The sequence below is a fragment of the Nocardia farcinica genome, from assembly GCF_001182745.1.
Lineage (GTDB): Bacteria > Actinomycetota > Actinomycetes > Mycobacteriales > Mycobacteriaceae > Nocardia > Nocardia farcinica.
Genome location: NZ_LN868938.1, coordinates 1,008,458 through 1,065,016 on the forward strand (window position 1 = coordinate 1,008,458; position 56,559 = coordinate 1,065,016).

General features: G+C 71.7%; 52 protein-coding genes and 1 pseudogene (1 of these 53 running past the window's edge). 23 read left to right on the forward strand and 30 right to left on the reverse strand.

The window, feature by feature from the left end:
- From AMO33_RS04925 to AMO33_RS04945, 5 genes are all read right to left on the reverse strand, one after another.
- A protein-coding gene (locus AMO33_RS04925) for a tautomerase family protein (protein WP_060590826.1) crosses the window boundary here: on the reverse strand, positions 1 to 45 show its beginning. The gene continues 381 nt to the left of window position 1, outside the view; 45 of the gene's 426 nt are visible here — the first part of the coding sequence; its start codon is at positions 43 to 45; the stop codon falls past the left edge of the window.
- 29 nt (positions 46 to 74) lie between these two features.
- Positions 75 to 827: an SDR family NAD(P)-dependent oxidoreductase gene (locus tag AMO33_RS04930; protein ID WP_060590828.1), complete on the reverse strand. Its 753-nt coding sequence runs from the start codon at positions 825 to 827 to the stop codon at positions 75 to 77.
- An 85-nt stretch (positions 828 to 912) separates the two neighbouring features.
- Complete coding sequence (locus tag AMO33_RS04935; protein WP_060590830.1) at positions 913 to 2,382, reverse strand: aldehyde dehydrogenase; 1,470 nt, start codon at positions 2,380 to 2,382, stop codon at positions 913 to 915.
- Between the two features lie 18 nt (positions 2,383 to 2,400).
- Complete coding sequence (gene dmpG, locus AMO33_RS04940; protein WP_060590832.1) at positions 2,401 to 3,441, reverse strand: 4-hydroxy-2-oxovalerate aldolase; 1,041 nt, start codon at positions 3,439 to 3,441, stop codon at positions 2,401 to 2,403.
- Complete coding sequence (locus tag AMO33_RS04945; protein WP_060590834.1) at positions 3,438 to 4,316, reverse strand: acetaldehyde dehydrogenase (acetylating); 879 nt, start codon at positions 4,314 to 4,316, stop codon at positions 3,438 to 3,440. The genes dmpG and AMO33_RS04945 overlap by 4 nt, the downstream gene beginning before the upstream one ends.
- 222 nt (positions 4,317 to 4,538) lie before the next feature.
- Here AMO33_RS04945 and AMO33_RS04950 point away from each other — a divergent pair, with 222 nt between their 5' ends.
- Entirely contained in the window at positions 4,539 to 5,633 is a 1,095-nt protein-coding gene (locus tag AMO33_RS04950) for a VOC family protein (protein WP_060590836.1), read from the forward strand.
- A gap of 84 nt (positions 5,634 to 5,717) precedes the next feature.
- Here the strand turns inward: AMO33_RS04950 and AMO33_RS04955 are convergent, their stop codons facing one another.
- Positions 5,718 to 6,230, reverse strand: a complete 513-nt coding sequence (locus tag AMO33_RS04955) for a MarR family winged helix-turn-helix transcriptional regulator (protein ID WP_082668581.1) — start codon at positions 6,228 to 6,230, stop codon at positions 5,718 to 5,720.
- A gap of 86 nt (positions 6,231 to 6,316) precedes the next feature.
- Between AMO33_RS04955 and AMO33_RS04960 the strand changes: the two genes are divergently transcribed.
- The gene (locus AMO33_RS04960) at positions 6,317 to 6,682 is read left to right on the forward strand and encodes a VOC family protein (protein WP_060593291.1); all 366 of its coding nucleotides are present in this window, start codon (positions 6,317 to 6,319) and stop codon (positions 6,680 to 6,682) included.
- Positions 6,683 to 6,688: 6 nt separating this feature from the next.
- Here AMO33_RS04960 and AMO33_RS04965 read toward each other — a convergent pair whose 3' ends face one another.
- The 5 genes from AMO33_RS04965 to AMO33_RS04985 form a co-directional block, all read right to left on the reverse strand.
- The gene (locus tag AMO33_RS04965) at positions 6,689 to 7,954 is read right to left on the reverse strand and encodes an acyl-CoA dehydrogenase family protein (RefSeq protein ID WP_060590837.1); all 1,266 of its coding nucleotides are present in this window, start codon (positions 7,952 to 7,954) and stop codon (positions 6,689 to 6,691) included.
- Between the two features lie 127 nt (positions 7,955 to 8,081).
- A complete protein-coding gene (locus AMO33_RS04970) occupies positions 8,082 to 8,279 on the reverse strand; it encodes a tautomerase family protein (protein ID WP_011209576.1) in 198 nt (65 codons plus the stop codon).
- 1 nt (position 8,280) lies between these two features.
- Positions 8,281 to 9,069, reverse strand: coding sequence for a 2-keto-4-pentenoate hydratase (locus AMO33_RS04975; RefSeq protein WP_060590839.1), 789 nt, complete (start codon positions 9,067 to 9,069; stop codon positions 8,281 to 8,283).
- The gene (locus AMO33_RS04980; protein ID WP_060590841.1) at positions 9,066 to 9,866 is read right to left on the reverse strand and encodes a 2-keto-4-pentenoate hydratase; all 801 of its coding nucleotides are present in this window, start codon (positions 9,864 to 9,866) and stop codon (positions 9,066 to 9,068) included. Before AMO33_RS04980 ends, AMO33_RS04975 begins: the two co-directional genes overlap by 4 nt.
- Before the next feature lie 31 nt (positions 9,867 to 9,897).
- A complete protein-coding gene (locus AMO33_RS04985; protein ID WP_060590843.1) occupies positions 9,898 to 10,719 on the reverse strand; it encodes an IclR family transcriptional regulator in 822 nt (273 codons plus the stop codon).
- Between the two features lie 289 nt (positions 10,720 to 11,008).
- On the opposite strand from AMO33_RS04985, the gene AMO33_RS04990 reads away from it, so the two are divergent.
- Both AMO33_RS04990 and AMO33_RS04995 read left to right on the forward strand, forming a co-directional pair.
- Positions 11,009 to 11,905: a universal stress protein gene (locus tag AMO33_RS04990; RefSeq protein WP_041560173.1), complete on the forward strand. Its 897-nt coding sequence runs from the start codon at positions 11,009 to 11,011 to the stop codon at positions 11,903 to 11,905.
- Positions 11,906 to 12,064: 159 nt separating this feature from the next.
- Positions 12,065 to 13,807, forward strand: coding sequence for a 2-isopropylmalate synthase (locus tag AMO33_RS04995; protein ID WP_060590845.1), 1,743 nt, complete (start codon positions 12,065 to 12,067; stop codon positions 13,805 to 13,807).
- Positions 13,808 to 13,874: 67 nt separating this feature from the next.
- On the opposite strand, the gene AMO33_RS05000 is transcribed toward AMO33_RS04995, so the two are convergent.
- From AMO33_RS05000 to AMO33_RS32500, 5 genes and pseudogenes are all read right to left on the reverse strand, one after another.
- Positions 13,875 to 14,408, reverse strand: a complete 534-nt coding sequence (locus AMO33_RS05000) for a helix-turn-helix domain-containing protein (protein WP_060590847.1) — start codon at positions 14,406 to 14,408, stop codon at positions 13,875 to 13,877.
- 101 nt (positions 14,409 to 14,509) lie between these two features.
- Entirely contained in the window at positions 14,510 to 15,412 is a 903-nt protein-coding gene (locus tag AMO33_RS05005) for a dihydrodipicolinate synthase family protein (protein ID WP_060590848.1), read from the reverse strand.
- An 18-nt stretch (positions 15,413 to 15,430) separates the two neighbouring features.
- Entirely contained in the window at positions 15,431 to 16,216 is a 786-nt protein-coding gene (locus tag AMO33_RS05010; protein ID WP_060590850.1) for an aldolase, read from the reverse strand.
- A 128-nt stretch (positions 16,217 to 16,344) separates the two neighbouring features.
- Positions 16,345 to 16,713, reverse strand: coding sequence for a WS/DGAT domain-containing protein (locus AMO33_RS32495; RefSeq protein WP_060590851.1), 369 nt, complete (start codon positions 16,711 to 16,713; stop codon positions 16,345 to 16,347).
- A gap of 24 nt (positions 16,714 to 16,737) precedes the next feature.
- Positions 16,738 to 17,715 (reverse strand): annotated as a pseudogene (locus AMO33_RS32500) (hypothetical protein); the annotation flags it as partial.
- On the opposite strand from AMO33_RS32500, the gene AMO33_RS05025 reads away from it, so the two are divergent.
- Positions 17,626 to 18,156 (forward strand): flavodoxin family protein, encoded by a 531-nt coding sequence (locus AMO33_RS05025; RefSeq protein WP_060590856.1) that lies wholly within the window; start codon positions 17,626 to 17,628, stop codon positions 18,154 to 18,156. The pseudogene AMO33_RS32500 and the gene AMO33_RS05025 sit on opposite strands and share 90 nt — an antisense overlap.
- Before the next feature lie 10 nt (positions 18,157 to 18,166).
- Here AMO33_RS05025 and AMO33_RS05030 read toward each other — a convergent pair whose 3' ends face one another.
- Complete coding sequence (locus AMO33_RS05030) at positions 18,167 to 19,864, reverse strand: SulP family inorganic anion transporter (protein ID WP_060590857.1); 1,698 nt, start codon at positions 19,862 to 19,864, stop codon at positions 18,167 to 18,169.
- A 325-nt stretch (positions 19,865 to 20,189) separates the two neighbouring features.
- On the opposite strand from AMO33_RS05030, the gene AMO33_RS05035 reads away from it, so the two are divergent.
- The 3 genes from AMO33_RS05035 to AMO33_RS05045 all read left to right on the forward strand — a co-directional run bounded on the left by AMO33_RS05035 (position 20,190) and on the right by AMO33_RS05045 (position 22,865).
- Positions 20,190 to 20,858, forward strand: a complete 669-nt coding sequence (locus tag AMO33_RS05035; protein ID WP_060590859.1) for a hypothetical protein — start codon at positions 20,190 to 20,192, stop codon at positions 20,856 to 20,858.
- Entirely contained in the window at positions 20,855 to 21,709 is an 855-nt protein-coding gene (locus AMO33_RS05040) for a universal stress protein (protein WP_060590861.1), read from the forward strand. The genes AMO33_RS05035 and AMO33_RS05040 overlap by 4 nt, the downstream gene beginning before the upstream one ends.
- Before the next feature lie 217 nt (positions 21,710 to 21,926).
- A complete protein-coding gene (locus tag AMO33_RS05045) occupies positions 21,927 to 22,865 on the forward strand; it encodes a LysR family transcriptional regulator (RefSeq protein WP_060590863.1) in 939 nt (312 codons plus the stop codon).
- A gap of 28 nt (positions 22,866 to 22,893) precedes the next feature.
- On the opposite strand, the gene AMO33_RS05050 is transcribed toward AMO33_RS05045, so the two are convergent.
- Positions 22,894 to 23,298, reverse strand: coding sequence for a DUF6223 family protein (locus tag AMO33_RS05050; protein ID WP_060593292.1), 405 nt, complete (start codon positions 23,296 to 23,298; stop codon positions 22,894 to 22,896).
- 219 nt (positions 23,299 to 23,517) lie between these two features.
- Here AMO33_RS05050 and AMO33_RS05055 point away from each other — a divergent pair, with 219 nt between their 5' ends.
- The 5 genes from AMO33_RS05055 to AMO33_RS05075 all read left to right on the forward strand — a co-directional run bounded on the left by AMO33_RS05055 (position 23,518) and on the right by AMO33_RS05075 (position 27,089).
- The gene (locus AMO33_RS05055; protein WP_060590864.1) at positions 23,518 to 24,624 is read left to right on the forward strand and encodes a sensor histidine kinase; all 1,107 of its coding nucleotides are present in this window, start codon (positions 23,518 to 23,520) and stop codon (positions 24,622 to 24,624) included.
- A complete protein-coding gene (locus AMO33_RS05060; RefSeq protein WP_011209567.1) occupies positions 24,621 to 25,277 on the forward strand; it encodes a response regulator in 657 nt (218 codons plus the stop codon). The genes AMO33_RS05055 and AMO33_RS05060 overlap by 4 nt, the downstream gene beginning before the upstream one ends.
- Positions 25,278 to 25,388: 111 nt before the next feature.
- A complete protein-coding gene (locus tag AMO33_RS05065; RefSeq protein ID WP_060590866.1) occupies positions 25,389 to 26,138 on the forward strand; it encodes an SDR family oxidoreductase in 750 nt (249 codons plus the stop codon).
- Between the two features lie 90 nt (positions 26,139 to 26,228).
- Positions 26,229 to 26,708: a TetR/AcrR family transcriptional regulator gene (locus AMO33_RS05070; protein ID WP_060593293.1), complete on the forward strand. Its 480-nt coding sequence runs from the start codon at positions 26,229 to 26,231 to the stop codon at positions 26,706 to 26,708.
- Between the two features lie 9 nt (positions 26,709 to 26,717).
- Entirely contained in the window at positions 26,718 to 27,089 is a 372-nt protein-coding gene (locus AMO33_RS05075; RefSeq protein WP_107103083.1) for a hypothetical protein, read from the forward strand.
- A gap of 186 nt (positions 27,090 to 27,275) precedes the next feature.
- Here AMO33_RS05075 and AMO33_RS05080 read toward each other — a convergent pair whose 3' ends face one another.
- Together AMO33_RS05080 and AMO33_RS05085 are read right to left on the reverse strand one after the other, a co-directional pair.
- Positions 27,276 to 28,466, reverse strand: a complete 1,191-nt coding sequence (locus AMO33_RS05080) for a polysaccharide deacetylase family protein (RefSeq protein WP_060593295.1) — start codon at positions 28,464 to 28,466, stop codon at positions 27,276 to 27,278.
- 168 nt (positions 28,467 to 28,634) lie between these two features.
- Complete coding sequence (locus AMO33_RS05085) at positions 28,635 to 30,899, reverse strand: ATP-binding cassette domain-containing protein (protein WP_060590867.1); 2,265 nt, start codon at positions 30,897 to 30,899, stop codon at positions 28,635 to 28,637.
- Positions 30,900 to 30,961: 62 nt separating this feature from the next.
- Between AMO33_RS05085 and AMO33_RS05090 the strand changes: the two genes are divergently transcribed.
- Positions 30,962 to 31,939 carry a helix-turn-helix transcriptional regulator gene (locus AMO33_RS05090; RefSeq protein WP_060593296.1) on the forward strand — a complete coding sequence of 326 codons (978 nt, stop codon included), beginning with the start codon at positions 30,962 to 30,964 and terminating at the stop codon, positions 31,937 to 31,939.
- Between the two features lie 24 nt (positions 31,940 to 31,963).
- Here the strand turns inward: AMO33_RS05090 and AMO33_RS05095 are convergent, their stop codons facing one another.
- Positions 31,964 to 33,184, reverse strand: coding sequence for an oxygenase MpaB family protein (locus AMO33_RS05095; protein WP_060590869.1), 1,221 nt, complete (start codon positions 33,182 to 33,184; stop codon positions 31,964 to 31,966).
- Entirely contained in the window at positions 33,135 to 33,800 is a 666-nt protein-coding gene (locus AMO33_RS05100) for a TetR/AcrR family transcriptional regulator (RefSeq protein ID WP_060590871.1), read from the reverse strand. Before AMO33_RS05100 ends, AMO33_RS05095 begins: the two co-directional genes overlap by 50 nt.
- Positions 33,801 to 33,939: 139 nt before the next feature.
- Between AMO33_RS05100 and AMO33_RS05105 the strand changes: the two genes are divergently transcribed.
- From AMO33_RS05105 to AMO33_RS05120, 4 genes are all read left to right on the forward strand, one after another.
- A complete protein-coding gene (locus AMO33_RS05105; protein WP_076573429.1) occupies positions 33,940 to 34,941 on the forward strand; it encodes an alpha/beta hydrolase in 1,002 nt (333 codons plus the stop codon).
- 256 nt (positions 34,942 to 35,197) lie between these two features.
- Positions 35,198 to 41,647: a type I polyketide synthase gene (locus tag AMO33_RS05110; RefSeq protein WP_060590876.1), complete on the forward strand. Its 6,450-nt coding sequence runs from the start codon at positions 35,198 to 35,200 to the stop codon at positions 41,645 to 41,647.
- A complete protein-coding gene (locus AMO33_RS05115) occupies positions 41,644 to 43,086 on the forward strand; it encodes an MFS transporter (protein ID WP_060590878.1) in 1,443 nt (480 codons plus the stop codon). The genes AMO33_RS05110 and AMO33_RS05115 overlap by 4 nt, the downstream gene beginning before the upstream one ends.
- Before the next feature lie 10 nt (positions 43,087 to 43,096).
- Positions 43,097 to 44,542 (forward strand): condensation domain-containing protein, encoded by a 1,446-nt coding sequence (locus AMO33_RS05120; RefSeq protein ID WP_060590880.1) that lies wholly within the window; start codon positions 43,097 to 43,099, stop codon positions 44,540 to 44,542.
- Here the strand turns inward: AMO33_RS05120 and AMO33_RS05125 are convergent.
- A complete protein-coding gene (locus AMO33_RS05125; RefSeq protein WP_060590881.1) occupies positions 44,460 to 45,149 on the reverse strand; it encodes a sigma-70 family RNA polymerase sigma factor in 690 nt (229 codons plus the stop codon). The two genes, AMO33_RS05120 and AMO33_RS05125, sit on opposite strands and share 83 nt — an antisense overlap.
- 319 nt (positions 45,150 to 45,468) lie before the next feature.
- Here AMO33_RS05125 and AMO33_RS05130 point away from each other — a divergent pair, with 319 nt between their 5' ends.
- Positions 45,469 to 45,921, forward strand: a complete 453-nt coding sequence (locus AMO33_RS05130) for an acetyltransferase (RefSeq protein WP_240327425.1) — start codon at positions 45,469 to 45,471, stop codon at positions 45,919 to 45,921.
- Positions 45,922 to 45,939: 18 nt separating this feature from the next.
- Positions 45,940 to 46,392 (forward strand): putative glycolipid-binding domain-containing protein, encoded by a 453-nt coding sequence (locus tag AMO33_RS05135; protein ID WP_082668584.1) that lies wholly within the window; start codon positions 45,940 to 45,942, stop codon positions 46,390 to 46,392.
- A gap of 186 nt (positions 46,393 to 46,578) precedes the next feature.
- Here AMO33_RS05135 and AMO33_RS05140 read toward each other — a convergent pair whose 3' ends face one another.
- The 3 genes from AMO33_RS05140 to AMO33_RS05150 all read right to left on the reverse strand — a co-directional run bounded on the left by AMO33_RS05140 (position 46,579) and on the right by AMO33_RS05150 (position 48,775).
- The gene (locus tag AMO33_RS05140) at positions 46,579 to 47,082 is read right to left on the reverse strand and encodes a DUF7144 family membrane protein (protein WP_011209551.1); all 504 of its coding nucleotides are present in this window, start codon (positions 47,080 to 47,082) and stop codon (positions 46,579 to 46,581) included.
- Positions 47,083 to 47,201: 119 nt separating this feature from the next.
- On the reverse strand, positions 47,202 to 47,879 hold the full coding sequence (locus tag AMO33_RS05145) for an enoyl-CoA hydratase/isomerase family protein (RefSeq protein WP_060590886.1): 678 nt from the start codon (positions 47,877 to 47,879) through the stop codon (positions 47,202 to 47,204).
- Positions 47,880 to 47,911: 32 nt separating this feature from the next.
- Positions 47,912 to 48,775 (reverse strand): SCO6745 family protein, encoded by an 864-nt coding sequence (locus AMO33_RS05150; RefSeq protein WP_082668585.1) that lies wholly within the window; start codon positions 48,773 to 48,775, stop codon positions 47,912 to 47,914.
- Positions 48,776 to 48,881: 106 nt separating this feature from the next.
- Here AMO33_RS05150 and AMO33_RS05155 point away from each other — a divergent pair, with 106 nt between their 5' ends.
- The 3 genes from AMO33_RS05155 (at position 48,882) to AMO33_RS05165 (ending at position 52,240) form a co-directional block, all read left to right on the forward strand.
- Positions 48,882 to 50,252 (forward strand): aminotransferase class I/II-fold pyridoxal phosphate-dependent enzyme, encoded by a 1,371-nt coding sequence (locus tag AMO33_RS05155; RefSeq protein WP_060590888.1) that lies wholly within the window; start codon positions 48,882 to 48,884, stop codon positions 50,250 to 50,252.
- A gap of 48 nt (positions 50,253 to 50,300) precedes the next feature.
- A complete protein-coding gene (locus tag AMO33_RS05160) occupies positions 50,301 to 51,083 on the forward strand; it encodes a phytanoyl-CoA dioxygenase family protein (protein ID WP_060590890.1) in 783 nt (260 codons plus the stop codon).
- Positions 51,084 to 51,298: 215 nt separating this feature from the next.
- Positions 51,299 to 52,240, forward strand: coding sequence for a LysR family transcriptional regulator (locus AMO33_RS05165; protein ID WP_060590892.1), 942 nt, complete (start codon positions 51,299 to 51,301; stop codon positions 52,238 to 52,240).
- 153 nt (positions 52,241 to 52,393) lie between these two features.
- On the opposite strand, the gene AMO33_RS05170 is transcribed toward AMO33_RS05165, so the two are convergent.
- The 4 genes from AMO33_RS05170 to AMO33_RS05185 form a co-directional block, all read right to left on the reverse strand.
- Entirely contained in the window at positions 52,394 to 53,227 is an 834-nt protein-coding gene (locus AMO33_RS05170) for a carbohydrate ABC transporter permease (RefSeq protein WP_060590895.1), read from the reverse strand.
- Complete coding sequence (locus AMO33_RS05175; protein WP_082668586.1) at positions 53,217 to 54,161, reverse strand: carbohydrate ABC transporter permease; 945 nt, start codon at positions 54,159 to 54,161, stop codon at positions 53,217 to 53,219. Before AMO33_RS05175 ends, AMO33_RS05170 begins: the two co-directional genes overlap by 11 nt.
- A gap of 2 nt (positions 54,162 to 54,163) precedes the next feature.
- Positions 54,164 to 55,021 (reverse strand): metallophosphoesterase, encoded by an 858-nt coding sequence (locus AMO33_RS05180; RefSeq protein ID WP_060590897.1) that lies wholly within the window; start codon positions 55,019 to 55,021, stop codon positions 54,164 to 54,166.
- A gap of 78 nt (positions 55,022 to 55,099) precedes the next feature.
- Positions 55,100 to 56,473, reverse strand: a complete 1,374-nt coding sequence (locus AMO33_RS05185) for an ABC transporter substrate-binding protein (RefSeq protein WP_060590899.1) — start codon at positions 56,471 to 56,473, stop codon at positions 55,100 to 55,102.
- Between the last annotated feature and the right edge of the window lie 86 nt (positions 56,474 to 56,559).

Genomic DNA, 56,559 nt, shown 5'->3' on the forward strand with positions numbered 1-56,559 from the left:
GGCGGTGCCGGTTCCGTCCACGAGATGGAAATGCGCGATCGGCATGGTGGTCCTTTCGGTGGATGCCGTGGCGATTACTGGACGCCGTGGCGGGTGCCCGCGTCCACGTTGAGCACGCTGCCGTGCAGGGCGTCGGCCTGGGGTGCGAGCAGAAGTTCGACCGCCCAACCGATTTCGTCGAGCGTCGGCAGGCGGCCCAGGCTCGTCTTCGCGTGCAGGCGCGCCCAGATCTCCGCCGGATCCCGCCCGGTCTCGGCGGCCTCGCCGGCGACGAACCGGTGCAGCCGCGGGGTGTCGACCGGGCCGGGGGCGATGGTGTGGACGGTGACCCCCTTGGGGCCGTACAACGCGCTGAGCTGGCGCATGAGATTGAAGACGCCGGCGTTGACCGTGCCCGGCCCGGCGTCCAGCGGTCCGGGTTCCAGGCCGAGCGAGCCGGCGATGGCCACCAGCCGCGATCCGCGCACCAATCGCTCGCGCACGGCGTGCAGCAGCCGGACCATTCCCGCGATCTTGATGTTGGCGCCCACCGCCAGGTCGCCGGGGCTGATGGTGTCGGCCGATCCGCGCACCGGCAGCCCGGCGGCGAACAGCGCCATTCGGACCGGGGCGTCGACGGCGGCACCGATCGCCTCGACGGCGCTGTCGTCGGCGATGTCGGCCACGCACGGCTCGATCAGGTCGTGGCGCTCGGCCAGCGCCGCCAGCGATTCGGTCCCGCGGGCGACGGCGATCACCCGCAGGCCGCGGCGGGCCAGCCGGAGCGTGATCTCGGTGCCCATCGCGCCCGTCGCGCCGACCACGACGCACAGATTCGGACTGGTCACGGCAGTGTTCTCCTCGGGATTGCCGAACGGCCGACGCGGGCTCGCCGCGTCGGCCGGGTCGGGGAAAGGGGTCGGATGGGTCGGGTCAACGCAGTCGCAGGGTGACCGCGCGGGGTTCGGTGAAGAACTCGCGGGAGTACTGTCCGCCTTCGCGGCCGACGCCGCTGGCGCCCTCGCCGCCGAAGGGCAGCCGCAGGTCGCGTTCGAAGAAGCAGTTGATCCAGACCGTGCCCGCCCGCCAGCGCGCGGCCATCCGGTGGGCGCGGTCGAGGTTCTGCGTGAACAGCATTCCGGCCAGGCCGTAGGGCGAGTCGTTGGCGATGCGCAGCGCTTCGTCTTCGGTGTCGAAGCCGAGCACGGTCTCGACCGGGCCGAAGATCTCCTCCCGGGCGGTGCGGGAGTCGTTGGTGAGGCCGGTGATGATGGTCGGCGGATAGTAGTGGCCCGCCGCGTGGTCGGGACCGGTCAGCCGCGCGCCGCCGGTGACGACCTTGCCACCCTCGTCCTGGGCGAGTTCGACGTAGCCGTGCACCTTGTCGAGATGGCGGGCTTCGATGAGCGGACCCAGGAAGGTCGCGGGGTCCTTGGGATCGCCCACCGTGAGCTTGTTCGCCTCCTCGGTGAACCGGGCCAGGAACTCGTCCATGATGCTGTGCTGCACCAGCAGCCGCGATCCGGCCAGGCACACCTGTCCGTTGCCGCCGAAGATGGCGCGGATCGCCATCGGCACGGCCACATCGAGATCGGCGTCGGCGAAGACGATGTTCGCGGACTTGCCGCCCAGTTCGGCCGAGACCGGGGTGTGGTTGGCCGCGGCCGCCTGGAGGATCTTCACCCCGGTCGCGCTGGACCCGGTGAAGGTGATGCGGTCTACGCGCGGGTCGGAGGTCAGCGGCCCGGCCACCGCCTCGCCGCCGAAACCGTGCACGACGTTGAGGACGCCCTCGGGCAGGCCCGCCTCCAGCGCGAGCTGGGCGAAGCGGTGCGCGGTGAGCGGGGTCTGCGGGGCGGGCTTGAGCACGGCGGTGTTGCCGAATGCCAAGGCGGGCGCGATCTTCCAGGTCGCCAGCATCAGCGGCGCGTTCCACGGGCTGATCGCCGAGACCACGCCCGCGGGCGGATAGAGCACGTAGGAGAACAGGTCGCCGGCGGGGTAGGCCTCGTTGGCCGCCATGGCGGCGTAATCGGCGAAGAACCGCAGATTGTGTGCCACGCGCGGGATTTCGGCATGGCGGGCCTGGGTGATGGTCTTGCCGCCGTCGCGGGTCTCGAGTTCGGCGAGTTCGTCGCGGTGGGCGTCGACCGCGTCGGCGACGGCGTGGAGGATCGCGGCCCGCTCCTTGGGGGCGAGCCGCGGCCAGGGTCCCTCGTCGAAGGCGGTACGGGCGGCGGTGATCGCGGCCCTCCCGTCCTCGGCGGTGCCGCGCGGCACCACGGCCAGCAGTGAATCGTCGTGCGGGTCGCGGGATTCGAAGGTGGCGCCGTCGGAGGCCGGGCGCCACTGTCCGCCGATGAGATGGCTCACCTGGATCGGGTCGCCGGAGCTCTGGGTCATGTCGGTTCCTTTCGCTGGTCAGATCCCGGCGCGGGCGGACAGGTCGTAGGTGCGCCCGGCCAGCTCGGAGGCGACGTCGACGATCATGTCCTCCTGCCCGCCGATCACGCCGCGACGGCCGAGCTCGAGCAGGATGTCGCGGGTGGGGACGCCGAACTTCGCGGCGGCCCGCTTGGTGGGATGGAAGAACGTCGAATACACCCCGGCGTAGCCGAGTACCAGCGCGGTCTCGTCGACGATCTGGGGTTCGGTCATCAGCGGTGCCACGACCTGCTCGGCGGTGTCGATGAGCGGGAACAGCTCGACACCGGTGTGCCAGCCCGCGCGTTCGAAGGCCGCGGCGAGCACTTCGGTCTGTGCGTTGCCCGCGCTGGCACCGAGCCCGCGCAGCGATCCGTCGATGAAGGTGGCGCCGTTCTCGGCGGCGGTCAGCGCGTTGGCGATGCCGACACCGAGATTGTTGTGCGCGTGGAAACCGATCTCGGCCGAGATGGCCCGGCGCAGCGCCGCGACGCGGTCGCCGGCGTGTCGCGGCACCATCGCACCGGCCGAGTCCACGACGTAGACGACGTCGGCGCCGTAGGACTCGAGTTTCACCGCCTGCTCGGCCAGCGGTTCGGGGTCGAGCTTGTGGCTCATCATCAGGAAGGTCATCACGGTGAGGCCGTGGTCCTTGGCCCATTCCACCGGTTGCTGCGCGCAGTCGGCCTCGGTGCAGTGCACCGCGACCCGGACCGTGCGGATGCCCGCCTCGACGGCGGCCCGCAGTTCGGCGAGGGTGGCGATGCCGGGCACGTACAGCACCGCGATATCGGCGTGGTCGACGGCGTCGACGGCGGCCCGCACGTACTCCGGGTCGGTGGCGGCGGCGAAACCGTACTGGATCGAAGAGGCGCCGAGGCCGATGCCGTGTGCGACCTCGATGGTGCGGACGCCCGCGCGGTCCAGGCCCGCGGCGATCGCCGCGACGTCGTTCGGGGTGAATCGGTGCGAGACCGAGGACATGCCGTCGCGCAGGGTGGTGTCGACGAGGGTGACGGTACGGGTGGGTGTGCTCATCGGGCGGGTTCCTCCACGAGAGTACGCTGTGCGAGCACGTCGGCGACCTGCACGGCGGCGGCGGTGATGATGTCCAGGTTGCCCGCGTAGGTGGGCAGGAAGTCGCCTGCGCCGACGACCTCGAGCATGACCGTGACCAGGTCGCCGTCGACGTCGATCAGGCGCAGCGTGTAGCCGGGCACGTAGCGCTGCACCTCGGCGACCATGTCCAGCACCGCGTGTTCGATCGCGTCGGCATCGGGGTTGCGGACCTTGGCGTACACGGTGTCGCGCATGTTCATCGGTGGTTCGGCCGGGTTGATCACCGAGATCGCCTTGGCGCGGTCGGCGCCGGCGACCTGCGCGAGCGCCCTGCCGGTCTTCTCGCTGAACTCGCTGAGGTTCTGGCGGGTACCGGGTCCGGCGCTGTGCGAGGCGATGGCGGCGACGATCTCGCCGTAGGAGGCGTCGGCGACCCGGTTGATCGCGGCCAGGATCGGGATGGTGGCCTGCCCGGCGCAGCTGACCATGTTGAGGTTCGGTGCGTCGAGGTGCTCGTGCAGGTTGACCGCGGGCACGACGTAGGGGCCGACCGACGCCGGAGTGAGATCGATGGCCGTGATGCCCGCCGCGGCGTAGCGCGGCGCGGCGGCGGCGTGCACCTTCGCCGAGGTGGCTTCGAAGACCACGTCGGGCAGTTCGCGGCGGCTCAGCAGCCAGTCCACGCCCTCGGCGGAGGCCTCGAGTCCTTCCTGGGCGGCGCGGGCGAGCCCTTCGCTGGCCGGGTCGATGCCGACCATGTACACGGGATCGACGTGTTCGGAGCGCAGCAGTTTGTACATCAGATCGGTGCCGATATTTCCGGAACCGACGATCGCAGCTTTCCATCGACTCATCTGGTGGGACCTTCCCTGGGACACGGGGTGATGGCCGCCACGCTAGGGAGAACACGCCCGTGGATGCGCCGCGATCCGGGCAGGCCGGACAGCCGCGGTCGCGGACGCAGTCGTGTTCGGCTATCCCGAACGCCGCCGCCGGGCCGCGCCGCGACGCCGCAAGCTCGTGACATCCACCACAACCGGCGCCCCTCGCCGGGCAAGCGGAGACCAGGAGCAACCATGACCGACCCCAGTGCCCGTTTCGACATCGCGCACCTCGCCCGTGCCGAGCTCTACACCCCGACGCCGCAAGAGACGCTGGACTTCTTCACCAAGTTCCTCGGCATGTACGTGACGGGCCGGGAGGGGCAGTCGGTGTACCTGCGCGGGTACGAGGACCCCTACCCGTGGAGCCTGAAGGTGACCGAGGCCGCCGAGGCCGGCATGGGCCATGCCGCGCTGCGCGCCAGCTCACCGGAGGCGCTCGAGCGGCGCGTCGCCTCGCTGAAGCAGGGCAACGTCGAGGGCAGCTGGAGTGAGGACGAGCCCGGCTACGGCAAGACCTTCCGGTTCCAGTCCCCCGACGGCCACAACCTCCAATTGCTCTGGGAGGCCGAGAAATACGTCGCCCCCGCCGAGCTGCGCAGCAAGATCCTCTCGCGCCCGTCCAAGAAGCCGCTCACCGGAATTCCGGTCAAGCGCATCGACCACCTCAACCTGATGTCCTCCGATGTCAGCGCCGTCAAGAACGCCTTCGAACGCCACCTCGGCTTCCGCACCACCGAGCGCGTGGTGGACGGCGAGGTCGAGATCGGCGCGTGGATGAGCTCGAATCTGCTCGGCCACGAGGTGGCCTGCATGCGCGACATGACCGGCGGCCGCGGCAAACTGCACCACCTGGCCTTCTACTACGGCACCGGCCAACACCTCGCCGACGCGGTGGAGATGTTCCGCGACTACGACATCCGCATCGAGGCAGGCCCGGACAAGCACGGCATCACCCAGGGCCAGTTCCTCTACGTCTTCGAGCCCGGCGGCAACCGCATCGAACTGTTCGGCGAGGCAGGCTACCTGCACCTGGACCCCGACGCCCAGACCAAGACCTGGCAGATGTCCGACATCGACACCGGCCTGGCCGTCGGCGGTGCGGCACTGCCGTGGGAGACCTACTTCACCTACGGCACGCCCAGCCCGCTGGCGCTGGACCAGCACATCGAGAAGTTCTCGCACTTCGGACCCGGTGCGTCCGTCGACGATCCGCAGGTGGCGGCCGCCGACCAGGCGATCCCGCACGACATCGACCACTCCCGCGCGGTGTCCGGCGCCCCGGCCTGAGCCTGCCGACACACCTCGAGGTCTCCGGTACCGGCCTCGGTACCGGAGATTTCGTCGTTTCCCGACTCGGGGGTTCTGAGCGGTTCAGGGAGTGGTTTCGTCGGCGAGGCGCTGGAGGTAGCCGGCGAAGCGGCGGCGGTCTTGTTCGTTCCATGTCGCGGTGAGCTGGTCGAAGCAGCGGCGTTGCCAGTCGTGGGATGCGCTCAGCAATTCGGTGCCCGCGTCGGTGAGCTGCACGACGACACGGCGGCGGTCGCGTGCGGAGTCGCCGCGGGCGAGGTACCCGGCGGCGACGGCGTCGCGCACCATGCGGCTGGCGCCGGAGTGGTCGAGCCCGAGCTGCTCGGCCACATCGGTGACGGTCGCTTCCTCGCCCGTGCGTAGCGCGGCGGCGACGGCTTCCACGACCTGGATGTGCTGCACGCGCCGCAGCTCCGCGTCGGTGTCCGCGGCGAGGCGCGTGAGTGCCTGGTTGCTCCAGCGGCGCGACCAGAACCGGACCAGCCGAAACAGGGCGGGGCCACCATCGGTCGCGGCGGCGTCGGCCGGGGCGGTGTCCGCTCGGGCGGTGGTGTTTCGAACGTCGCGTGTACCCACCCTCGACATCGTATGCGATACGCACGTATCGTTGTGTGCGTATCGCATACAAATTGCCCTTCGGGCTCGTACCGCAGGAGGTGGCGATGTCCATCGTTCTCGATCACACGATCATCCCCGCGACCGACAAGGTGGCCGCGGCAACGTTTTTCGCCGAGTTGATGGGCTTGGCGGTATCCGCCCCGAGCGGGCCGTTCGTGCCCGTGCGCGTCAACGACGAGCTGACGTTCGACTTCGACGACCGCGGCCGGGTCGAGCCCGGCCATTACGCGTTTCGCGTCGACGACGACACCTTCGATGCCGTGCTGGCGAGGCTGGCGACATGGCCCGCCGTGGAGTACGGCTCCGGCCCGGAACACGGGTGGGACCGCCGGATCAACCACCTGGCCGGCGGCCGCGGTGTCTACGTGCACGCCCCCGACGGCCACAGCTACGAGCTGCTCACCGCCTGAGCGGCGCTAGCCGGTGTGCTCGCGTCCGAAGATCTGCCGGGCCAGCACCCACTTCTGGATCTCGTTGGCGCCCTCGTAGATCTCGCCGATCTTGCTGTCCCGGTAGATGGCCTCCACCGGTCCTGGGGTGTCGTCGGCGCCGAGTGAGCGCACGAAGCCCATGCCGCCGAAGGCCTGGACGGCGTCGCGGGCGATGTGCGCGGCCAGCTCGGTGCCGCGCAGTTTGGCCATCGCGGCCTCGGGTTCGGGGAAGCGCTCGCCCGCGTCCAGCCGGAGCGCCGCTTTCAGGTACAGGCTGCGAGCGGCCTCCAGGTCGGCGGCGTAGTCGGCCATGCGGAACTGCCAGTGCTGCGTGGACGCCAGCGACCCGCCGAAGGCGTGGCGCGACTTCAGGTGGGCGACCGTGCGATCGAAGGCGGCCTGCGCCATGCCGACACCCGCGGCGCCGATGCCGATGCGGCCGTAGGTGAGTGTCTGGAGGGCGATGCGCAGGCCGCCGCCGACTCGGCCGAGCACCGCGTCGGGTCCGAGGCGTACACCGTCGAGGAGCACGTCGGCGGTGATCTGCCCACGATTGCCGAGCTTGCGGTCGGGCGTACCGATGGTGACGCCCGGCGTGGAGGTCGGCACGATGAAGGTGGTGAGGGCCTCGCCGGTGCGGGCGAGTACCACCACCACGCCGGCGACCACGGAGTTGGTGATCCAGCGTTTGCGGCCGTGCAGGATCCAGCCGTCCCCGTGCGGTTCCGCGACGGTCCGGACCGCGGCGGGGGAGAGGTCGCTGGACGCGCCGGGCTCGCTGGTGGCGAAGGAGCCGACGATCTCGCCGGTCACGATCGGCCGCAGCCAGCGCCGCCGCTGCTGGTCGGTGCCCTGGTCCAGCGCCGTCCCGGCCAGGATGCAGTGCACGTCGTAGATGGCGGCGACGCTGTTGGAGTGGTAGGCGAGTTCCTCCACCGCGACGGCGGTCGCGGTCGCGCGATGTGCCAGGTTCTCGCCGCCCACGTCGGCGGGGAAGGGGATGCGGAACAGGCCCTCGGCGCCCATCGCTTCGAAGGCGTCGCGGGGGAAACCGTCGAGCCGTTCGTCACCGTCGGCGATGCGGGCGGCGACGGGGGCGACGGCGGCGTCGGCGAAGCCGCGCACCCGCGTCCGCACCGCGCGGACCTCCGGCGGCGACAGCAGGTCGTGGTAGAGGCGATCGGCCAGCCGTTCCGGGGCGGGCGCGGGGTCGGCCACCACGGTGAGGGCGCGAGTGTCGGGCGAGGTCATCGGATTCTCCTGGATCGGGGATCGGTCCCTCCGGGTGTATCCCGGTCGCGTCGGCGGGTGCGCCACCGATCACGATGCCCGACGCGAATCCCGGCTCGCCGATCCGGGATTCGGCATATGCGGACGGTCAGGTGCGCCCCTGCCGCTCGGCGAGGGTCACGTCACCGGCGGCGAAATGGGTGGGCGGGGTCTCGCGCAGGATCACCCGGATGGTCGGCAGCGGGGCGTCCAGGGCGCGCTGGGCGGCGGCGGTGAGTTCGTGGATCAGCTGCCGCAGTTGCCGGGGGTCGCGCCCGGCGGCGATGGTGACCTCGATGATCGGCATCTCAGCCGCCCGCCACGGTGACCGAACCCAGATGGGTGAAGTGCGCGGCGATCCGGGCACCGGGTGCGACCGGCACCGCGTCGGTCATCCCGCCGGTGAGCACCACCCAGCCGGGCTCGATGGCCAGCCCGCGCTCGGCGAGGGTGTTGGCCGCGAACGCCAGCGCCTCGGCGGGGTGCCCGTGCACGGCGGCGCCGGTCGCGGAGTCGACGACCTCACCGTCGACTTCCAGCAGGCATGCTTCCAGCGCGAGATCGAGGTCCTCGGGTCGCCGCGCGATCGGGCCGGTGACGTAGCGGCCGGAGGAGTTGTTGTCGGCGACCGCGTCCATCATCGAGAACCGGTAGCCGGAGAACCGGCTGTCGATGATCTCGACCGCCCCGAGGACGTGGTCCACCGCGGCCAGCGCGGTCGCCGCCGACACTCCCGGACCGGCGAGCCTGCGGCCCATCACGAACGCGATCTCCGGTTCGGCACGCGCCTGGATCAGCCGCGCGCGCGGCACGGGCGCGCCGATCGGCAGGATCATCGCATCGGTCAGCCAGGCCGTCGACGGCGCGTCCACCCCGACCTGCCGCTGCTTGGCCTTCGACGTGACACCGAGTTTCACCCCGGTCAGCCGCTCGCCGCGGGCCAGCCGCATCCGTAAGGCGATGTCCTGGGCGGTGTAGGCGGTCGCCAGGTCCAGCCCGTCCCAGTCCGCCGCGATCGAGGTCTGCGCGGTGGCGGCCTCCTCGGCCCGCAGCAGCACGTCGGCCACCCGGGCCGCACTCCACGCCTGATCGGTCACTGTTCGTCCTTTCCGCCGAGCACGGCGGTGACGCTGCCGAGCCCGCTGATCGTCGCCACCACGGCGTCCCCCGGCGCCACCGGGTAGGCGCGGGTCATCGATCCCGGCAGTACCACGTGCCCGGGCTCGAGCGTCACCCCGAGCGGGCCGACCGTGTTGGCCAGCCACACCAGGGCGTTGAGCGGTGTGCCCAGCACGGCGCCGCCCGCGCCGGTGGCGGTGAGCTCGCCGTTGATGTGCAGGGTGCAGCCGAGCAGCCGCAGATCCAGCTCCGCGAGTGGCACCGGCCGGCTGCCCAGGATCACCCCGCCGGAGGAGGCGTTGTCGGCGATGGTGTCGAAGATGCCGATGCGCCAGTCCTTGATCCGGGAGTCGACGATCTCGAGCGCGGGCAGCACGAAATCGACCGCCCGCGCCGCCTCGGCCGCGGTCACCCCGGGGCCGGTCAGCGGGCGGCCCAGCACGAAGGCCACTTCGGGTTCGATGCGGGGTTGCAGGAACCGCCGGGCCGGGATCGGCTGGTGCTCGAGATGGAACATGCTCGCGGTGAGGTGACCGAAATCGGGTTGGTCCACGCCCATCTGACGCTGGATCGCCCGCGAGGCCAGGCCCACCTTGTGGCCCCTGACCACGTCACCGGCCAGCGTCCACTGTTCGACCTGCCGCTGTTGGATGCGGTAGGCCAGCTCGATCGACGCGTCCGGATGCTCCGGTGTCAACGGGTCGATCGGCTGGCCCGTGCGGTACACCTCGAGCAGCCGGTCGGCCGCCTTCCGCGCGGTGGTTTCGGATTCCATCGGCACCTCTGTTCTCGCTCGGGACGTGGGGTCAGCCGGCCCGCCGGACCGGCGCGAACCCGGCGGCCGGGTCGTCGCGCAGGGCCAGCGGGCCGCGGTCGTGGGCGTCGGCGATGGCGCGGGTGATCTCGTGGGCGGCGCCGACGACACCGCGCTCGAGCTGGGCCCGCCGTTGCGCGAAGCGGGTGGCGGGCACGCTCATGCTCACCGCCGCCACCACCGAGCCGAGATCGTCGCGCACCGGCGCGGCGACGCAGTGCACTTCGCTCACCGTCTCGCCCAGGTCGACGGCCAGCCCGGCCGTGCGCACCCCGGCGAGGGTGTCGGTGAGTGCCTGCGGATGGGTCACGGTCGCCGGAGTCAGCCGCCGCAGCGGGCGCATCGCGAGATAGCGGCGCAGTTCGATCTCGTCGAGCTGGGCGAGCAGCACCTTGCCGACGGCCGTCGAATGCGCGTCGAGCCGGGTGCCCACGCGCGCGCCCTGCACGGTGATGTTGTGGTTGCCGAGGATCTTGTCCACGTAGAGCACGTTCCAGCGGTCCATCACCGCCAGATGCGTTGTCTCGCCGTGTTGTTCGACGAGGCGCTCGAGGACCGGCGCCGCGCACGAGCGGACGTCGACGGTGCTGCGCAGGGTCTCACCCAACTCCACCACCCGCCACCCCAGCCGGTACCGGCCGCGCGTGCGGCACTGCAACAGGCCGGTGTCGACCAGGCTCGACAGCAGTGCGTGCGCGCTCGACCGCGGCACCTCGATGGCGGCGGCGACCTCCGAGACTCCCCATTCCGGCTGCTGCGCCGTGAACAGGTCGAGCACCGGTCCGATCTTCTGCACCGTCTGCAGCGTCGCCACGTCGGGTCCGTCCTTTCCGCGATCACCACCGGGCCGTGGCGTCCGCCTGCGGCCCTTGTGATCGGGAACACTAGGAGTTCCCGCGCGGGCGGGACATGGCTGACAACGCACGGAACCATGACTGTCCGCGCATCGGCGGCGGCCCGGAGTGCAGGCGGTTAGTTTTCGGCCCGGTTGCCGTGGGCCGGTGGTCCTCGGACTCGCGGGCCGTTCGTCCCTGGTAGGACGGACCGATCGGGGGCATGCTCAGGGGGACGGAGGCGGTTGCCGAATGGGAAAGGAAGCCGAGATGAGTGCAGACAGTGTTCCCGGGGAGCGGCCCGGCGCGCCGATCGTGGTCGCCGTCGACGGATCGCCGAGCTCGCATCAGGCCGCGGAGTGGGGCGCGGTGGCCGCGAGCTTGCACGATGTGCCGTTGCACCTGATCGCCTCGGTGGCCGTGATCGGCGGGTTCGCGCCCGCCATGAGCGTGCCGCAGGCCGAGCTGACCTGGATGCGCGACGACGGTGAGCGCATCGTCGCCGAGGCGGCGCAGGTGGCGCGGGAGGCGGTGCGGGAATCGGCGGTGCCGATCACCACCGAGGTGACGATGGATCTCATCATCCCGACCCTGCTGGACCGGTCGAAGTCGGCGCGGACCGTGGTGGTGGGCAGCCGCGGGCTGGGCGCGTTCCAGCGCGGGCTGCTCGGCTCGGTGAGCACGGCGGTGGTGCGGCACGCGCACTGTCCGGTGACGGTCATCCACGAGCGCTCGGCCACCGATTCGGTCTCGCTCGGCAAGCCGGTGCTGGTGGGTGTCGACGGCAGCGAATGCAGTGTCGCCGCGGTGCAGTACGCCTTCGCCGAGGCGGCGCGCCGCAAGGTGGATCTGGTCGCGCTGCATTCCTGGAGCGACGCGAGCACCATCGCGCTGCCCGCGAACTGGGACGACGTCGCCGAGGAGGAGCGCGCCGTGCTGGCCGAGCGGCTGGCCGGGTTCGCCGAGCAGTACCCCGACGTGCAGGTCCGCCGGATCGTGGTGCCCGACCGCCCGGTGCGCGCACTGCTCGACGCCTCCGCCGATGCCCAGCTGGTGGTGGTCGGCAGCCGGGGCCGGGGTGGTTTCACCGGGATGCTGCTCGGCTCGACGAGCAATGCGCTGTTGCATGTGGTGGAGTGCCCGATCACCGTGATCCGCCATCGCTGACTTGTCTACTTGTCTGCGGAGTTGCTACAGTTCGCCGTGATGACGAACTACGCGCTTCTCCTGCTTCACCGCCACGGCGGGGTCTGATCGACCGGCCCCCCGCCGTGGCTGTGGGGTGTGCGCCGGTCGAACCGCCGACCGTCAGGAAGCAGGAGAAGCATGTCCGCCACCGCGTTTCCCACCCTCTCCACGCCCGCCGGGGAGATCCCCGCGACCGCGCCCGCCTGGAATCGCCAGCGACGCTCGCAGATGCCATCGCACCGCTACCGCGATGTCCACTCCCGTGTCGAGGTACCGCTGACCGACCGGCAGTGGCCCACCCGCCGGTTGACCGAGGCGCCGCTGTGGGTGCCGGTCGATCTGCGCGACGGCAACCAGGCACTCGCCGAGCCGATGGACCCCGCCCGCAAGCGGCGATTCTTCGAACTGCTCGTCGCGATGGGCTACAAGGAAATCGAGGTCGGCTACCCGTCGGCCTCGCAGACCGACTTCGACTTCGTCCGCCTCCTCGCCGACACCGACCTCGCCCCGGACGACGTCACCGTCGTCGTCTTCACCCCGGCCCGGCGCGACCTGATCGAGCGCACGGTCGAGTCCATCCGCGGCATCACCAATCCGGTGGTGGTGCACATGTACACCGCGACCGCACCCACCTGGCGCGAGGTCGTGCTCGGCCACGACCGCGCCGCACTGCGCGCGCTGATCCTCGACGGCGGCCGCGAGGTGCTGCGCTGCGCGGGCGACCTGCCCACTGTGCGTTTCGAGTTCTCGCCGGAGGTCTTCAATCTCACCGAACCGGATTTCGTGCTGGAGATCTGCGACGCGATGACCGAGCTGTGGCAGGCCACCCCGCAGCGTCCGGTGATCCTGAACCTGCCCGCCACCGTCGAGGTCGCCACCCCCAACGTCTACGCCGACCAGATCGAATACATGCACCGCAACCTCGCCCGCCGCGACAGCGTCATCCTCTCGGTGCACCCGCACAACGACCGCGGCACCGGCATCGCGTGCGCGGAACTCGCGGTGCTCGCCGGCGCACAACGGGTGGAGGGCTGCGTGTTCGGCAACGGCGAGCGCACCGGCAACGTCGACATCGCCACCCTGGCGCTGAACCTGCACGCCCAGGGCGTCGACCCGATGATCGACTTCTCTGACATCGACGAGATCCGCCGCACCGTCGAATACTGCAACCGCATCGAAATCCACGCCAGGCACCCCTATGTCGGCGACCTGGTGCACACCGCGTTCAGCGGCACCCACCAGGACGCCATCAAGAAGGGACTGGCCGAGCATCGGGCGCGAGCGGCCGCCCGCGGTGTTCCCGAACGCGAGATCGACTGGCGGGTACCGTATCTGCCGATCGACCCGGCCGACATCGGGCGCAGCTACGACGCGGTGATCCGGGTCAACTCCCAGTCCGGCAAGGGCGGGATCGCCTACCTGCTGGAGTCGGAATACGGCACGGTGCTGCCGCGGCGGTTGCAGATCGATTTCGCCCGCCACGTCCAGCAGCACACCGACGACACCGGGCGGGAGGTGACGGCGGCGGAACTGTGGTCGCTGTTCAGCGCGGTGTACCTGCGCGAGGGGGAAGCGGATGCGCCGGAGGACCATCCGGGCAATCGGCTCGGCATCGACGGGGTGGTCGCCTCCGGGGCGAGCGCGGCGGAGCTGGGCGCGGCACTGCGGCGGCACGGCGTCGAGCTCGAGGTACTCGCCGTGCACCACACCACCGTGACGGGCGAGCCGCTGGCGTTGGTCGAATATCGCGACGGCGCGGGCGTGCGATGGTCGGCGGGCCGCGGCCGCACGGCGGGCGAGGCGGTGGGGAACGCCGTGGCGGCCGCGGTGGGCCCGGCCACCGCACCGGCGCGCGCCGTCGCCGAGGTCCGGCCGGGCTGAGGCGCTGCCGCGCTCCGCGGGCCGGGACGGGCCCCGGCCGAGGGCGCGGTACCGGCCGCGGCGATCCTCACTGCCCGCGGCCGCCCGGCTCGTGATGCGCCACGACGAGGACGCTGGTTTCGGCCGCGCCGCGGCGCCGGATCCGGTGTGGCACCGCGGCGTCGAAGTAAGCGCTGTCACCGGCGGCGAGAACCGTCACCTGCTCGCCGTGGTGCAGCTCGGCCTCCCCGGTCAGGACGTAGACGAACTCCTGGCCGGGGTGTTCGGCGTGCACGTAGTCCTCGGTGTCGTCGTGCGGGCGCAGCACGAACGGCGTCATGGACTTGCCGAGCATGGCCGTGGCGAGCGTACGGTAGCCGGGGCCGCCGGTGTCGTCGGCGGCGCGGTCGATCACCAGGGAGCGGGATGCGCCGTCGGTGGCGAACAGCTGCCCCACATCGACCCCGAGTGCCTTTGCGATCTTCAGCGCGACCGCGATCGAGGGGTTGCTCTGCTCCCGCTCGATCTTGGACAGGTAGCTCTTGGTGAGCCCGGTCTGCGCCGCGACCTCCTCCAGGGTCAGTCCGCGCTGCCTGCGCACCGCCCGTACCAGCGAAGACACCGTCCCTCCTGTCTGCGGCGTCCGGACACTTGGTAGCACTATACGACACCGCACGCGCGGCGCCGTGGCGCGAGGGGAACGCCACGGCGCCGCGCTCGACCTCAGTGCGCGATGCCGGTCGCGCCGAGGCCGGCGAGCATGTCGCGCAACCGGTTCCGGTCCGCCTCCACGAGCGGAAGCAGCGGCGGTCGGGGGTCGCCGGTGGCCTCGCCCAACAGGTCGAGGCCGGCCTTGACGGTGGTGGGCAGGCCACCCGCCACGATGAATCGCAGCAGAGGTCCGAGATCGCGGTAGTGCGCGGCCGCGGCCTCGTGGTCGCCTTCGCGCACCGCCGCATACAGGTCGAGGCAGCTGCGTGGCGCCAGACAGGCGGCCGCGGTGCACCACCCGGTGGCACCGTTGACCAAGGCGTCCAGCACGAGTGGGTTGCTGCCGTTGTAGTAGGGCAGTTCGCCCTCGCTCAGCTCGCGGATCGCGAGCATGCGGCCGAGATCGCCGGTCGATTCCTTGACCATGGTGAGGTTGTCGATGTCGCGGAACATCGACACCAGCAGTTCCGGGCTCATGTCGATGCCGCTGGTGGCGGGATTGTTGTAGGCCATCAGCGGCAGGCCGATCGCGTCGGCGACGCTGCGGTAGTGCTGCACGACTTCGCGGTCGGACAGTTTCCAATAGGACACCGGCACTACCATCACCGCATCGGCCCCCGCGCGTTCGGCGTACTGTGCGCGGCGGATCGTGGTGGCGGTGGTGAGGTCGGAGGCGCCGACGACGACGGGGACGCGCCCCCCGACGGCGGCCACGGTCGTGTCGACGACCAGGTCGTACTCCCGCTCGGTGAGATAGGCCGCTTCGCCGGTGCTGCCCAGCGGTGCGATCGCGTGGACGCCCGCGGCGACCAGTCGCTCGACGAGCGCGGTCAGCGCGGCGGTGTCGACGGTGGTGGTGTCGCCGGGAGCGAACGGGGTCACCGGGTAGGCGATGATGCCGTGGATGGTGGACATGGGTGCTCCTGTTCGGGGTCAGCCGCTGATCGCGTCGGGGTGCCGGACCAGCGCGCGGCGCGCGTAGTAGGCGAAGTTGGCTTGGCTGCGCCGGGGCGTGAGAGTCCAGTCGTGGGCTTCGCGGGCGAGCCGGTCGGGCAGCGGCGCGATCGTCCCGGCGGCCATCGCGGCCAGTTGCAGCGCGGCCGCCCGTTCGATCAGCACGGCCAGTGAGCACGCCTCCTCGATACTGGCCCCGGCGACCACGTGGCCGTGGTGGGCGAGCAGCACGGCCTTCTTGTCGCCGAGCGCGGCGGTGATGATCTCGCCCTCCTCGTTGCCGACCGGAACGCCGGGCCAGTCGGGTAGGAACGCGCAGTCGTCGTAGAGCGGGGCGATGTCCATCTGCGAGACCACGAGGGGGACCTCGAGCATGGACAACGCCGCCACGTGGAACGGGTGGGTGTGCACGATGCACCGGACATCGGGCCGGGCACGGTAGATCCAGCTGTGGAAACGGTTGGCCGGGTTGGCCATCCCGCTGCCCTCCAGTACCTGGAGATCCTCGTCGACCAGCAGCAAATTCGCGTCGGTGATCTCGTCGAATCCGAGACCGAGCCGCTGGGTGTAGTAGGTGCCCGGCTGCTCGGCACGCGCGGTGATCTGCCCGGCGAGGCCGGAATCGTGCCCCGCGTCGTAGAGCGCGCGGCAGGTCAGCGCCAGCTTCTGCCGGGTCGTCCATTCCGACGCGCCGAACTGCGTCGCCATGTCCTGTTTCGCCCGTTCCATGAGCACGGTCTTGGAGTCGTTCATCGTCTCGGCCATGGAAACTCCTTCCTTCTGTGAGACACAGAGAGAACGATAGGACACAAAGTGTCATATCGTCAATGGGGAAGGTGCCGAGTGGTGTGTGCAGCGCCGAAGCGCGGCCTGGCCCGCCGCACGGGTGCGGGTCACCGTCCAGCGCGGTCGAGCAGGGTGGTGACGGCGGCCGGGATCGTGCGCGCGATGGAATCGGTGTCGGGAGTGCCGTCGTAGTCTCCGGTGATGCCGAAGCACAGCGTGCCCCGGTAGCTGAGCATGGCGATGCCCAGCCGCAAGCGCATCGCGATGGGAGCGAACGGTGCGAGGTCGTGCACGTCACTGCCGAACAGGCGCTCCAATCGCCCCCGTGCGTTCGCCGATCGGGTGGAGACGGGGGTGAGTACCCGGATCGTGTCCGGCCGTGGTCGTTCGCCCCGCGCGAGCAGCATCGCCCGCAACGCCGCGGTCACCGCGACCAGCGCGATGTCGTTGACCGTTCCGCCGAATTCCGCGCGCACGCGGTGGATGTCGTGGAGCCGGACACGGGCGACCGCGTAGCGGCGCTGCCGTCCGATCGGGCCGTTAACCGGACCAGGAATGCGCCCGATACCGCCGCCATCGCCGCCGCCATCACCAGCCCGCCACCCCCGCCGATCAGCGCGATCAGCGCGACCGGCTGCCCGGGTTGCCACAGCGGCGTGGTGAAGGCGGTGAAGGCCGCAAGGCCCGCCAGCCACGCCGCTGCCGTCGCCGCGATCCAGCGGGCCGCCCGGTCCACCAGATCGCGCAGCACGAACCACTGTGCGGTGCCGATGGACAGCAGGATCACCACGCCGCCGAGCACCATCGTCGTCGCGGTGAGTGTCGGCGCCCAGCCCCGCAATCCGTCGGTCAGTACCAGGAGTGCGCCCACCGACCAGGCGACGAGTGCCCCGACGACGGTGGCCGCGATCCAGTTCCGGCCGCGTAACGCGGGGAGCACCGGGCGCAACGCCCTGGCCTGGAACCAGCCAAGCACCGCACCCTCGACCGCGCCCGCCGAGAGCAATGCGACCGCTGCCACGGCGCCGGCGCGATCGGCCACCAGCGCTCCCACCACCGCGGGGACCCCGAAACCCAACAACTCGCCGAGGGTGACCAGGCCGAACCATCGGCGCCACAGCCACTGTCGGGAGCCGGTGGTCGCGACGGCCGGATGGGGAGGGACGGCGGCCCCGGCGGCGACGGTGCGGGGGTGGGAGCTCATGGTTTCGATGATCCTCCGCGGCCGCCGGATATGGCAGGCCCGAAAGCCACCGCGCGCATGGTCCGGTCGCTCCGACCCGTGGGCCGATGTCGGGACATGCGACTCGCCGGACCGGGCCCTGTGGCCCTGCCGGGACCGGCCCGCGCGGCGGACCGTGGAGACAACGACAACGAGGGAGAATCCGATGCGCGCACGAATCGTCCACGAATCGATGTTCGGTAACACCGCCGCGGTGGCCGAGGCGATCGCCCGCGGTCTGGCCGGACATGTCCATGTCGAACTGCTGAACGTGGCCGCCGTCGCCGACCTGCCCGATTCGCCGGTCGACCTGCTGGTGGTCGGCGGGCCCACGCACGCCTTCGGGCTCAGCCGCGCCCGCACCCGCCTGGACGCCGCCGGTCAGACCGATCGGCCGGTCGAGACCGAGATCGGCATCCGGGAATGGCTGGCCGACACCTCCCCGGTCCCGCCGGACACCGCGGCCGCCGCGTTCGGGACCAAGGTGGGCAAGCCGCCGTGGCTGCCCGGATCTGCGGCGCGCGGGATCGGCAAGCGACTTCGGGCGTTGGGGTTCCAGCTGATCGACGAGCCGAAGGATTTCTACGTCGACGGTACGCCGGGGCCGCTGGCGGCGGGCGAACTCGACCGCGCGGCCGCCTGGGGTGCGCACCTCGGCGCGACGGTGACCGCGCGGGCGGCGGCCCAGCACTCCTGACGGTGCCGGCTCAGGGCGAATCCCGCTGCGCCGCATGGTATGCCGCGATCGCGGTGGGCAACGTCGGATACAGGTACTGCGCACCGATGCGGGTGGTCAACCCGGCGGCGTCGAGGGCCACCCGCAGGTCCTGTTTCACGCGCGCCATCCCGAAACGCACGCCCTCGGCCGCCAGGTCGGCACGCAATTGTTCGACGGCGTCCAGTGCGGTGAGATCGACCTCGACATTCGCCTCGGCGTTGAGCACGAACCAGCGCACGGGCACGCCGTCGCGGGCGGCCTGCTGGTCGCGCGCGGCCAGCGCGCGTCGACGGAAGTCCTCGGCATTGGCGAAGCACAACGGCGCGTCATAGCGATAGATCAGCAGCCCGGGGACGGGTTCGGCGCGCGGGTAATCGTCGATGTCGTGCATGCCCGCCAGTCCTGGGACCACGCCGAGGATGGCGTCGTGGGCGCGCGCGACCCGGCGCAACAGGTCCAGGATCGACAGGGCGATCGCGATGAGCACGCCGTAGAGCACGCCGAGGGCGAGCACCGCGACGAGAGTGGCCAGCGCCAGCACGAGTTCACTGCGCCGGAATCGGCCGATCCGGCGTAGTTCGGCCACGTCGATCAGGCGCAGCGCGGCATAGATGACCAGGGCCGCCAGCGCGGCCGTGGGGAACGCCGCGAGCACCTCCCGCGCGCCGATCAGTACCGCCGCCACCGCGGCCAAGGTAACCAGTGAATACAGCTGGGTCCTGGCGTGCATGGCATCGGCGATGGTGGTGCGGCTGCCGCTGCAGCTGACCGGGAACCCGTGCAGCGCACCCGAGGCCAGATTGGTCGCGCCGAGCGCGGCGAGTTCGGCATTGGCGGCTACGTGGTGGCCGTGGCGGGCGGCGAACGCGCGGGCGGTGAGGGCGTTGTCGGAGAATCCGACCACCGCGATCCCCACGGCGGGCAGGACCAGAGCGGTCAGGTCGGCCGGTCCCACGCCGGCGAAACCGGGCGTGGGAATGCCCGCGGGAACCGCACCCACGGTGTCGATGCCGTACCGCCGCAGCGAGCAGACCGCCACCACGGCGGTGGCGGCGAGCACCGCGAGCAAGGGCCCCGGCAGCTGGGGGCGCAGCCGAGCCAGCACGAGCAGACCGGTGAGAACGGCGCAGGCCAGCAGGGCCGTCGGCCAGTGCCAGTCGTGCAGATGCTCGGTGAACGAGCGTACCTGGGCGGGAATCGTCTCGCCGTCGACCGGTACGCCGGTCGCGCCGCCCAGCTGACCGACGATCATGATCCCCGCGGTGCCCGCGAGGTAGCCGACGAGCACCGGCTTGGACAGCAGGTCCGCGAGCACGCCGAGCCTGGCCGCGGCGGCGACCAGACAGAACAGCCCGACCAGGACCGCGAGCACCGCGGCGAGAGCCGCATACCGCCGTGGGTCACCGGCGGCCAGGGGCGCCAGCGCCACGGCCGTCATCAGCGCGGTGGTGGACTCCGGCCCGACCGACAGCTGCCGTGACGTCCCGAACAGCACATACACCGCCAGCGGGCCGAGCGCCGCCCACAGTCCCGCCACCGGCGGCAGTCCTGCCACCGTGGCGTAGGCCATCACCTGGGGCACCAGATAGGCAGCGACGGTGATCCCGGCCAGGACGTCCGCCCGCAACCACGCCCGCTGGTATCCGTGGAACTGGCGCAGGCCCGGGAGGATTCCGTCGAGGTTCATGCGCGCAGTGTCCGTGACCGTATCCGCACTCGGCCGCCGCGCAGCGACACCGGATAGCGGGGTTCGGATTCGATGGCCATGGGACAGCTCCTCATCGGTTCGGCGGCCGATCGCTCCGGCGTGGGCCGCCGTCGAGACGATCGTGACAGAACTCAGCATGATCGGGCCGGATGACGCCGCGGAGAGTCCTTGGTCCCGACGCCGCGAGCACGAGTGCCCTGCCCCCGGACGAGCGGGCTCGACCACACTGGAAGACAACCGCGGCTACCCACGCTCGACGAGCATCCCCTCGCCGCGGTGCACGTCTACTCCGAGGAGTTCTGCCATGTCGCTGACGACACCGCTGGCGGTGACCGCGGCACTGGCCGCGGGATACTGGTTCGGGCTACGCGAACGCTGCGTCCGCTGGGGCGCCACCGCCACCGAAGCCGCTGCGCCGATGCCGGGCGACGAACTGCTCGCCGCCCCCGACCTGATGACCACCCGGGCGGTGACGATCGCCGCCGAGCCTGCCGCGATCTGGCCGTGGCTGGTCCAGTTCGGACCCGGCCGTGGCGGCGCCTACACCTATGACTGGATCGAGAACCTGTTCGGGCTGAACATGCACAGCGCCGACCACATCCTGCCGCAGTTCCAGCACGTGAGCGTCGGCGACTCCTTCGCGCTCGGGCCCGGTGGGCCGCGCATGGCCGTGCGGATCGTCGAGCCCGAGCGGGCGCTGGTGTTCGCGGCCGCGGACGGCACCTGGGTATGGTCGTTCGCCCTGCGTCCGGTCGCCGGTGGCACCCGGCTGATCAGCCGCAATCGCATCAAGGCGGCGAGCCGCGTGCCCGGCACGACGGTCGCCTACGCCCTCGTCATGGAACCGGCCAGCTTGGTGATGGAACGAAAGATGTTGCTGGGCTTCAAGGAACGCGGTGAACGCACCCAGGCTCGCCTGCGGGAGCTCGACGCCATCGACGCGCTGCCACAGCCGGCCGCGGCGGGCCGATGAGCGCGGACACCGCCGCCCCCGTCGTCGTGGGCGTCGACGAGTCCGTCGAGTCGACCGCCGCGGTGCGCTGGGCAGCCGCCGAAGCCGTCCGCCGCGACGCTCCACTGCATCTGGTCTATGCGATGGGCGCGGCGATCGACCTGGGCCCACGGCTGGGCGTGGTGGCCTTCCACGACCAGAGCCATCGCGACGCGGGCGCTGCGGCTGTGGCGGCGGCCGCCGAGGCCGCCGCGCGTGCAGTTTATCCGCAGCCCGTGGACATCGCCGGGTTCGTGGACGGACCGGCACCCGTGCCCGCATTGGTGCGCCGCTCGCGCGAGGCGCAACTGCTGGTGGTCGGCACGCGCGGGATGGTCGCCTTCGAACGGGTTCTGCTCGGGTCGGTCAGCACGGCACTGGCCGGGCGCGCGCGCTGCCCGCTGGCGGTCGTCCCCGCTGCCGAGGTTCCCGGATCGCCGGGTCTGCCGGTGCTCGTGGGGGTGGACGGTTCCGGCAGCGCCGCCCACGCCCTCGATGTCGCGTTCGCCGAGGCGTCGGCGCGCGCGACCGCCCTGGTCGCGGTGCTGGTGCGGCAGAGTCCGCAACGGCAGGCGAGGCCCGGACCGCCGGAGTCCGCCGACGCTCTGCTGGCCCGCAACCTCGTCGGTTACTCCGAGAAGTATCCGGATGTGCCGGTGACCCGGCTCGTCCGTGACGGCGACCCGGCACCGGTGCTGATACGGGAGTCCGCGGATGCGCAACTGATGGTGTTGGGCAGTCGTGGACGCCGCGGTCTCGCGGCCGCGACGCTGGGCTCGGTCGGTCGGGCGGTGCTGCACGATGCCCGAATCCCGGTGATGATCGTCGCCTGAGCGGTCGTGCGGCACATCGCCTGTGCGGCGTCGATCGCTCGGGTCCGAGGGCGGAAGTGCGGGGTGGCGTGGCGTGGGTGGGCTGTTCGCGGCACGCCCACCCACGCCGGGCATCGACGTTACCGGCCCGGTTGCGCCGGAGGGAAACAGATAACTGTGAGCAAACTACAAACCGTGGTTGTCGATAGCGGCGGAGGGCACGGGTTAGCATCCGCTCATGTTCAATCCCCCGGTGTCGCTCCTGGACGATCCCGTCGACCTGCGGCGGTTGCAGCAGTTCGTGTGCGTGGCGGAAGCGGGCGGGTTCAGCCGGGCGGCGCAGGTGCTGCATCTGAGTCAGCAGGCGCTGTCGAGTTCCATCGCCAAGCTCGAAAACCAGTTGGGGGTGGCGTTGTTCGATCGGGTGGGCCGGCAGGTGCGGCTCACCGCGGCGGGGGAGGAGTTGCTGTCCGGCGCGCAGGCGCTGCTGGCCGCGGGGCAGGTGCTGGCCCGGCGGGTGCGTGATGTGGCGGCGGCGCAGCGCCGCGCCTACGTGGTGGCGCACACCCCGGCGATCACCTCCGAGGAGGTCCACGCCTTGCTGGCGCCGGTCCGGCACGCCATGCCCGAGCAGTCGGTAACCGCCCGGCAAATCTATCCGTCGGAGTTGGAGCCCGCGGTGCTCGACGGGCGCGTCGACCTCGCGCTGCGCCGTGGAACGGCGGTGCCGAACGCCCTGGCGGCGGCCGTGATCGCCTACCATCCGGTGCGGATCGCGGTCGCCGCCGGGCATCGGCTCGCCGACCGCACCTCGGTCGCGGTCACCGAGTTGCGCGGCGAGCGGATCGTGGTGTGGGCGCCGCCCGGTGCGTCGTTCTACACCGATTTCATCCTGAGCACTTGCCGCCGTGCCGGTTTCGAGCCCGCCCTGGTCGTCGACCGGGTGCAGGGCACCGCGCCCGTCACCGCCGTGCTCGACTACCCCGACGCGGTCGCCTTCGTCACCGCGCCGCGCGGCCCGGCGCTCGGTGGCAGCGTCGTGGTCGTCGACGTCGAGGACCCGCCGCTCACCCCGGTCCAGGCGCTGTGGCTGCCGCACACCCGCTCGGCGGTGCGCGATCTGCTCACCACCGGCACCAATCCGCAGACCCATCCGGCCGCGCCGGTCGGCGGGTGAGGGTGCGCCGGCTCCGCGTCCGCGTGGGCTACTCCGCGCGGCGGGCCCGCACCAGCGCCGCCGCGCCGAGGGCCGCTGCGACGGCGCCGACCAGGACCGCGACATAGGCGCCGCCGAGACCGTTACCGGACCCGACCGCGCCCCGGGCCGTGGCGACGACGACACCGCCGATCGCGAGACCGGCCAGTCCCGCGGCCAGCGCGGCGATCGCGGTGCGTCCGGCCCCGAACCGGTGCGGGCGGGTCAGCGCCAGGATGCCGGCGAGCACGCCCGCCAGTCCGATGAGGGCGGCGCTGCTCGCCGCGATCCGGCCGGTGCTCAGATCGGTGACCGCCGCCAGCGGGGCGGCCGCGCGCTCGGCGAGAACCCGCGAGTCGACGGCCGATCGGACGAGGGTCGACTGCGCTGCGGTGAGCAGGTGGGGGAGATCCATGGCGCGCTCCTTCACGGACGAGTGACGTGTCGCTTCGATCATGTCGGCACGGCACAGCCGGAACATCCGGTGTTCGTGGACAATTCGAGGTCGGCCCGATGACGTACGCCGGGTGCGGGCATACCGCGGACTCCGGGCACGCACTACCGCGTCGGCGGTAGTGCGAAGATCCGCCGCGCGTGGGATCCGATCGCGCCGCCGCCGGGCTAGGGTGCACGCATGAGGCGTGCCTGGATCGCGGACTGGGCGGTCGCGGCCGGTGTGGCCGCGGTACTGCTCGTCGCCGGCGCGACCGCCGCCCCCGTCGCCGGCGTGCTCGACCCGCTGGGCTACGCGCTGCTGGCCGCGAGCGGACTGGTGCTGGGCGCCCGCCGCACCGCCCCGATCCCCGTGCTGATCGCGACCGGCCTGTGCGCGCTCGGGTACCAGGCCGCCGGTTTCGACGTGCCCGCGGTCGCCTTCCTGGTCGCGGTCTACGCCGCCGTGCGGGCCGGGCACCGCGTCGTCACGGTGATCGCGTCGGTGGCTCTGCTGGCGGCGCTACCGCTGGCCGCGCTCACCACCCTGCACGACACCGGCGCGGCGTTCGCGCAGGCGCGGGGTGCGCTGGAGATCGCGTGGCTGATCGCGGCAGGCGCAGCGGGGGAGGCGTTGCGCCAGGCCGAACGCCGCGCCGAGGAAGCCGAGCGCACCCGCGAGGAACTCGCGCGCCGCCGTGCCGACGAGGAGCGCCTGCACATCGCCCGCGAACTGCACGATTCGCTGACCCATCAGATCTCGGTCATCAAGGTCCAGTCCGAGGCGGCTGTCCACGTCGCGCGGAAACGGGGTGAGGAGGTGCCCGCGGCGCTGTTGGCCATCCGCGACGCGGGCCGCGAAGCCGCCAGGGAACTGCGGGCCACCCTGGAAGCGTTGCGCGACGACGGCGAACGCCCCCCGCACGGTCTCGCCGACGTGCCCGAGCTGATCGAGCGGGCCCAGGGGAGCGGCCTGGACGTGACACTGACCGTCCGCGGCGAGGTGGGCAGCGTGCCCGCCGCCGTCGAACGCACGGTCTACCGCGTCGTCCAGGAAGCGCTGACCAACATCGCCCGGCACGCCGCGGCCCGCTCCGCCGCGGTGTCGATCGAGCACCGCCCCGGTTGTCTGGTGGTGCGGGTGGAGGACGACGGCTGCGCCACCCCCGCCGCCGCGCCCGTACCGGGGGTGGGCCTGCTCGGCATGCGGGAACGGGTCACCGCGCTCGGTGGGCGGCTCCGGGCGGCGCCGCGCGACCGGGGTGGCTTCTGTGTCCATGCCGAACTGCCCGTGGTGGGTGCCCGGTGATCCGCGTCCTGCTCGTCGATGACCAGCCGTTGATCCGCAGCGGTTTTCGAGCGCTGCTCGATCTTGAGGACGACATCGAGGTGGTCGCCGAGGCGGGTGACGGCGCCGAGGGGATCGCGCTCGCGGCCCGCCATCTGCCCGACATCGCCCTGATCGACATCCGCATGCCGGTGCTCGACGGCATCGAGACCACCCGCCGCATCGCCGCGGACCCGGCGCTCGCGGGCGTGCACGTGGTGGTCCTGACCAACTACGGCATGGACGAGTACGTCTTCCACGCCCTGCGCGCGGGCGCGGCCGGGTTCCTGGTGAAGGACATCCGGCCGGAGGACTTCCTGCACGCGGTGCGGGTGGCCGCCCGCGGCGACGCCCTGCTGGCCCCCTCGATCACCCGGCGCCTGATCGATCGCTTCGTCACCGAGCCGCTCGCTGCCGACGTCGAAACGGCCGGACTGACCACGCGGGAGCGCGAGGCCGTCGTGCTCGCGGCGCGCGGGCTGTCCAACGACGAGATCGCCGAGCGCATGGTGATCAGCCCGCTCACCGCCAAGACCCACATCAACCGCGCCATGACGAAGTTGCACGCCCGCGACCGCGCCCAGCTCGTGATCCGCGCGTACGAATCCGGCCTGGTGGCCCCGCGTCGCCGCTGAACCCACGGATCGACAACAGATGGTTGTTGTTCCGGGAGAATTTTCTGTTTCACAGTTGTGGATATGGCTCCTAGCGTCGGAAGTGTCCGACCGAGATGAAGGAGCTGACACATGACCGAGCTGACGGGCAAATCCGCGATCGTGGCGGCCGGGGCGAAGAACCTCGGCGGCTTGATCAGTACCCGGCTGGCCGAGCGCGGGGCGAACGTGCTCGTCCACTACCACAGCGCCGCGGGCGAGGCCGATGCCGAGAAGACCATCGCCGCGGTGGAGGCGGCGGGGGCCCGCGCGGTGCCGTTCCGCGCCGACCTCACCGAACCCGCGAACGTGACCCGGCTGTTCGACGCGGCGATCGAAGCGTTCGGCACCGTCGACATCGCCGTGAACACCGTCGGCAAAGTGCTGCGCAAGCCGATCGTCGACACCACCGAGGCCGAATACGACGAGATGTTCGCCGTCAACGCCAAGGCGGCCTACTTCTTCCTCGCCGAGGCGGGCAGGCGGCTGGCCGACAACGGCCGGATCGTCACCGTGGTCACCTCGCTGCTGGCGGCCTTCACCGACGGCTACTCCACCTACGCCGGATCCAAGAGCCCCGTCGAGCACTTCACCCGCGCCGCCGCCAAGGAGTTCGCCGCGCGCGGCATCGCGGTGAACAATGTCGCGCCCGGGCCGATGGACACACCGTTCTTCTACCCGCAGGAGCCGCCGGAACGGGTGGAGTTCCACAAGTCCCAGGCGATGGGCGGGCGCCTGACGCATATCGAGGACATCGCCCCGCTGGTGGAGTTCCTGGTCACCGACGGTGGCTGGATCACCGGCCAGACCCTTTTCGCCAACGGCGGGTACACCACCCGCTGACGCCGCACCGCTCTCGATCGGGGTGCCGCGGCGCGCAGTTGAGGAACGATCGTTCTTGACTGATCGTTCCTCAACTGGCATGCTGTGGTCATGGGAAGGCCGCGGGGATTCGACGAGGACGAGGTGATCGCCGCGGCGGCGAGATTGTTCGCCGAGCGCGCCTACGACGGCGTCTCGGTGGACGACCTGGTGAACCATCTCGGCGTGCACCGCAACAGCCTGTACAAGGTGTTCGGCAGCAAGCGTGGGCTGTATCTGGCCGCGCTGCGGTGGTACGTCGAGCACCGGCTGCGCCCGGCGGTGGCTCGGCTTCGCGCCGAGCCGGGCCTGCTCGAATCCAGCTCGGCCACGGCCGAGCTGGACTTCCTGTTGCTCGCGGCGGTCGAGCGCGCGCCGGTGGATCCGGAGGTCGCTCGTGAGATCGCCGCCGCCCTGGACGCGCTCGATGCGGCCGTGACCGACGGTGCCGCACGCGACGGTGACGCCGCCGCGCTGTCGGCGACCGTCCTCGGTCTGCGTCTGCGAGCCAGGGCGAGCGGCAGCCTTCCACCCCACCCGTCCGAACCCTGATCGAGAGGAATGGCGTTGGCCAAGGTAGAGATTCACGAGGGAACGCTGGTCGTCGAGGTGGAGGGGCTGAGCAAGCTCTGGGCGCTCAAGAGCCGCCTGGAGATTCCGCTGGCCAACGTCCGCGGCGTGACGGTCGACCCCGGTGTGGCGAAGGAGTCCAAGGGCATCCGCGCGCCCGGCACCTACCTGCCGGGTGTCATCACCGCGGGCACCTTCTACACCGAGGGCGAGCGGGTGTTCTGGGACGTCCGCGACGCAAGCCGCGCCGTGGTCATCGAACTGCGCGACGAACGCTACGCCCGCCTGATCATCCAGGTCGACGACCCGCGCGCCACCGTCGAACTCGTCGACAAGGCGATCGCGGCCGCGGGCGGGCAGTAGGGACCGGCCCGGCGCGGCCGCGCGACGTCCGCGCCAGGAATTCGGTGACGGCGGTCCATCCGACGGACCGCTCGTCGGCCGGGGCGTGCCCGCTGTCGAGCACGACCGGCTCCGCGCCGGCGATCCCCTCGACCAGCTCCCGCACCACCGCACAGCGGCGCGCGTCGGGGTGGGCGAGGCGAAGGATCAGTCGTGCGGGCTCACCGCGACCGGCGGCATCGCCTGCCAGTGCGCCAGCACGGCCGGGTCCTGCAACTCCATCCAGGCGATCACGTCGGAGTAGGTGGCGCAGACGGTTTCCGGGCGGGTGCAGGCTTCGGCCATGAAATCGGCGGTGGCGGGATTGAAGGCGTTGCCGTTCCAGTCGTTGAAATGGTTGGCGATGACCAGCGGCGCCCGGTTGCCGTGGTAGGCCCGCTCGTACATGTAGTCGTAGGTCTGCTTGACCATGCGACGCACCTGCGGTGCGGTCGCGGGCTGATCCTGGGCCTTGTTGAAGGTGTACCAGAAGTTGTAGTCGAGGGCGGTCTGGCGGCGTTCGAAGGGCGGGGCGAACACGAACGGGATGGGGAATTCCCAGATTCCGTCGACGCGGCCGGGCCAGTAGAGGCCGGGACGGTCGGCGGGCATGGAGGAATCCCAGGTCATGCCGTGCTGCTTCCACGCCGGAATCAGCTGGGACAGCGCGCCTTCCAGGCACTGGGTGCGACCGCCGCGCACCTCCTGCGGGCCGAACAGCAGATCGGGGCCGTCGAAGAGCTGGTTGTTGGCGCGCCAGCCGGTCATCAGCGCGAAGAACTGGTCGAGTTCGTGGTTCCAGTCGGCGGTGTTCCACTGGTCGCCGTGATAGCCGCCGCCCCGGCAGAAGTGGCCGACGTAGTGGGTGCCCATCTCGTGCCCGGCCAGCCAGGTGCGGTTGAGGTAGTCGATCTGGGCGTAGACGTCCTCGGGATGACCGCCGAAGGCGATGGCCGCCTCGCCGGGGCGGTGGCCGGGGCCGCGGTAGTGGTGGCGGTTGTCGTCGGTGAGGAAGTACAGGCCGGTCATCAGGGCGGTGAAGCGCGCGTCCACCCGCTCGGCGACCTCGAGGAACATGTCCCAATTGGGTGAGAGTCCGACGCCGTCGAAGGAGAACAGGATGAACTGCGGCGGCTTCTGGCCCGGCGCCAGCTTGGTCATGGCGACGTTCGACGCCTTTCGTTGCGGCGGCGCGGGCGGCGGTGCCGGCGCGGTGGTCGTGCCGGTCGTAGCGGCCGGGCGATCGGCGGCGGGTTCGGCGACGCCGATGGTGCAGCCACCGGCGGCGACCATCGTGACGACGGCCGCGGCCGCCACGAGCAGTCGCCTGGTGCGCCCCCGACGTGCCCGCGCGCTCACCGGCGGTCCCGGCGGCCGCGAACACTGTGCGCACCAGACGAACTGACCCGTGCCACCATCGCCCACCCCTCGCAGAGCAATCGTTCAGCAAATCATCGGACGTTCAGCAACGTAGGTGGTCGCGTCCCCGAGAGCCAGCCGACAAGCCGGGCGACAGCGAGAAACTGGCTATCCACAAATGCCGGCTGTGGACGCCTCGGCGGCCCGCAGTGCGCGCGCGGTCGCGGTGTCGTGGGCGCGCAGATCGGTGACATGCCCTTCGAACAGCACACGCCCGCCGTGCCTGCCCGGACCTGGCCCGAGGTCGACGACCCAGTCCGCCCGCCGCACGACCTCGAGATCGTGCTCGATGACCACCACCGTGTGGCCCCGCTCGACCAGCCGGTCCAGCACGTCCAGCAGCGTGTCGACATCGCGCAGATGCAGTCCCGTGGTGGGTTCGTCGAGGATGTACAGGGCCGGTGCGGTGGCCTCCCGCAGTTCCTTGGCGATCTTGACGCGTTGGCATTCGCCGCCGGAGAGGGTGGTCAGCGGCTGGCCGAGGCGCAGATAACCCAGGCCGACCTCGTCGAGGTGGCCGAGCGCGGCCGCGATGGCGCGGTCGTCGAGGCGGTGCAGCGCCTCGGCGATGGTGAGATCGTCGACGTCGGCGATGGAGAGCCCGTCGACGGTGTGGCGCAGCACCTCCGGGGTGAAGCGGCGGCCGCCGCAGGTCTCGCAGACCGTCTCCTGCCCCTCCATGAAGGCCAGGTCGGTGTAGACGACGCCGAGACCGCGGCAGTCCGGGCAGGCGCCCGCGGAGTTCGCGCTGAACAGCGCCGCGGGCACGTTGTTGCGCCGCGCGAACAGCTTGCGCAGCGGCGTGGCGATGCCGGTGTAGGTGATCGGTGTGGAGCGGCGGTTGGTCGCCACCGGCTTCTGATCGATGACGACCGCCTCGTGCTGGGCGCGCAGTTCCGCGGCCAGACTGGACTTCCCGGATCCGGCCACGCCGGTGAGCACGGTCAGCACCCCGGTGGGCAGGTCGAGGGTGAGGTCGCGGAGGTTGTTGCGGGTGGCGCCGGTGACGCGGATCTTCCCGCGCGGGGTGCGCGGCGCGCGGGTGCGCGGGCGGGTGCGGGTCAGCGCGGTCGCGGTCGGGGTGCCGGCGCGGAGCAGGTCGGCGTAGCGGCCCTGGAAGACCAGTTCGCCGCCGTGTTCGCCCGCCGCCGGACCGATTTCGACGATCTGGTCGGCGATGGCCATCACCGCGGGGTCGTGTTCGACGACCAGCACGCTGTTGCCCTTGTCGCGCAGCCGGCGCAGCAGCGCGGTCATGGCCGCGACGTCGTGCGGGTGCAGGCCGACGGTGGGTTCGTCGAAGACGTAGAGCATTTCGATGAGGCTGCTGCCCAGGTGCTTGACGGTCTTGATGCGCTGGGACTCGCCGCCGGAGAGGGTGGTGGTGGCGCGGCCGAGGTGCAGGTAGCCCAGGCCGATGGTGACCAGCGCGTCGAGCCGCTCACGCAGGGCGGCCACCACGGGGGCCACCGTCGGCTCGGTGAATTCCGGTATCAGCCCGGCCAGTTCGGCGATCTCGAGCCGGGCCAGGTCGGCGATGGTGTATCCGTGGACGGTCGCCGTCCTGGCGGCTTCGGTCAGCCGGTCGCCGTGGCAGTCGGGGCAGGTGGCCGAGCGGGTGAACCGGGCCAGGGTCTGCTGTTTGCGCTCGGAGAGGTTGTCGGCGGTGTGCAGGTAGATGCGCTCGAAGCGGGTCACCACGCCCTCGTAGTCCTTCGGCGGCGCGGTGCCGAGGCGGGCGGCGTGCTCGCCGCCGTAGAGCAGGGCCGCGCGTTCCTGCTCGCTCCACTCCCGCAGCGGGGTGTCGGCGTCGAAACTGCCGATGTCGGCGTACTGGGAGTACCAGTAGCCGCCGTTGCCGAAGCCGGGCAGCAGAATCGCGCCCTCGCGCAGCGACTTGTCCGGGTCGAGGAACCGCTCGACCGCGCTGACCACCACCTCGCCGAGACCCGAACAGGTGGGGCACATGCCCGCCGGATCGTTGAACGAGAAGCGGTTGGACTCGCCGAGGTGCGGGGTGCTCAGGCGGGAGAACAACAGACGAAGGTAGGTCCAGGTGTCGGTGATCGTGCCGACGGTGGACCTGGCGTTGCCGCCGAGGCGGCGCTGATCGATCACCACCACCGGCGACAGCCCGTCGATGTGCTCGACGTCGGGTCGCGTCCACTTCGGCATCCGGTTGCGGGCGAAGGGCGGGAAGGTCTCGGTGAGCTGGAAGCCCGCCTCGGCCGCGATCGTGTCGAACACCAGCGAGGTCTTCCCCGATCCGGACACGCCGACGAAGGCCACCAGCTGCCCGCGCGGCACGTCGAGGTCGAGCGACTTCAGATTGTTGGTCCGGGCGCCCCGGAGACGGATCATGGGTTCGGCCATGCCCGCGACGCTACGACGAGATGTGGCCGGATTCCGACCGCGATTCCGGCGAGAATGAGCGCATGGCCGATGTCACCCGCCGCCTCCTCGCGCTGCTGGCCGCCCTGCAGACCGGGCGGGCATTCGCCGGCGAGGAACTCGCCGCCCGGCTGGCGGTCAGCCCGCGCACGCTGCGCCGCGACGTCGAGCGGCTGCGCGAGTACGGCTACCCGGTCCGCACCCAGCCCGGGCCGGGCGGCTACTACCGGCTCGCCGCGGGCACGACCGTCCCGCCGCTGCTGTTCGAGGACGACGAGGCCCTCGCGACCCTGCTCGGCCTGGCCCTGCTGTCGGCCACCGGCAACGCCGGCGCGGGCAGCCTCGACGACGCGGCCACCCGCGCCTACGGCAAGGTCGACCAGTTCCTGCCCAAACGCCTGCGCCCCCGCGCCGCCGCCCTGCGCGCGGGCCTCGAAACCGGCGCCCTCGCCGCCCCCGGCGCGGACGCGGCCACCCTCGGCGCCCTGGCCGACGCCATCCACCAGCACCGTGTGGTGACCTTCGAGTACACCGGCGCCGAGGGCGCGTCGTCGGCCCGCCGCGTCGAGCCGCACCGCCAGATTCACCTGCGCCTGCGCTGGTACCTGCTGGCCTGGGACACCGACCGCCGCGACTGGCGGGTCTTCCGCACCGACCGCATCACCGGGATGCGCGTCGGCGAGCGTGTCTTCACCCCGCGCCCGCTGCCCGCCGACACCGGAATCGACTACCTGCGCGCGGGATTCGACAAACACCGGCAGCGTGTCGTGCTCACCGTCGACGCCCCGGTCGCCGCCGTCGCGGGCGCGCTGACCGGCCAGGACATGGAACTCACCGCGCTGCCCGACGGCCGCACCCGCGCGGTGCTGATGCTCGACACCTGGCAGTGGCTGGTGCTCGCCCTGGCCTTCCTCGACGCCGAGGTCACCGTCGAGGAGCCCGCGGAATTCCGCGCGGCGCTCCACCGCTTCGGCGACCGCCTGCGCGGGGGTGCCGGGTCCGGGCGGATGCCGAGCGAGTGACCACCGCGGTTCGGGGACGATCGGTCAGGCGGCGGTACCCGGCCGGGGCGCGGATGCGCCGATGACGGCCGCGCTGTCGCCGATGAGCTTGCGCAGGAACGCTTCCTGTTCGCGGCGGCCGCGCACGGCCGCGCGGTCGGCGCCGCCGGGGACGAGGCGGACCAGTCCGCTGCGCACCAGGTTGACCGGGATGCGCAGGGCCGGGTACCACGGCGGCACGTACGGCAGGCCGAGGATGCGCATGGCTTTGGGGCCGAGAAAGGCGCTGGCGACCGACAGGTGCTGGGCGCGGGCGATGCGGCCGCGCAGGCGCGGCAGGTTGGGGTGGTGCCAGTGCAGCGGATCGTCGGCCATCGGCCGGGCGAGCCGGCGGCTGGTCTCGTCGGGGTTGGTGATCGCGCCCAGGCAGTGGTGCAGGATCGCCACGCCGTCGCGGAATCCGGTGGGCAGCCACTGCTCCTGCACGCCGATCAGCCAGCCCACGTAGCGGGTCAGGTGCGCGGCGGCGGCGGTCTCGCGAGGGGAGGGCACGATCCCCAGTGCCATGCCGCCGACGAAGGGGGCGAGCAGCGCGCCGACGAGCGTGGCGGCCATGTCGGTCTGGTTGATCGGCACCCCCCATTCCTCGCCGCGCCAGTCCGGCATGGCGGCCACGTGCCTGCGCACCAGGGCGTGGATGAAGCGCACGTGCAGCGTCGACCGGTAGCCGGCGCCGAAGGTGTCCATGCCGTTCTCGCTGGAGACGTCCATGGCCCACTGCAACGTCTCGGCGAAGCGCCGCGCCGGGCCCTTCTCGAGGGCGCCGGTGCGCAGGAGGGTCTTGTTGAAGCCGGAGGCCAGGTAGCCGCCGAGGAAGGAGACGTCGCGCGCGAAGTAGAGACCGTCGGTGCCGCCTGAGCGGAAGACCCGCTCGCCCTGGCGGAGCAGCGCGGGATCGACCCAGTCGGGGGTGGTCTCGACCAGCTCGAAGAACTCCCGCAGTGGTGCGGGGGCGGCGGGCACGCTGTCGATGCCGGTGTGCAGGGCGCGGTCGAACAGCGGGCGGGTGGTCGCCATGCCCGCGGCGTACATCCACTCGACCAGGCGGTCCATCGGTTCGTCGCCGACGAGCAGGGATTCGCCGAGCGCCCGCCAGCGTCGCGGGGTGGGCTCGCCGATGCCGAGCAGCGCGGCGAACGGGCCGAGTCCCGGGGCCCTACGTGGGCGGTCGGGATGGCGCGTGGGGACGAGCGTGGGGGCGGTCATGGGGGTGTTCCTCCCGTGATGCGGCGATGCCGTGTTTCAGCAACGGCACGAGAAAGGCGCGGACGAAGGCCCTGGCCTGGTCGGGGTCGCCGAAGTCGACGTTGCCGCCGCCGCCCGGGGTGAGCATCAGCGAATGGGCGAGGCGGGCGACGAGTTCGGCGACGGGACTGGGGTCGTAGCGGTAGATGAGCCCGGCCTGCTGTGCGTGGGTGAGCATGCCGGTGATGTAGTCGATGCCGAGCCCGACCAGCCGCTCGCCCTGCACGGTGTAGAAGCTCAGGGCCTCCTCCGGCGCCACCCGCAGCAACCGGGTGACCAGGGTGTGGATGCGGGTCTGGGTGAGCACGTACAGCACGGTCTCCTCGATCTGCGCGTCCACGCCGGGGGCGGTGGTGGCGATCGCGGTGACCTCGGCGAGCATGCGGCGGGTCTCGCGCTCGAGCACCGCCTCGATCAGGTTCTCCTTTCCGGCGAAGCGCCGGTGGATGGTGATGCGGTTGATGCCCGCGCGGCGCGCGATGTCCTCGAGGCTCGACCGCCGGATGCCGACCTGGAGGATCCGTTCGAGCGCGGCGTCCATGATCCGCTCGTCGACCTCGTCGTAGCGCTCGGGCATGTAACGACAATACAAATCCTGTTTCATTGCGTCAACGCGTGCCGGAGGCGCCCATGACCGCGGACGGCGAATTGGTAGCCCTCACAGGATCGCGGGCGGAGCGTGGCCGGCGGCGGTGCGGCGGATTAGGTTGCCGACGGTGACACACTCCCTGCTTCGCGCGCTGGTCGCCACGACCGCCGTCCTGGTGGTGGCCGCGCTCGCCGGCCCGGTGGCCGCGCAACCGATCGGCGAGCCGCACATCGTCCGGGTCATGCCGCGGTCGGACCGGGAGGTCGAGGTGATCGTCCACTCCGCGGCCATGGCCGCCGAGATCCCGATCCGGCTGCTGCGGGCGGCGGACCCCGACCGGGCAGCACCGACGCTGTATCTGCTCAACGGGATCACCGGCGGTGGGGACGGCGGCAACTGGTTCGACCGGACCGGGGTGGCGGCCTTCTTCGCCGGGGAACAGGTCAACGTCGCCATGCCGATCGGGGGTGCGGGCAGCTACTTCGCCGACTGGCGCGCCCGCGACCCGGTGCTGGGGCTCCAGCGCTGGGCGAGTTTCCTCACCCGCGAGCTGCCGCCGTTGCTGGACAACGCGTTTCACGGCACCGGCGCGAACGCGGTGATCGGGGTGTCGATGGCCGGGACCTCGGTGTTCCAGCTCGCTCTGCACGCGCCGGGGGTGTACCGGGCGATCGGCTCCTTCAGCGGCTGTGTGCCGACCAGCGACGCGCGGGGCCGCGCCGTGGTGAACACGGTGGTGCGCGCCTACGGCGGCGACCCGGTCAATCTGTGGGGCCCGCCCGAGGACCCGGCGTGGGCGGCCAACGATCCGTCGCTGCGGGCCGCGGAACTGCGCGACACCACGGTGTACGTGACGGCGGGCACCGGGCGGCCGGGGGCCCTGGATTCGTTGCAGGGCCCGGGAATCGACGCGGATCCGTTCGCGCTGGCGGACCAACTGCTGATCGGCGGTGCGCTCGAGGCGGTGGCCGCCGACTGCACCAGCGAACTCGGCGCGCGGCTGCGCGCGGCGGGCATCCCGGCGACGGTCGAGGTGCGCCCCGACGGCACCCACTCGTGGGGGTACTGGGAGCAGGATCTGCGCCGCTGCTGGCCGCTGTTCGCCGCCGCGCTGGCCGCGCCCGCGTGAGCGCGACCGAAAAGGCTTGGCCGCGATCACAGTTGGCCGCGCACGGGCTTTGTGCGATGACGGAACGTTGGAACCGAGCTGTTCACCGCGTCGTCGTCGGGTGCATACGATCGGTCCACTGCCGGTGTGGCACCGGGTGTTTTGCGGATTTGCAGCGCTGATACCGGACAACTTCCAGGACGGCCCAGGTTCGACAGATCGTCGCCCGGCAGCGGAGACAGCGACTGCACGACACCCCCATTCGGGAGGATCAAGGATGTCCGACATTGCCATCGTGGGTATCGGCTGCCGATTCGGCGGTGGAATCGACTCACCGGAAACCTTCTGGGATTTCGTGGTCGACAAGCGCGACGCCGTCGTGGAGATCCCCGCGGACCGGTGGGACTACCGCCGCTACTACGACCGCGACAAGCGCACCCCGGGCCGTAGCTACACCAAACGCGGCGCCTTCATGACCGGCGACCCGTGGGAGTTCGACCCTGACTTCTTCGGCATCTCCCCGCGTGAGGCGACCGTGCTGGACCCGCAGCAGCGGCTGCTGCTCGAGGTGACCTGGGAGGCGCTCGACGACGCCGGGATCGCGCCGCGCACGGCGGGCCGCCAGGTCGGCGTCTACGTGGGCGGTTTCGTGGTCGACCAATCGGTGGTCGGGGTGGTCGGACCGGCGCTGGCGCACGTGGACATGCACACCGCGGCCAGTGCCTCCTACACGATGCTGTCGAACCGCATCGCCTACGCCCTCGACCTGGTCGGGCCCGCGCTCACCGTGGACACCGCGTGCTCGTCGTCGCTGGTGGCCTTCCACCTGGCCTGCCAGGCGCTCGACAACGGCGACTGCGAGGTCGCGCTGGCGGGCGGGGTGAACGTCATGCTGCAGCCGGAGACGTTCGTGATGATGTGCAAGGGCGGATTCCTCGCCGCCGACGGGCGCTGCAAGTCCTTCGACGCCGCGGGTGACGGCTACGGCCGCGGTGAGGGCGGCGGCATCGTGGTGCTGAAGAAACTCGACGACGCCGTGCGCGACGGCGACCGGATCTACGCGGTGGTCAAGGCGACGGGCGCCAACCAGGACGGGCGCACCACCGCGATCACCGTGCCCAACGCCGACTCCCAGGAGGCGCTGGCCCGGGCCGTGTGCGAGCGGGCGGGACTGGCGCCCGAACGCATCAGCTACGTGGAGGCGCACGGCACCGGCACGCCCGTGGGCGACCCGATCGAGCTGCGCGCCCTGGGGCGGGTCTACGGCGCGGTCGAGGGGCGCGAGACGACGCTGGGGGTCGGCTCGCTCAAGGCCACCCTCGGGCACACCGAGGCCGCCTCCGGCATCGCCGGTGTCATCAAGTCGGCGCTGGCGCTCACCCATCGCACCCTGCCGCCGCAGGGCTGGCTGAACGAACTCAACCCCGACATCCCTTTCGCCGACCTCAACCTGCACGTCCAGCTGGAGGCGCAACCGTACGAGTCCGAGACCGTGCCGATGACGATCGCGGTCAACGGGTTCGGATACGGCGGCACCAACGCCCACGCCATCCTCCAGGAGTACCGCGGGGCGCCGCCGGCGCCGCGCGCCGAACCGCGCCATCTCGGGGTGCTGCCCGTCTCCGCGCGCAGTGCGGCCGCCGTGCGGGCGATGGCGGGCCGGTTCGCCGATCTGCTCGCGGGCGGCGCCGACGTGGAGCGGGTCGCCGAAGCGGCGTGGACGCGCCGGGCGCACCACCAGTTCCGGATCGGGATGCCGTTGGGCGAGCGGGCCGAACTGGTCGACGCCCTGCGCGCCTATGCCGCCGGTGACGGCCGGGACGCGGTCCGCACGGTGTCGCGGCGGGTCGCCGAACCGGTGTTCGTGTTCTCCGGTATGGGCCCGCAGTGGTGGGGGATGGCACGCGAACTCCTACTCGCCGACGGTGTCTTCGCCGCGACGGCGCGCGAGATCGACACGGCCTTCCGGGCGGTGGCCGGCTGGTCGATCATCGAGGAACTGTTGCGGCCGGAGGAGGAATCGCGGGTCACCGCCACCGAGGTGGCGCAACCGGCCAACTTCCTGGTGCAGGTGGGGCTGGTGCGGGAACTGGCCGCGCTCGGCATCGAACCCGCGGCGGTGGTCGGCCACAGTGTCGGGGAGGTGTCGGCCGCCTATGTCACGGGGATGCTGACACTGCCGGAGGCCGTGCTGGTCGCCTACCACCGGGCCCGCCTGCAGGCGACCACCGCGGGCTCGGGCGGCATGCTGGCGGTCGGGCTCAGCCTGGAACAGGCCGGTGCGCTGCTCGCCGACGGCACGGTCGACATCGCGGCGGTGAACAGCCCGCACGCGCTGACCCTGTCCGGCGACGCCGACCGGCTCGACGAGATCGCCGAAAAGCTCACCGACGACGGCGTTTTCGCGCGTCGACTGCGCGTCGAGGTGCCCTACCACAGCCGCCTGATGGATCCGATCCTCGACGAGCTGCGCACCGCGCTGGCCGAGTTGCGGCCGCGGTCGCCGCGGATTCCGCTGTACTCCACGGTGACCGGCGCGCCGGTCACCGACGACCTGTGGGATGCCGAGTACTGGTGCGCGAACGTGCGCGGGTCGGTGCGCTTCGCCGACGCCGTCACCGCCCTGCTCGGCGCGGGCAGCCGGGTCTTCCTCGAGGTCGGCCCGCATCCGGTGCTGTCGGGCAATCTCCGTGAGATCCTGCTGGCGGCGGGGGAGAACGGCGCGACGGTCGCCACTCTGGACCGCAAGCGCCCCGATTCCGAGAGCCTGCGCGCCACGATCGCCGGACTCTACAGCGCGGGTGTCCTCGACCTGGACCGCCTGTTCCCGGCCGACACGCCGACCCCGCATCGGCCACTGCCGCGCTACCCCTGGCAGCGCACCCGCCTGTACGCGCCGCTGCCGGTCTTCGAACAGATGCGCCTCGGCACCCCCGGCGGCTACGCCATGCTCGGCGATCCGGACGCCGAAGGCAGGCCGGGCTGGTTGTTGCAGGTCGGCACCGAAGTGCTGCCGTGGCTGGCCGATCACGTGGTCGGCGGCGTGCGCATCATGCCCGGCGCCGCCTATCTCGACGCGGCACTGAGCGCGGCGGCGAGCCGATCCGGCGACAAGCGGGTCGCGGTGGCGAACGTGCGGTTCGTGGCGCCGCTGATCATGGGCCAGCCCGACGTGCCGTTCCTGGAGACCAGCGTCGAGGAGGGCAGCGGGCGATTCCTGATCCGCTCGCGCAGCGCCACCGGCACGGTGTGGACGGTCAACGCGACCGGACGGCTGCTCACCGGCGCCTACGAGCCGGAACCGGTGCCGGTGCCGGAGATCGAGACCGAGGTCGACTTCGATCCCGACCTGTTCTACGCCGCGCTCGCCGCCCGCGGCCTCCACTACGGCCCGTCCTTCCGCCGCGTGACCGCGGTCCGCGCCGACCGCGACACCGTCGTCGCCACCGTGGACGCGAGCATCGGCGCCGGCTCCGGACACCTCGCACACCCGGCCGTGGTGGACGCGGCCATGCAGACCGTGGCGCTGCTGTTCGCCGACGAGAGCCTGGGCGAGGGCGCGCTCGTGCCGGTCGGGGTGAACGCGGTCCGGATGTATGCGCCGCTGCCCGAGGAGGTCACGGTGGTGGCCCGGCGGAATCCGGCGCGCGCCCGGCTGGCCGATGTCGACCTGCTCGACGCCGACCGGAACCCCTGCCTGCGCCTGGTCGGTGTGCAGATCGATGCGCTGAACCCCGGCGCGGGGCCGCTGCAGCGGATGGCCGAGTTCTACTACGCCGACACGATGGAACGACGCGACCCGATCGACCCGGCCGCACTCGCGCAGCTGCCGCCCGCGGCCACGGTGATCGTCGCGCTCACCGCAGACGCCCGCGCCGGCCAACTGGCCGCCGCGATCCCCGACGCGCGCATGCGGGTGGCCGCGGACGCGCCGGATCTCGAGGACGACCTGCTCGCCCTGCTGGATTCCGTGGCCGCGGAACCGGACGTGCAGCGCGTGCACGTCTGCGTGGTCGCCGGCGCGGTGGCCGACGACCTGGCCGACCTGTGGACGCTCAAGCGGATCGCGGTGGCGCTGGACCGGTTCGCCGATTCCCCGGCCGCCGCCGCGCTGCCGCCGGTCGAGGACGGCGCCCTGCACGTCACCCTGATCACCGAGCGGGCGTTCACGCTGCCCGACAGTCCCATCCCGCCGGACTCCCGGCAGGCCGCGCTGGCCGGGGCGCGCCGCGTGCTGCTCAACGAGCAGACCCGACTGCGCTGGCGGCTCGTCGACGTCGAACCCGGTACCGCCGTCGCCGATCTGGTCGCCGAACTGTCGGTGCCCGGCGCGTTCAGCTACGACAACTCCGACGAAGTGCTGCTGCGCGGCGGCGCCCGCTGGGTGCCGGTCGTCACCAAGCCGCTCGGCGAACGGATCGAGGCGCTGGACACCGCGGCGCCGCTGACCGATCCGGAAGCCGATTTCGCGCTGGAGATTCCACGGTCGCGGCTGCTGTCGGCGCTGGCCTGGCGGCAGGTCCCGCGCCGCGACCCCGGCCCGGGGCAGGTCGAGGTGCGGATGCAGGTCATCGGCATGAACTACAAGGACCCGCTCAAGGTGATGGGCATCCTGGGGGAGCGCGAGCTCGCCGAGACCTTCTTCGGCACCGAGCCGGGCATGGAAGGCGTCGGCACCGTGGTCCGCGTCGGCGCGGACGTCGAGTCGGTGGAGATCGGCGACACCGTCGCCATCGCCGCCAAGGGCATGATGCGCCGCTACCACCTGGTCGACCAGTACGCGGTCATCCCGCTGCCCGAGGGCGCCGAGCCCGGACTGTGCACCAGCACCACCGCGTTCGGCACCGCCGAGTACTCGCTGCTCGACCTGGCCCGGCTGCAGCCGGGGGAGACGGTGCTCATCCACGGCGCGGCCGGTGGCGTCGGGCAGGCGGCGATCCAGGTGGCCCGACAGGTGGGCGCGCGGATCATCGGCACCGCGGGCAGCGCCGAGCGGCGGGCGCACGTGCTCGCGCTCGGGGCCGATCACGCGCTGAACTCGCGCTCGCTGAACTTCGCCGACGAGGTCCTCGCGCTCACCGGCGGCGCCGGCGTGGACGTGGTGCTCAGCACCGCCCCCGGCGAGGCGCTGCGCCAGAACTTCCACGCCGTGCGCGAGTTCGGCCGCATCGTCGAGGTCGGCAAGGCCGACATCTACACCGGCGGCCTGCTCGAGCTGGCCGCCTTCGACAAGAACCTGTCGTACTTCTCGGTCGACCTCGACCGGATGTGCGCGGTGCGGCCGCTGCAACTGGCCGACCTGCTGCGCCGCGTCTACGACAAGATCGCCGCCGGCATCTACACCCCGCTGCCCTACGAGGTGTACGGCACCCACGAGGTGGTCAAGGCGTTCGACGACGTGATCCGCTCCAACCGGTTCGGCCGGATCGCCCTCGGTATGACGGACGAGGCGCCGCCGGTGCGTCCGATGCTGCCGGAGGTGCAGATCGACGGTGCCGGAACGTATCTGATCACCGGCGGGTTCGGTGGTTTCGGCCTGGCGACCGCGCGCTGGCTGATCGGCAAGGGCGCGCGCCGGCTGATGCTCGTCGGGCGCAGCGGCGCGGCGACCCCGGCGGCGAAGCAGCAGATCGCCGCCTGGGCGGCGCTGGGCGTGACCGTGCTCGAGGAACGGGCCGACGTCGCCGACCGGGCGGCCGTCGCCGGGATCGTGGCACGCGCGCACCAGCCGGAGCACCCGCTGCGCGGGATCTTCCACGCGGCGGGCGCGGTGGCCGACAACCGCATCGAGCTCATGGACCTCGATCAGCTCACCCGCGTGTACCGCGCCAAGGTGCACGGTGCGCGCGCACTGCACGACGCCGTCGAGCAGGCCGGTATCGAGCCGGACATGATCGTGCTGTACTCCTCCGGCGGGTCGATGTTCGGCATCTTCGGCCAGTACAACTACACCGCCGCCAATCTCGCGGTGGAGGCGCTGGCCGAGGAGTGGAGCCGCGCGGGGGAGCGGGTGCTGTGCGTGGGCTGGGGGCACATGTCCGGCGCGACCGGCGGCATGGCCGCCGACGAGAAGGTCGCCAAGTATCTCGAGGTGGCCGGGTTCAGCCCGATCGAGATGACCGACGGCACCGTGTATTTGGAGCAGGCGCTACGGCTGGACGTGACCAGGGCCGCGATCATCCCGACCGACTGGTCCAAGCTCACCGCCGCCTTCCCGCAGATGACGCGCACCGGCAGGCTCGCGACACAGGTGGCGGCCGCGGTGGCCGACAACTCCGCCCTCGCCCAGCTCAAAGCCGAACTGCTGGCGCTGGAGGAGGGCAAGCGCGGGCAGGCGGTGGCCAGGATGCTGGCCGAACAGCTGGCCGTGGTGATGGGCGTGCAGGCCGACACCGTCGACCTGACCGTGCCGGTGCCCGAACTGGGGCTCGACTCGCTGATGGCGGTGGAATTCGGTGCGCGGGTGAGCAAATCGCTCGGCATCGAGCTGATGTCGCTGCAGATGGGCCGTTCGTTCAGTCTCGAGCAGGCCGGACCGAAGGTGGCCGAGCTGATCCTCGCCGCCGACACCGGCCCGCTCGACCCGGCCGCGCCCGTCGCGAAACCCGCGGGGTCGGGGCTGACGGTGCCCGCGGCGCTGACCGAATCGCTCGCGGCCGCCGCCAACGGCGCGGGCAACGGGCACGTCGCCGACGCGGCCACGCGAGCCGAGGGAGCGCGTCTGTGACGGAGGTCCGCACGCCGCCCGCCGCGGTGGCGGGCGGCGACCTGGCGGCCTGGCTCGCCTTCGCCGGCTGCCTGATCGCCGTGTTCATGCAGATGATCGACGTCACCATCGTGAACACCGCGCTGCCGAGCATCACCGCGGACCTGTCCGCCTCCGGCGCACAGCAGGTGCTGGTGATCTCGGGCTATTCGCTCGCCTTCGCCTGCACGCTGCTGACCGCGGCGCGGCTGGGCGCGATGGTGGGGCGGCGCACCATGTTCCTGGTGTCGGTGGTCGCCTTCACCGCCGCCTCGATCTGGTGCGGGGTGTCCGGCAGCGCGAGCGAGCTGGTGGTGGCCCGGGTGGTGCAGGGCATCGCGGGCGCGGGGATGGCGGCGCAGACCATCGCCATCCTCACCGCGAGCTTCCCGCGCAGCAAACACACCCAGGTGTTCGCGCTCTACGGCGCGGTCGCGGGCTTTGCGGGCATGCTCGGGCCGATCCTGGGCGGCGCGCTGGTGACCGCGGACATCGCCGGAACCGGCTGGCACAGCGTCTTCCTGATGAACCTGCCGCTGGGTGTGCTCGCGTTCGCGCTGGGCTGGAAGTTCCTGCGGATCGACCGGCCCCGGGCGGGGGAACGGCTGGACCCGGCCGGGGTGGCGCTGTCGACGCTGGCCCTGTTCGGCCTGCTCTCCGCGCTCGCGGAGATCCACCAGCACGGCTGGCGACCGCTGCCGTGCCTGGGGATCGTCGCGGCACTCGCGCTGGCGACGATCTTCCTGCTCCGGGAGCGGCGGCGGAACCGCAGCGGCGCGGGCGCGCTGGTGCGGCTGGATCTGTTCGCCGACCGGGGTTTCGCGCTCGGGTCGGTGCTGGTGACGATCTTCTTCGGGCTGTTCACCGCGTTCGTGTTCGCGGTGTCGATCATGCTGCAGGACACGCTGGACTTCTCGCCGTTGCGTACCGGCCTGGCGATGACACCGTTCGCGCTCGGCGCGGGCGCGGGTGCGTTGAGTTCACCGTGGCTGGTGCGCCGCTGGGGTGTGCGGGTGCTCGCCGCCGGCATCGCGCTCTACGGCGGCTGCGTGCTGTCGTGGGTGATCTACCTGCACCTCACCGGCGGCGAGGTGAATCTCGCGCTGGCCGCGGGCCCGGTGTTCGCGGCCGGGTTCGGCGTCGGCCTGTTCGGCGTGCCGCTGCAACCGTTGATGCTGGCCGGGCTCGACGAGCACCGGATGGCCGAGGCCTCGGGCACCCTGCCCACCATCGAACAGATCGGCAACGGTGTCGGATTGGCGGTGCTCAGCGCCGCGTTCTTCCGCACGCACGACCTGACCGGCAGCCTGACCATGCTCACCGCGATCGCGGTGATCGCGATCCTGCTGGCGGTGCCGACACTGCGGCTGCCCGAAGCTGCCGCCGGGACCGCCGCACACCCCCTCGGCGCGCGGAGATGAGGAGAACGCCGTGGTCGAATTCGGCCTGATCGATGAATGGCAGCCGGCTCCGGGCCGGGTCGTGACGTGGGTGGCCGCCGCCGAGTCGGTGGCGCGCGCGGCCGCGGCCCCGGCCCACCCGGTGCCGCCCTCGCACCAGCAGGAGGAATACCTGAAGCTGGCCCACCGCAACGCCGCCGCCGACTTCCGGTTCTCCGGTCTGTGCGTGGTCACCGCGGAGGTGCCCGCGGCGCTGGACCGCGACGCGATGACACGGGCGATCAACGCGTTCCTGCTGCGCCACGACACCTTCCGCAGCTGGTTCTCGATCGAGCCCGGCGGCGCGGTGACGCGGCACATGGTGGAGCCGGACGTGGTCGACTTCGTGCCCGTCGACCACGGCGTCATCGACGACGCCGAGACCGTGCGCGACCTGGTGCAGACGCAGACCCCCGGCCCGTTGCAATGGAACTGCTTCACCTTCGGCGCGATCGAGCACGGCGAATCCACCACCGTCTACCTCGCCGTCGACCACCTGCACACCGACGGGGTCGCCCAGCACATCTCGTGTTTCGAGCTGGCCCAGCTCTACGCCCGCGAGATGTGGGGGCAGCAACCGCTGGTCGAGCAGCCCGGCAGCTACCTCGACTACTGCGCACGGCAACGGGCCGAGACGGCGCGCCTGACGCCGGCCGATCCCGGGGTGCGCCGCTGGATCGAGCTGGTGCGCGGCAACGACGGCGAACTGCCCTCCTTCCCGCTGGATCTCGGCGTGGACGGCGACGGATACCACCGCAGTGCCCATCGCAGCATCGTGGTGTTCGACGAAGCCGACGCGGTGCGTTTCGAGCGGGTCTGCCGCGCGCACGGCGCGGAGTTCACCGGGGGCGTGTTCGCCGCCGCCGCGCTGGCCGAACGCCGGCTGCTCGACAGCGACTACTACTTCACCCTCACCCCGATCAGCACCCGCAACACCGTCGCCGAACTGGCCTCGGTGGGCTGGTACGTGACCCTGGTGCCGGTCGCGTTCCCGATCGGCGCCCGTGCGGGTTTCGACCGGACCGTGGTGCGCGCGCAGCGCGCCTACGACGCCGGTCTGCGGCTGACCACGGTGCCGTTCCACCGCGTGCTCGAACTCGCCACCGGCGCCGACGGCATCGCCGTGCGGCCGGGCTGGTCCAACCCGATGCTGTCCTACGTCGATGCCCGCGAATTCACCGGCAGCGAGTACTTCGACCTGGCCCGCGGCGGCCTCTACGGCAACCGCGGCGCCGCCGAGGAGGTGCTGATCTGGATCAACCGGCTCCCGGGTGTGACCACGCTGAGCGTCATCCACCCCGACACCGCGGTGGCGCACGACTCGGTCGACCGCTACATCACCGCGCTGCGCGCGGTCATGCGCGCGGTCGCCGACGGACGGGAGGCAGCGGATTCGCCGGGGCGGGCAATGGCCGCAGGCACGACTCCAGGCGCTTGAGCCCGGACCGGATCCGGGTCTTCACCGTGGGCAGCGGCACCCCCAGATCGGCGGCCACCTGGGGGTAGCTGCGGTCGCCGTAGTAGGCCAGGCAGATGGCCTGGCGCTGGATCGGGGTGAGAGTCTGCACCCAGCGGGCGACCTCCTGGCCTTCCAGGCGGCGCAACACCACATCCGAGACCTGGTCGTAGTCCCGCTCGAGAAATGTTGTGCCGTAAGTGCGTTCGCGATTCCCCGCGGCGGCATCGGCGCGGATCCGGTCGATCGCGCGGCGGTGGGTCAGCATCAGCAACCAGCCGAGCGGGGTGCCGAGGCGCCGGTCGTAGCTCGCCGCGCTCGACCACACCTGGAGGTAGACCTCCTGCGCGGTCTCCTCCGCGGCCGGGTGCACCCGCAGGGTCCGCAGGGCGATGCCGAACACCCGGGCATGGGTGGCGCGGTAGAACGCGGTGAAGGCCGCCCGGTCCCCGGCGGCGATCCGCGCGAGCAACGCGGCCAGCTCGCCGTTCACCGCCGCGGCGCCGAACAACTCCTGTCGCTCAGCGTCTTCCGCGTCGCCGACCCGCTCCGCGACCGCACCGAGCGCCGTCCCGGACTCATCCGTCATCCCGCTGTGCTCCTGTCCTCTGCCCGACCCGGCACGCATGTTCAGCGCACAGCTAGCAATATTCCAGCAATGTCGGCACTTCGCCAAAGATGCGGCGGTTCGCCCAGCATCCGTCGGTAAAAGCGGTGCGATTGCTCGATATCCGAGACACTGCCGGTGCGCCGGTACGGCCACGCTCTCGTTGTCCAGTGGTTTGCCTCGCAGCGATACCCGGGTCCGCGCTCGTCAAACCCGGCCCGGCCCGGCTGGTGGTGCGCGAGCGGCCTGCCCCGGCGAAATTCGCTGGCCGAGCGTGCGGGCCCGCGGCTACCGTGGCGCGGTGGAGATCAGGATCCGGCCCGCGCGGGCGGACGAACACGAGCTGCTGCTCGGCATCTGGCGCCGAGCCGTCGAGGCCACCCACCACTTCCTCACCCCCGCCGACATCGACTGGTACGCGGGTCTCCTGGCCGGCTATCTGCCCGCGATGAGCGATCTGCGGGTGGCCGAGGACGCCGAGCGCGGTCCGGTGGGTTTCCTCGCGCAGGAGAACGGCGAGATCGATGCGTTGTTCGTGGAGCCCTCCCTGCACGGCCACGGCATCGGCACCCGGTTGCTCGACGACGTCGCCCGCGACCACCCCGTCCTTCGCCTCGACGTGAACGAGGACAATCCCACGGCACGAAAGTTCTACGCCGCGAAGGGTTTCGAGGAGGTCGGCCGATCGGAGATCGACGGGCAGGGCAGGCCGTTCCCGCTGCTGCACCTGCGCCGGGACCGCACCTCGCGCTGAGCGGGTTATCCTTCGCCCATGCGCAGATTCGTCTGGGCGGGAATCGATGAGCCGCGGATGGAGATCGTCGAGGTGACCTCGCTGGACCGGGCGCGCGGCACCCAGCTGGGCCTGGTCTACGAGCTGCGCTGGGAACTCGACGGTCCGGCGTTGACCGTCGACGTGGGCGACGGCCCGATCACCCACCTGCTCGACGGCGCCGACTTCTTCGACCTGCAGCATTCGGCGTTCTTCAACACCCTGCCGGTCGTGCGGGACCGGCTGCTGGCCCCGGCCGCGCAGCCGCGCGACTACACCATGCGGTTCGTCGCCGTCCCCGACCTCACCGCTGTCCTCGGCCCGCAGCGCTACGCGCCCCGCGGCGGCCGGACCGTCCACTTCGTCGCCGGTGACTTCGCCGCCGACATCGACTTCGACGACGACGGGTTCGTGGTCCTCTACCACGACTACCTCCGCCGCCTGCACCCCTGACACCCACGGCGTGGGCCGACCGGGGCTACGGTTCGGCGACGCGCGATCCCGCGGCCGCGGCGAAGGCGGGCGCGAGCTCGACCAATCGGCCGGGCCGCACCGTCGCCCGCGCAACCCGTCGCGGGACGGCGAGGAGTACGGCCGATGCCGGTGACGGTCGAGCACGCCACCGGCGGGCCGCGGTCGTCAGAAGCGTTCGGGATTCCAGGTGGCCAGGGCCCAGATCACCACGGCGTCCAGGGCGATCACGATGATCGACCACAGCGGGTAGTAGGGCAGCCACAGGAAGTTGCCGATGATCGACAGGCAGGCCAGGCCGATGGCGGTCACCCGCGCCCAGGTCGCGCCGGTGATGACGGCCAGGCCGGTGACGATCAGCAGCACACCGAGAACGATGTGGATCCAGCCCCAGGTGGTGAGGTCGAATTCGTAGGTGTACTGGGGTCCGACGACGAACAGCTCGTCCTCGGAGACACCGGCGATGCCCTGCAGCAGGCCGACGATGCCCGAGGTGATGAGCAGGGCGGCCGCCGCGATCGAGGTGACGCCCGCCGCCACCTGACGGCCGGTGGTGTGCCCGGCGTGGCTCACCGGGGTGGTCGCGCCGGTCGCGTGTCCGGTGGGCGCGGTGGTGGGTTGGCCGGTCGCCGTGGTCGGTTGCCCGGGCTGACCCGGGGTGTGCGTGGTCATGGTCGGCTCCTTCCATACCGGAGGGCTCGGGAGTGGGCCCTCGTCGGGGGAGAACCACTGCGACGCTAGGCAGCCGGACGGGGGTTCGCCTCACCCCGCCCGGGTGAACTTCGCGGAGTTCACAGGTCGAGTGTGGGCATCCGGGCGTCGTAGCCGCGGGCGGCGACGAACTTGCGGCGCATCCGTTCGAGCACCGCACGGGGGGCCGTGGCGATGTCGCGGGCCAGCGCGCGGGCCCGGTCGAGCACGGGGCGGTCGGTGACGAGTTCAGTGAGCAGGCCGAGACGCAGCGCCTCCTCGGCCTCGACCACACGGCCGGTGAGCACGAGCTCCCGCGCGCGTGCGGGGCCGACACAGTCCGCCAGCGGCCGGTAGACGACGGGGAAGCGGGTGCGTTCTGGGTGGGAGAAGGTGGTTCGCGCGTCACCGAGGCGCAGGTCCGCCAGCACCGCGAGGTCGGCGCCGCCCGCGTAGGCGGGGCCGTTCAAGGCCGCGATCACCGGTACCGGGTGGTCCGCCACCGCGGCGTTCATGCGGTCCGAGGACTCCCACAGCCGCGCCTCGTCCACGACGCCGAATTCGGTCAGGTCGAAGCCCGCACTGAAGACCGAACCACGACCGGTCAGCACGACCGCCCGGCAGCGCGGGTCCGTGGCGAGGGCGTCGAGCGCGTCGGCGAGTTCGCCGCGCAGTCGGTGGGACAGGGCGTTCTTCTTCTCGGGGCGGTCGAGCGTGAGCACGGCGACGCCGTGGGCGGCGAGGTCGCCGGTGTCGATGTCGAGCGGAGTGTCGGTCACGGGGCTTCCTTCGGGGCGGTGTCGGTCGATGCTCAGGGGCGGGGTACGCCGATCGGGTTGGGCAGTGGTATCGCGCCGCGATCGAAGAGCCTGCGGCTCAACGGGGCAGCGCGGGCCAGGATGTCCTCGATGCCGGTGGGCCCCAGGATCGTCACCGGGTCGGCGGCCAGGACGTCGGTGTGGTCTTCGACGCCGCGCCGCAGCGCGCCGCCCGCCTTGGTGAGCCTGCCGGTGACGTCGACGAGGCCGCGTGCCCGCAATCGGCGCAGCGCGGCATCCCATTCCGCGTCACGCCACCCGCGATTGCGCTGCATGAGTTCGCGGGAGACGCTGCCGGTCGCGGCGTGCGCGACGACCGCGTCGATGCCGCTCACTCCGGCGTGCACACAGGCCAGGACGTGTCCGTCGCCGCGGTGTTCGCGCAGCACGGTCGCGGCCAGCCACAGACGACCCAGCGGGTCGTCCGGGCGCGGTGCGCGCGCCCACCCGGCGGCGAGCGGGCGGCCGCCGTAGTCGCAGCCGTCCACCGCGGCCTCCAACCGCCGGGCCAGTGTGTCGATGTCGGCGGTGGGCACCTCGCCGAGATGCTCGGCCAGCGCGGTACGGGCGGTCTCGATCCGGGCGGCCAGGACGGTCCCGGGGTCCGCGTGGTCCCACGCGGCGGGCAGGGCATGCGCGACGCGCCGTTCCGGGAAGCTGAAGAACATCGCCGTCACCGGCGCGGCGGTGAGCGCGCCGAGCGGTGCGGCGCGTCCGGCGAAGTAGCCCATCCAGTAGCCGCTCATGCCGAGCTCCACCGACACCCGGCGGTGGTGCGGCGAGAAATAGGCCACCGCGTGCAGCGGTTCGATCGCCTCCCACAGCCGCCGCGCCAACGTCGCCACCGGTTGCGCCATCCGTCGTCCTCTCCACTTCGTCGGCTGCTCCGCTCGGCCGTCGCGGCCGATTCGACCGACAGCATCGCGCTTGCCGGCACCCCCCGGACAGTGCCAATTTTGACGAGTGGACCAGCCTCCGTTGCTCTGGTGGACGACCGTCGTGTTCCGGCGCGGCGCCGACAGCGCGCCCCGATACCGGGGAATCGCCGACGATCTGGAGCGTGCTGTCGAGGCCGGGGTGGTCGGGCCCGGGCGGCGGCTGCCCGCGGAGCGGACGCTGGCGGCGGGACTGTGCGTCAGCCGCGGCACGGTCGTGCGCGCCTTCGAGGAACTCGTCGCGCGCGGAGTCGTCGAGCGGGTCCACGGCAGCGGCACGTTCGTGCGGGCCCGGCGCACCCGCCCGCCGCGTCCGGCCGGGCCTGCGACGGCCGAGAGCGCGGTCGACGACCCGATCGAACTGTCCCACCCGGTGCCCGCCGACGCCACGCACCTGCCGCCCGTCGACTGGTCGGTGCACCCGGCGGATTTCGGCGCGGGCATGCCCACCGGTGGCCTGCCCGAGCTGCGGGACGCGTTGTCCCGCTTCCTCACCCACCGGATGAACCTGCCGACGCGGCCCGAGCAGGTCGTCGTGACCACCGACGCCGGCGCCGCACTCGACGCGCTGCTCCGCGCGCACCGCGGCCGCCCGGTCGTGGCCGGTCCGGCCTGGCCCGCCCTGCACGCGGTGATCGGGGGACAGGACTTCGCACGAGTACCCCTGACCGTCGACGGCGCCGGCATCGACCCGACCCTGCTGCGTCGCGTGCTGCGCCGGACCGGCTCGCCCGTCGTGGTGCTGGATCCGACCGAGTCCGGCCCGTGCGGACTGCCGACCGCGGTGTCGCGCCTGCCCCGGCTGGCCGCCGCACTCACCGATGGTGCCGCGGTGGCGGTCGAAGACGTGTCCGCGCTGCCCGTCGAGGTCGCCGCCGACCCGGACCGGCCGCCACTGGCCGCCCTGTCCGAGCGGGTGATCGCACTCGGCGACCTCGGCAGGCTGTTCTGGGCGGGCGCGGGCATCGGCTGGCTCCGGACCACCGGCGCGGCACCGGCGTCGCCGCTGCCGCGCCCGGCCATCGGTGCGCAACTGCACGCCGCCCGCCTGCTCGACACCATCGACGCCGACTGGCTGCGGGCACGGCGCGAGGTACTGGCCGACCGGGCCGCGCATCTGCACCGGCGCCTGACGGCCGTGCTGCCCAGTTGGGTTCCGGCCACAACCCTCGACGGGGTACGTGCCGTCCTGCCCGTTCTCGACGCCGCCACGTTCGTCTACGTGGCCGCCCGTTTCGGCGTCCGTGTCCGCCCCGGACACGAGGGCACCGCCGACGCGAGCGTGCGCGATCAACTCTGGCTCTCGGCCACGCACGCACCGGAAACCCTCGACCTGGCCGTCGACCGCCTCGCCGCCGCGTGGGCCGAGTACACCCGGCGGCTGGCGGCGAGCGTCTGAGCGGAAATTCGATTGCCGCACCCGCCGCAGGCGCACCACCATGGCGGCATGCTCGACGACGCAGATGTCGCTGACTTCCTCGATCGCGGTTTCGTCCGGATCCCGGGCGCGTTCGCGCCCGACACCGCCGCGGCCTGCCGTGCGCTCGTCTGGCGCGAACTGGGCGCCGACCCCGACGATCCCGCCACCTGGCCCGGCCCCGTCGTCACCCTCGGCGACCTCGACCGGCCGCCCTTCCTGACCGCCGCGAACACCCCCGCACTGCACACCGCGTTCGACACCCTCGTCGGCGCGGGCCGCTGGCAGCGGCGAACCACGCTCGGCGGCTTCGTGATCCGCTTCCCGGCCCCGGACCCGTCGGTCGTCGACGGCTGGCACGTCGACGTCAGCTTCCCCGGCGCGGACTCCGATCCCGGCGACTACCTGACCTGGCGCGCGAACGTCGTCTCCCGGGACCGGGCCCTGCTCATGCTGTTCCTGTTCACCGACGTGGGCGAGGCCGACGCACCCACCCGCCTGCGGGTCGGCTCCCACCGCGACGTCGCGCGCATCCTGCACCGCGAAGGCGACACCGGCCTCGATGCCCGCGACCTCGCCGCCCGCGCCGCCGCGGCCACCGCCGATCGCGAGATCGCCCACGCCACCGGAGCCGCGGGCGACGTCTACCTGTGCCACCCCTTCCTCGTCCACGCCGGACAGCCCAACCGGGGCACCCGCCCCCGCATCCTCGGCCAGCCCAAACTCGCCCCGCGCGCCCGGTTCCGCATCGACGGCGCCGAGACGGACCTCGCACCGGTCGAGCAGGCGATCCGGCGCGCGTTGCGCGACTGAGCGGCGCGCCCGTCGGTCAGCCATCCCGGCGGCACCGCCTGTCCGTGCGTCAGCCGTCTTCGTCGAGGGCGGCCCGACTCCTGCCCGCGGCCGGACATTCGCCTCCGATCAACCCACACGTCACCCGATCGGAGACCGGGCGGTCGTGCGGGGTTCATCTGCGGTTACCTCCCGGCGCTACCGTCCCAGCTACGCTCACGGAAGGGGCCGGTGTCATGGAGTTCCGTCATCTGGTTTCGTTCCTCACGATCGCCGAGGAACTGCATTTCGGCCGCGCGGCGCAGCGCTTGCATCTGACACAGCCGAGTCTCAGCGCACAGCTGCAGAAGCTGGAGAAATCCTTGGGCGTTCAACTGGTCGCCCGCAATTCGCACGAGGTCGAACTGACGCCGGCGGGCCGGGAATTCGAGGCGCAGGCCAGACTGGTGGTGGCCCAGCTCGAGCGCGCCGCCGAGGCCGCCAAGGCCACCGCGGCCGGCCGGGCGGGCACGCTGGACATCGGCTACAACCTGCCCGCCAGCAGACACGTCTTGCCCGCCGCGCTGGCGCGGATGACCGAGCGGTACCCCGACATCGAGGTGCTGCTGTGGGAGAAGCGGACCGGCCCGCAGCTGGCCGCGCTGGCCGACGGTACCCTCGACCTCGCGCTGGTCTACGGTCGTCCCAGCTCGCCCGCCTTCCGGTATCGCCGGTTGCTGCACCGGATCCCGCTGGTGGCGGTGGTCGGGCGTCGGCACCGCTGGGCGGACCGGCCCGGGGTACCGTTCGCGGAACTCGCCGGGCAGGACTGTGTGCTGTTCGCGCGCGAGCAGTGCCCGGCGATGTACGACGCGATCTTCCGGGCGGCCGCCCAGAACGAGATCGCTCTGGCGGTCACCCACCACGCCGACGATCCCGGCGCCACCGCGCACATGGTGTCGGTGCGGCCGCTGGTCGGCTTCGCCTCGCTGCCGCGCGCCATCTCGATGGGCATGGGCTCGCCCGGCAACAGCCCGGTGGCGGTGAAGCTCTTCGACCCGGTGCCCACCCTGGACCTGTACGCGGTGTGGCGGGCCGACAAGACCAAGCCCGCGGTCGAGATCTTCCTGGAATGCCTCGAATACAGCGATTCGGTCCACGCAGATTCTGCCGACGCCACGCAGGCGCGCGTCGGATAGAGACATCCTCGAGCACCCCGCCGACCACGACACCGCCCTCGTCGGCGAACTCACCACCAAGACAACGGTCCCGGCCTGACGGACAACGGCGCGGGCAGGGATTTCCCTGCCCGCGCCGTCGTGTGTCCACGCTGGGTGCACGTTGCCCCGGGACTACTTCAACCCCGATCGCACGAAGGCGTTGACGATGTGGCGTTGCAGCAGCAGGTACAGCACCAGGACCGGCAGGCAGGCCAGGCCGGCCAGCGCCATCATCGGCCCCCACCGGTCGCCTTCGGTGCCCATGAAGCTCTTCAAGCCCAGTTGCAGGACGCCGTTGGACCGGCGCAGCACCACCGCGGGCCAGAAGTACTCGTTCCAGGCGTTGATGAACAGCAGGATGCCGAGCGCGGCGAGCGCGGGCCGCAGATTGGGCACCACCACCGTCCACAGGATCGACCAGGAGGAGCGGCCGTCGATCTGCGCGGCGGCGACCAGTTCCTTGGGGAAGCTCGCCATGTGCTGGCGCAGCAGCAGCACCGCCAGCGCCGAGCACAGGGTGGGCAGCGCGACCCCGATCAGGGTGTCGATCAGCCCGAGCCGGGTGAGCAGCACGTAGTTCGGCAGCATGGTGACCTGGAACGGCACCAGCCACACGCCCACGAACGCCAGGTACAGCACCCGCTGGAACGGGAAGGTGTACATGGCGAAGGCGTAGGAGGCCAGCAGCGCCACCAGCAGCTGCCCGGCCGCGGAGAAGGTGGCGACGAAGAAGGTGTTGCCGATCAGCCCGGCGACGTCGACCTCGGCCGCGGCGTCGGTGTAGTTGGCGGTCGACAGCGGCCACGGCACCGGCGAGAGCGAGGTGACGTCCTCGGGCCTGCGCAGCGAGGTCGCGAACAGCCAGTAGATCGGGAACGCCGCGACCAGGGCGGTGCTCGCGAGCAGCAGGTGGCTGCCCGCGCCGCGCAGTCGGTCGGCCAGGGCGGGGGAGCGCTCAATCGTCATGGAAGGAAACCTTTTCCGAGATCCAGACCAGGAGGCCGGCGAGCACGCCGAAACCGGCGAACAGCAGCACCCCGGCCGCGGCGGACAATCCGGCGTCGAAACTGTGGAAGGCGTAGTCCCACAACAGGTAGTAGATGTTGGTGGTGGCCTGCGCGGGCCCGCCCTGGGTCATCGAATCGATGAGCGGGAAGGTCAGGGTCGGTGTCAGCAGCACCGTGGTCAGGACCAGGAACATCAGGGTGGGGGTGAGCATCGGCAGGGTGATCCAGCGCCGGATCTGGCGCGTGCTCGCACCGTCCACCCGGGCCGCCTCGTCGTAATCGCTGCTGATCGCCGCGAGCCCGGCCCACACCACCAGCACGGCGAAGCCGAGCAGCTGCCAGCCGGTGATGACGATGATGACGGTGTGCGCGGTGCTCACGTCGTAGACCCAGTTGCGGTCGGTGCCGAGCACCTGCCCGACGAAGCCGCCGCCGGGATGCAGCAGCCAGCGCCACACCGCCGACGCCGCGACCGGCGCCACCAGGAACGGCGCGAAGATCAGGGCGTGGTAGAAAGTCCTGGCCCGCCCGCTCACCCGGCGGCTGGCCAGCGCGATCACCAGCGGCAGCAGCACGGTGAACGGCAGCAGGCCCACGATCAGCGCGCCGGTACGGCCCAGCGAGTCCCAGAAGGCCGGAAGCTCCAGCAGCCGTTCGTAATTGCCGGCGCCGACCGGCCGCATCGGCGAGGTCGGCAGCAGATTCCACGAGTAGGTCGACAGCTCGAAGGCCTGCACCAGCGGCCGGTAGGTCCACACCACCAGCAGCAGCACCGCGGGCGCCAGGTACAGATACGGGACCACCCCGCGTCCCGCCCGGCGCAGGCGGGCGGGACGCGGGGTGATCTCCGGGGCGGGTGCCGGGGCAGGCGCGGGCGCGTCGAGGACGAACACGCCTACCTCGCTTCGGCGGCCAGTGCCGCGAGTTGGTCGAGCACGTCCTGTTCGGCGCGGTCGTAGACGATGCCGGCCGGGGTGGCCTCGATGGCGGTGGCGACCATCGACGTGCCGAGCACATCGATGCGGCTGTAGCCGAATCCGGTGAGCCCGCGCTGGCGTCCCACCGGGGCCAGCGGATCGAGCCGGTAGGCCAGCGCCGGGCCGATCCACACCGGGATGCCCGCCAGCGCCGCGGTGGCGGTGAGGTGGTTGTGCCCGCAGATCACCAGCCGCACGTCCGAGCCGTGCAGGACCTCGGCGAGGAGTTCGGGCTGCCGCAGCCGCAGGAATTCGGTGGCGGGCAGCGGCGAGGGGATCGGCGGATGGTGCAGCACGAGCAGGGTGCCGTGCGGTGCGGGCTCGCGCAGCTGGTCGGCCAGCCAGGCCAGCTGGGCGGGTTCGAGCCTGCCGTCGTGGCGCTGCGGGATGGTGCTGTCCAGGGCGATGATGCGCAGCCCGGCCACCTGCACGACCTGATCGTGGGTGGTGTCGGGATGGCGCAGCGCCGCATCCGAGCGCAGCAGTTCGGCGCCGAACGCGCCGCGGTCGTCGTGATTGCCCATCACGTAGATCAGCCGGGCGCCCAGCTCCTCGGCGACCGGTTCGACGGCGTCGCGCAGCCGGCGGTAGGCCTCGGGCGCGCCGTTGTCGGCCAGATCGCCGGACAGCACGATCGCGTCGACCGCGCGGTGCGAGGCGCGGAGCTGGTGGAGCACGTGGGTGAGGTTGGCGTAGGTGTCCACGACGCCGTGCAGGCGTTCGCCCGGCGGCCGGATGTGGGTGTCGGTGAGCTGGACGATGGTGACCTCGGGCATGGATTCCCCTCGAAGGCCGCGTGTTCCCACACGGGACGCGCGGCCGGGTCGGTGGTCGGATCTGGGACGGGACTGCCGTTACTGCGCGGGCATCAGCCGGGCACCCTGTTGACGGGCCGCCGCGAGGGTGCTCGCCGGATCCTTGCCCTGGAACACCACGGCCTCGACGGCCTCCATCATGCCGTCGCGGATCTGCAGATAGTTGTTGCCCGGCATGGAGATCCAGGGTTCCATCGTCGCCAGCTGGGCGACGTTGGGCTGCAACAGCGGATTGCGGGCGGCCCAGTCCCGCAGGCCCGCCGGGTCGTCCATCAGGCCGGTGCGCAACGGCAGATAGCCGATGCCCTGCGAGATGGTGGAGTAGGCGGATTCGCTGGTGAGGAACTTGATCAGCTCCCAGCCCGCGCGCTGTTTGACCGGGTCGTCGGACAGGATGTGCAGGGAGGCGCCGGAATTCGTCGGCACCGTCGGCTTGCCCGCGAAGCTCGGCATCGGCGCGGCCCGCAGATCCCATGTGTCCTTGGCGCCGGCGACGAAGGTGCCCTGGATGGCGCTGGTCTCGAGGATCATGCCGATCTCGCCGCGGGCGAACGCCTCGTAGCCCTGCTTCTGGTTCAAGCGGGGCATCGACCCCGACTCCACCAGCTGCTGACCCATCGCCGCGACCGCCACGGCGGGCGGCTCGGCGTAGGTGAGGGTGCGGCGGTCCTCGCTGATGACCCGGCCGCCGTTGGAACGCACCAGCGACTGGAAGCACCAGTCCTTGGCGGTCTTGGTCAGGCAATCGATGTACACACCGCCCTTGCCGGTGCGTTCGGTGATGGCCGCGGCCGCCTGCGCGACCTGGTCCCAGGTGGCGGGCGGGGCGGCCGGGTCGAGCCCGGCCTCGGTGAACAGTGAGGCGTTGTAGTACAGCACCGGGGTGGAGAACACGAACGGCACGCCGTAGGTGTGGCCGTCCCAGTTCGCCAGCGTCTGCGCGCGCGGCGCGTAGGGGTGCTTCGCGCCGTCGAAATTGGCCTGCACCTCGTCGGCGCCGACCAGCTGGTCCAGCGGCTTGGCGCGGAGCTGGTTGATGGTGAAGTCGAGATCGCTGAAGCCGAGCTGGGCGACGTCGGGCGGCGCGCCCGCGACCATCTGGTTCTGGATGCTGGAAATGGTGTCGGTGGCCGGGTTGGGGCTGTTGCCCTGCGGCTTCTGCGCGGTCACCGTGATGTTCGGGTGCTGCTCGCGGAACCGGGCGAGCAGTGTGTCGAAGGTGTCGGTCCAGGCGCCCGCGAGTCCGTAGTTGTAGGACTCGAAGACGATCGAGACCTTCTGGTCCGGGGCGAGCTCGGGAATCCGGGCCGCCTCGCCGCCGTCGTCGCCGGTGGTCGGGCCGAGGCCGCCGCACCCTCCGAGTGCGAGGACGGCCGCGGACACCAAGCCCAGGACGGGCACGGTGCGTTTCACTGTGTTCTCCTCATCATCGCTTCGAGCGGACCTGATCGCGCGCGATCAGGCGACGGCGACGCGCTCGGCGTCGCGGTCGATCGGGG

Excerpts from the sequence above, each read along its gene's own strand:
- AMO33_RS05125 (WP_060590881.1), bottom strand. The coding sequence starts at position 45,149 with ATGACGGATGAGTCCGGGACGGCGCTCGGTGCGGTCGCGGAGCGGGTC.
- AMO33_RS05045 (WP_060590863.1), top strand. The coding sequence starts at position 21,927 with ATGTTCAATCCCCCGGTGTCGCTCCTGGACGATCCCGTCGACCTGCGG.
- AMO33_RS05150 (WP_082668585.1), bottom strand. The coding sequence starts at position 48,775 with ATGGCGCAACCGGTGGCGACGTTGGCGCGGCGGCTGTGGGAGGCGATC.
- AMO33_RS05170 (WP_060590895.1), bottom strand. The coding sequence starts at position 53,227 with ATGACGATTGAGCGCTCCCCCGCCCTGGCCGACCGACTGCGCGGCGCG.
- AMO33_RS04965 (WP_060590837.1), bottom strand. The coding sequence starts at position 7,954 with ATGACCTCGCCCGACACTCGCGCCCTCACCGTGGTGGCCGACCCCGCG.
- AMO33_RS05095 (WP_060590869.1), bottom strand. The coding sequence starts at position 33,184 with ATGACCGCCCCCACGCTCGTCCCCACGCGCCATCCCGACCGCCCACGT.
- AMO33_RS05110 (WP_060590876.1), top strand. The coding sequence starts at position 35,198 with ATGTCCGACATTGCCATCGTGGGTATCGGCTGCCGATTCGGCGGTGGA.
- AMO33_RS05050 (WP_060593292.1), bottom strand. The coding sequence starts at position 23,298 with ATGGATCTCCCCCACCTGCTCACCGCAGCGCAGTCGACCCTCGTCCGA.
- AMO33_RS05135 (WP_082668584.1), top strand. The coding sequence starts at position 45,940 with ATGCGCAGATTCGTCTGGGCGGGAATCGATGAGCCGCGGATGGAGATC.
- AMO33_RS04995 (WP_060590845.1), top strand. The coding sequence starts at position 12,065 with ATGTCCGCCACCGCGTTTCCCACCCTCTCCACGCCCGCCGGGGAGATC.
- AMO33_RS05180 (WP_060590897.1), bottom strand. The coding sequence starts at position 55,021 with ATGCCCGAGGTCACCATCGTCCAGCTCACCGACACCCACATCCGGCCG.
- AMO33_RS05055 (WP_060590864.1), top strand. The coding sequence starts at position 23,518 with ATGAGGCGTGCCTGGATCGCGGACTGGGCGGTCGCGGCCGGTGTGGCC.
- AMO33_RS05100 (WP_060590871.1), bottom strand. The coding sequence starts at position 33,800 with ATGCCCGAGCGCTACGACGAGGTCGACGAGCGGATCATGGACGCCGCG.
- AMO33_RS05035 (WP_060590859.1), top strand. The coding sequence starts at position 20,190 with ATGTCGCTGACGACACCGCTGGCGGTGACCGCGGCACTGGCCGCGGGA.
- AMO33_RS05160 (WP_060590890.1), top strand. The coding sequence starts at position 50,301 with ATGCTCGACGACGCAGATGTCGCTGACTTCCTCGATCGCGGTTTCGTC.
- AMO33_RS04945 (WP_060590834.1), bottom strand. The coding sequence starts at position 4,316 with ATGAGTCGATGGAAAGCTGCGATCGTCGGTTCCGGAAATATCGGCACC.
- AMO33_RS04980 (WP_060590841.1), bottom strand. The coding sequence starts at position 9,866 with ATGGAATCCGAAACCACCGCGCGGAAGGCGGCCGACCGGCTGCTCGAG.
- AMO33_RS05010 (WP_060590850.1), bottom strand. The coding sequence starts at position 16,216 with ATGGCCGAGACGATGAACGACTCCAAGACCGTGCTCATGGAACGGGCG.
- AMO33_RS05090 (WP_060593296.1), top strand. The coding sequence starts at position 30,962 with ATGGCCGATGTCACCCGCCGCCTCCTCGCGCTGCTGGCCGCCCTGCAG.
- AMO33_RS05025 (WP_060590856.1), top strand. The coding sequence starts at position 17,626 with ATGCGCGCACGAATCGTCCACGAATCGATGTTCGGTAACACCGCCGCG.
- AMO33_RS04990 (WP_041560173.1), top strand. The coding sequence starts at position 11,009 with ATGAGTGCAGACAGTGTTCCCGGGGAGCGGCCCGGCGCGCCGATCGTG.
- AMO33_RS05165 (WP_060590892.1), top strand. The coding sequence starts at position 51,299 with ATGGAGTTCCGTCATCTGGTTTCGTTCCTCACGATCGCCGAGGAACTG.
- AMO33_RS04970 (WP_011209576.1), bottom strand. The coding sequence starts at position 8,279 with ATGCCGATCATCGAGGTCACCATCGCCGCCGGGCGCGACCCCCGGCAA.
- AMO33_RS05005 (WP_060590848.1), bottom strand. The coding sequence starts at position 15,412 with ATGTCCACCATCCACGGCATCATCGCCTACCCGGTGACCCCGTTCGCT.
- AMO33_RS05030 (WP_060590857.1), bottom strand. The coding sequence starts at position 19,864 with ATGAACCTCGACGGAATCCTCCCGGGCCTGCGCCAGTTCCACGGATAC.
- AMO33_RS05075 (WP_107103083.1), top strand. The coding sequence starts at position 26,718 with ATGGCGTTGGCCAAGGTAGAGATTCACGAGGGAACGCTGGTCGTCGAG.
- AMO33_RS05065 (WP_060590866.1), top strand. The coding sequence starts at position 25,389 with ATGACCGAGCTGACGGGCAAATCCGCGATCGTGGCGGCCGGGGCGAAG.
- AMO33_RS04935 (WP_060590830.1), bottom strand. The coding sequence starts at position 2,382 with ATGACCCAGAGCTCCGGCGACCCGATCCAGGTGAGCCATCTCATCGGC.
- AMO33_RS05085 (WP_060590867.1), bottom strand. The coding sequence starts at position 30,899 with ATGGCCGAACCCATGATCCGTCTCCGGGGCGCCCGGACCAACAATCTG.
- dmpG (WP_060590832.1), bottom strand. The coding sequence starts at position 3,441 with ATGAGCACACCCACCCGTACCGTCACCCTCGTCGACACCACCCTGCGC.
- AMO33_RS04950 (WP_060590836.1), top strand. The coding sequence starts at position 4,539 with ATGACCGACCCCAGTGCCCGTTTCGACATCGCGCACCTCGCCCGTGCC.
- AMO33_RS05140 (WP_011209551.1), bottom strand. The coding sequence starts at position 47,082 with ATGACCACGCACACCCCGGGTCAGCCCGGGCAACCGACCACGGCGACC.
- AMO33_RS05070 (WP_060593293.1), top strand. The coding sequence starts at position 26,229 with ATGGGAAGGCCGCGGGGATTCGACGAGGACGAGGTGATCGCCGCGGCG.
- AMO33_RS05040 (WP_060590861.1), top strand. The coding sequence starts at position 20,855 with ATGAGCGCGGACACCGCCGCCCCCGTCGTCGTGGGCGTCGACGAGTCC.
- AMO33_RS04960 (WP_060593291.1), top strand. The coding sequence starts at position 6,317 with ATGTCCATCGTTCTCGATCACACGATCATCCCCGCGACCGACAAGGTG.